Below are 57,671 nucleotides of genomic sequence, written 5' to 3'. Positions count from 1 at the left end.
TACGCCGTGCCGATGGCGATGTTGGTGTCCGGGTCGTACAGGCTGGTGGCGCCGGCATAGCCGGGCAAGGCGATGCCCTTGGCGACGGCCGCGCCGGTACCCGGCAACACCTGCATCAGGCCCATGGCGTTGGCCGGTGAGCGCGCGCGCGGGTTGAAGATGCTTTCGGCACGAATTTCTCCGGCGACCCAGGCCGGGTCGATTGCGTTCTTGGCCGCTTCGCGGCGAATGGTGTCGTCGTGATGGAGTGGAAAGCGCAATGCGTACAGGCGTTGTTCGTCCGGCTGCTTGCCGAGCGCGAACACCGCGCGGTCGAACCAGCCGTTGTCGCTGGCCACTTCCACTGCCAGACGGCGCTGGGTGTCGTCGAAGCGGGTGGCGGCATCGTTCCATTCGGCCACGGCCCAGCCGGGGCGGTCGATCTGGAACAAGGCGATCGCGCGGATCAAGGCTGGATCGCGCGCAACGGCCGCTTTCGCCTGCGGGCTGTCGTTTGGCTCCCACGGGCACAGCCTGTAAGGCTGCTGCAGGCGGTCGGCGGCCAGGAAGCCGTGGAAGGTCGGCGATTGCGCGGCGGCGCGGTACAGCGGCTGTGCGGCTGAGGCAGCGCCGGTCTTTTCGGCGAGGCGTGCTTCGAAATACTGCCAACGCGAATCGCTGCGCTGGCTTGCCGGCATCTTGCGAATCGCAGCCAACGCTGCCGGCCAGTCGCCGCGCGACATCGCCTCGCGTGCGCGCCATTCGTGCAGGCGCTCGTCGTAGGACGCATCTGGCACGGCGTTGAGCCGGCGTGCCGAATCCGGCAAATACGAGGCGACGGTCCACAACGCGATCTGATACAGCACCTGCCCGCGCTGCGCCTCGCTGAAACCGAGCGCGGTGGCGAGCTGCGGCAACTGCTGTTCGGCAGCATCCGGATCGCTCTTGGCCAGCTTGGCCAGCCCATCGACCGCGATGCGGCGGCTGCGTTCGGTCTTCGGCCAGCTCAGTGCACGCGGGTGCACCTTGTCGAGAAATGCAGCGTAATCGGTGGCCAGTGCCAGATCGGCGGCGGGCAGTCCGCGTGCAGCCGTGCGCATGACCGCAGGCAGCTGCGCATCGGCGGCAGCTTCCACGCGCTCCCAGCGTAGCGCGGGAGTGAGTTCTCCACGCGATTCCAGCCCGGCAACCACTGCATCGCAGGCATCGGGCAGCGCCTTGCCGTTGCGCCACACCGTCAGCGCATCGCGGCTCCACTGCGCATCGGCCTTGCCGGTGGCAAGGCGCGCGGTCAGCTGTGCACAGCGCAGGCCGAGGTTGTCAGTGGACTTCCAGTTGGCCAGCAGCGTGTTCCAGTCCTGCCGACGCGCCACTGCCGGCAACCAGGTGCTGCGGAAGCTTTCGGCCACCGGTTGGCCGGCATAGCGCTGCAGAAACCCCTGTGCCTGCGCATTGGAGACGGTGTCGATGTTGCGCTTGAGCGCAGCAAATTCCAGCCATCCATACAGAGGATGGCGGCTCAATGCAGCGAGCTGACCGGTATCGGTCTGGCCGCGTTCTGCGGCCGCGATGGCATCGCGCATGGCAGTCAGTTGCGGGTCGAGCGTTTGCGCATGCAGCGCAGTGCTGCCAAGGCACAGCAGGCCGATGAAAACAGTGGCAAGGCGGGGGGCATAAGTCATGCCGCGATAATACCGAAGCACGCCTGAGCGCCTGAGTGAATATGCATCGCGGACCTGATGCAAACGCCGCACCTGCTGACATGCACGGCGCGTCACGCACGCACGCTGCTGCACTGCCAGTTGCGGTGCGTTAATGTTTCGTTTAAGAATTGGGGAGGACCGCAGGGCACGGGGGCGTGCGGACACTCAAAAAATCCTTCTGGAGAGAGAAAGGATGAAGCGTCTGATTGGCCCCCATCGGTCATGCCTGGCCGTGCAGTTGTCGTTGTGTCTGATTCCCACATTTGCCTGTGCGCAGCAGCCCGAGGCCGCACCGAGCACGCGCACGCTCGACAGCGTGCAGGTCACCGGCACGCGCATCAAAACCGCCGAGTTGCAGGGTCAGGTACCGATCCAGACGCTCAACCGCGCCGACATCGAGCGCACCGGACTGACGTCGATCGGCGAAGTGCTGCAGGAGCTCACCGCGTCCGGTTCGGCGCTCAATGCCAAATTCAATTCTTCCGGCAACTTCGGCTTTCCGCCCGATGGCAGCGGTGTGGGCGCGGGCTCGGCGCAGGTGGATCTGCGTCATCTCGGTTCCAAGCGCGTGCTGGTGTTGGTGGATGGCATCCGTTGGGTCAATGAATCCTCGGCCTCCGGCGTGGGTTCGTCCACCGATCTCAACACCATTCCGCTGGCGATCGTCGAGCGCATCGAGGTGCTTGAAGACGGCGCCTCGTCGCTGTACGGCTCGGATGCGATTGCCGGTGTGGTCAACATCATTACCCGTCGCAGCTTCGACGGTGCGCAGGTCACGCTCAACTACGGGCAATACGGCAAGGGTGATGGCGCCAACCAGGGCATGGATCTGGCCTGGGGCAAAAGTGGCGAGAATTTCAGCCTGTTTCTTGGTGCAAGCTACGTCAAACAGGATCCGATCTATGCGCGCGATCGCGCGCAGGCCCGCTTTCCGATTCCTGGCACCGGGCTAACCTTCGCCAGCTCGGCAACACCGGATGGCCGCTTCCAGTTCGTCGATCCCAATACTGGCGTGCGGCAAAACCTGACGCCCAATGCCGGCGTGGGCGCACCGCAATACGACGGCAGCGGTGGTTGTACACGCAGCGACGACTATCACTGCTTCGGCACCGCAGACCGCTACAACTTCGCCGAGCAGAATCTGTTGCTGACACCATCCGAGCGCAAGGGCGTGTTCGCGCAGTTCCGCTACTACTTCAACGACGACGTGCAGTGGTACGTCAAGGCGCTGGGTAACCGGCGTGAATCGACCAATCAGGCCGCACCGGAACCGATCTTCCTCGGGCCTGATGCCGGCACCGGCAATCCGCTGGCCGACAACATCGTGATTTCTGCACGCAATCCGTTCAATCCGTTCGGGTTCGATCTGAACTCGGCCACCAACCTGATCCAGATCGGTCGGCGGCCGGTGGAAGGTGGGCCGCGGCGTTACGAGCAACAGGTCGACACGCAGTATTTCGGCACCGGTTTGGTCGGGACATTCGAAGGTGCAGGGCGGACCTGGTTCTGGGACGTCAACGGCATGTACAGCAAGAACAAAGCCGAACAGACCAACTACGGCAGTTATAACCTCTACAACATCAACCTGGCGCTAGGCGACCCGGCGGCCTGCGCGGCAGTGGCCGGCTGCGTGCCGCTGGATATCTTCAGCGGCGCCGGCAGCATCACGCCAGAGATGGTGCGCTGGATCCAGCCGGTGGTGCACGACCGTAGCCAGAATGAATTGAGCCTGTTCACCGCCAACCTCAGCAGCGAGTTGTTTCAGTTGCCAGGCGGTGCGGTGTCATTCGCCAGCGGCTACGAATACCGCAAGTACGAAGGCTCTTATCAACCCGATCCGCTCACCGTGGCGGGGCGTTACAACGGCGTGCCATCGTTGCCCACCTCGGGCAGCTACGACGTCAACGAAGCCTATCTCGAACTCAATATCCCGATCTTCGCCAATTCTGCATTGGGCGACAAACTCGATCTGAATATCGCCGGGCGCTATTCGGACTATTCGACATTCGGCGGCGAGTTCACGCCCAAGTACGGTCTGCGTTGGCAGGTCACCGATGAGTTGGTGTTGCGCACCAGTTATGCAGAAGGATTCCGTGCGCCCACCATCGGCGAGTTGTTCGGTTCGGCGGCACGTGCGGATCTGCAGTTGTCGGACCCGTGTTCGATCGGTCTGGGCGGCACCGCGCCGCGTGGCAGTGCCGCCAACTGTGCGGCGCTCGGGGTGCCTGCCGGCTATCAGCAAGCCAATCAGCAGATCTCGGTTACCACCGGTGGTAACGGGCAACTGGACCCGGAGCGTTCGCGCAGTTTCAGTGCGGGCTTGGTCTTCAGCCCCGGCTTTGCGAGCAATGCAAGTTGGTCCGACCGCCTCGATCTGGAGGTGACGTTCTATCGCCATCATGTGGACGGTGCCATCCAGGCGATCAATGCGCAGACGCAGCTGGATCTGTGCGTGGATACATTGGATAGCTTGTACTGCAATGGCATCGGGCGGGCATCGACCGGCGGCATCAACGCCTTCAACAATCGGCTGACCAATCTGGGCTCGATCAAGACCGATGGCTGGGACGTGGATCTGTTCTGGACCCTGCCGGAAACCGCATTCGGGCGTTTCAAACTGTCGTGGCAGAACACCTTGGTGGGGCGTTACCAGGCGCTGGGTGCGGCAGCGCAACGGCAGCCGCAAGGGCCGGGTATCGAGGTGGTCGACAGCGCAATTCCGGAGTGGACCAGCAACGCGGTACTGGGTTGGTCGCTGGGCAACTGGACGGCATCGTGGACCGCGCGGCACATCTCAAAACTCACCGAGCAATGTGGCGACGCCGTGGAGTTCGCGGTGTGCTCTGATCCGTCGGTGGGAACCAACCGGCTGGATGCGATTACCTATCACGATGCACAGGTGGGCTATCGCGTCGATTGGCTCAAGGGCCTGCAACTCACCGCCGGCTTGAACAACGTGTTCGACAAAGATCCGCCGATCTGCCTGTCGTGCTCCCTCAATGGCTACGACGCATCCACCTACGATATCCCCGGTGGACGGTTCTGGTATGCGCGTGTGGATTTGAAGTTCTAGTTCGACAGCGCATGGCTGGTGCGGTGGGCTGAGGGCATCGGGAAAGGAGTGACGTGTTACTTCACTGCATGCGCGTTACCGCCCACCATCGCGGGACACGCCGCAAGGACGTCCCTGCAGGCGCCTTGGCGGCATCCATGCCGCCAAGGCGCCTGCGCCGGTGAGCGGGCAAGGACTCGTCGAGCTGGTCGGTGTGCATGTCCGGAATCAAGGCATGACAGACATGCTGGCGGACCTGCGTGTCCCGTGCGTTTGCCAATTCAAGCCAAGCAAGCTCATGGCTTTTAAGAACGCCACCGACTAACTGTCTGGTGCGGCATGCTCGCCGATTGCGGGACCGTTGGCGGCATGGATGCCGCCAACGAGCCCTCAGCGATGGGTGCAGGGCGTGTCCTGCGAGCGGCGAGGGCACCGCACCCTCGACACGCTAGCAGTTGATCGAGGATCTCAGATCTTCGCGCGCTGCTCGCGCAAGCCGGTCAGTTGCATGGTCCAGTCGTTCAAGCGCGCACGCTCCTGTTCGACCACGGCGGCCGGTGCGTTCTGCACGAACGTGGCGCTGCCGAGTTTGCCGTTGCACTTGCCGATCTCGCCTTCCACGCGCTTGATTTCCTTGTCCAGGCGAGTGCGTTCGGCATCCATGTCGACCAGGCCTTCCAACGGCACCAGCAACGTGAGTTCGCCGACGATGGCGGCGGCCGACGGCGGTGTGGCCTGGCCAGCGTCGAGCCAGTCGATGGTTTCCAGCTTCAGCAGGAACGACAACTGCGAGGCGAAGCGGGCAACGCGCGGGCGGTCGTCAGCGGTGCCAGCCTGCAACAGCAAGCGCACCTGCTTGGAGGGCGGCACGTTCAATTCGCTGCGCACGCGGCGCAGCGCCGACACCATCGACTTCAGCCATTCGACATCGGCTTCGGCGGTGGCATAGCCACTGGTATCGACATCGCCAACCTGCGGGAAGCTCTGCAGCGAAATCGTCGCGGTGGTGATACCCAGGCGCGGTGCAACTTGCTGCCACAACTCTTCGGTGACGAACGGGGTGAGCGGATGCAGCAGGCGCAGCAACGACTCCAACACATACAGCAGCGTGTGGCGGGTGCTGGCGGCCGCGTCGGCGTCCTGATTGTTGAGCGCAGGCTTGGCCAGCTCCACGAACCAGTCGCAGAACGCGTTCCAGGCGAATTCGTACAACGATTGCGCGAGCAGGTCGAAGCGATAGTTGGCGTAATGCGCATGCGTTTCCGCGGTGACCTTGTCCAGGCGCGCCAGAATCCACTTCTCCGCTTCGGTGCGCGGTTGCGGCACGCCGGCAAAGCGCGCGCCTTCGGTGTTCATCAGCACGAAGCGCGTGGCATTCCACAGCTTGTTGCAGAAATTCTTGTAGCCCTCGGCGCGGCCCAGATCGAACTTGATGTCGCGGCCATGGGTGGCGAGCGCGGCGATGGTGAAGCGCAGCGCGTCGGCACCGTGGGCGATGATGCCGTCCGGGAATTCCCTGCGCGTGGCTTTTTCGATCTTCTCGGCCATGCGCGGCTGCATCAAGCCATTGGTGCGCTTGGCCACCAGGTCCTCGATGCTGATGCCGTCGATGATGTCCAGCGGATCGAGCACGTTGCCCTTGGACTTGGACATCTTCTGACCCTGCGCATCGCGGATCAGGCCGGTGATGTAGACATCGCGGAACGGCACCTGGCCGGTGAAGCTGTCGGTGGCCATGATCATGCGCGCCACCCAGAAGAAGATGATGTCGAAGCCGGTAACCAGCACCGACGATGGCAGATAACGCTCGAAGCCGCGCTCGGCCATCGCGTGCGCATCCGGCCAGCCCAGCGTGGAGAACGGCCACAGCTGCGAGGAGAACCAGGTTTCCAGCACGTCGCTGTCCTGATGCAACGCGACCCCGGCATCCAGGCCGTGCTTGGCACGCACCTCGGCTTCGTCGTGGCCGACATAGCACTTGCCTGCCTCGTCGAACCACGCCGGAATGCGATGCCCCCACCACAACTGACGGCTGATGCACCAATCCTGGATGTTTTCCATCCAGTGGCGATAGGTGTTGATCCAGTTCGGCGGCACGAACTTGATCTGGCCGCTTTCCACCAGCGCAAGACCACGCTTGGCCAGCGCGTCCATCTTCACGAACCACTGGTCGGTGAGGTAGGGCTCGATCACCTGGCCGGTACGATCGCCGCGCGGCACCTGCAGTTTGTGCGGCTTGGTTTCCACCAATCGACCTTCGTCCTCTAAATCGGCCAAGACGAGCTTGCGTGCGTCGTAGCGATCCAATCCCCAGTATTTCTCTGGGATACCTATGTCGCTTGCCATATCGACTACGTCAAAGACGCGATTTTTGTTCTCGCTGGGGTTCGATGTAGTTTGGTTCATATGCCAGTCGGCAGCTGAGTTGCTGACGATTCTGGCGTCTTTGGTCAGGATATTGATCAGCGGCAAGTCGTGCCGCACACCCACCTGATAATCGTTGAAATCATGCGCAGGCGTGACCTTGACCACGCCGGTGCCGAAGGCGCGGTCCACGTAATCGTCGGTGATCACCGGCACGTGCCGGCCAGTCAGTGGCAGCACGATGCTGGCGTTATGCAGCGTGAGGTAACGCGCATCTTCCGGGTGCACCATCACCGCGGTATCGCCGAGCATGGTTTCCGGGCGCGTGGTGGCCACCACCAGGTAGTCGCGGGTCTCGCGCAGCGTCTCGTTGCCGTCGGCATCGTGCTCGATGTGTTCGTAGGTCACGCCATCGGCCAGCGGGTAGCGGATCGACCACAGGAAGCCGTCTTCTTCGACGTTTTCCACTTCCAGATCGGAGATCGCGGTCTTCAGTGCCGGGTCCCAGTTGACCAGCCGCTGGCCGCGATAGATCAGGCCCTGCTCGTACCAGCGCACGAAGGCTTCGTTGACCGCGGCCGACGGCTGCGGGTCCATGGTGAAGGTGCTGCGCGACCAGTCGCTGGAGGTGCCCAGGCGGCGCATCTGGCGCTCGATGGTGTCGCCGGACTCGGCCTTCCATTCCCACACCTTGGCGATAAAGCCCTCGCGCCCCAGCGAATCGCGCGTTTCGCCCTTGCCTTCCAGCGCCAGATTGCGCGACACCACCATTTCGGTGGCGATGCCGGCATGGTCGGTGCCCACCTGCCACAGCGTGTCGAAACCGCGCATGCGGTGATAGCGCACCAGCGCATCCATCAGCGTCTGCTGAAACGCATGGCCCATGTGCAGCGTGCCGGTCACGTTCGGTGGCGGCAGCACCACGGTGTACGGCTCACCCTTGCCGGACGGCACGAAATAACCGGCCGCCTCCCACTGCGCATACAGGCGCGATTCGAAGGAAGAGGGGTCGTAGCTGGAAGCGAGGGTGGTCATAAGGCAGGGAATGGAGAGTCGGGAATAGGGAATGGGTCAAGCGGGGAGTGCTGATTGGTGACGGTCTAATGGGAGGGAGCCAAGTTTCGATTCCCCATTCCCGATTCCCGATTCACATGTCGTACTTGGTCAGTTCCAGGCCCAGGGCCTTGTACTGCTTCCAGCGCTCGCGCAGTGGTTCGCGGGCGGCGGGGTCGGCGGGCACGACTTCCAGCACGCGGTCGCAGGCGCCCAGGTAGGGGTCGTCGCGCAGGTTGATCACCAGCGGGCGCGAAGGCGCGGCGAATTCGGGCGCGGCGATCAGCACCGGCGCCAGTTCGTCTTCCTCATCGGTGCCGGCGATCTGGTGCGGCACGTAGGCTTCGTCGTCGAACGCCCACAGCAGGTCGTCCAGCGCCTCGGCCTGTTCCGCATCGCGGGCCAGGATCAGCGTGGACAGGTTGGCGTCGTTGGCCTTGCGCGCCAGCTCGCACACCAGCCGCAACGGTTCGTTGAGAAAGCGCGGCTTGGCGATCAGGTAGAAGTCGGCACGGGGCATCAGGCGGTCACAAAGCGGGAGGAGAGCAAGAATTCGGTGGTCATGCCGGCGGCCACGAACAGGGCAGCAAAGCCGAGCACGGCCAACAGCAGGCCGCCGAATGCACGCAGGCGGCGCCCCGGCGGGCGCGAACGGTACAGATACACCGGCAGGAACAGCACGGCGAACGCCACGATGCCGATATTCATCCAGGCCGGCCGGCGGTAGCCGAGCCGGCGGCTGTCGGCCGCCAGCCAGACAAACAACAGCACAATCTGCACGACGATCCAGAGCAGGTCGATGCCGGGGCTGGTCCAGCCCGGCACCGCGCTGGCTGCTCCGTTCACAACGGAGAAGCCGGCAATCAGCGCCAGTGCAGCGCGTGGCGACATCAGGCCGCGCGGTCCAGCAACCACTGCGTCAACAGACCCACCGGGCGACCGGTGGCCATGCCGCGCTTGCCTTCGTCGCTGGCCACGCCAGCGATGTCCAGATGCGCCCAGCGCTGGTTTTCGGTGAAGCGCGACAGGAAGCAGCCGGCAGTGATCGCGCCGCCCCAGCGGCCGCCGATGTTGTAGACGTCGGCGAAGGTGGAATCCAGCAGGCCCTGGTATTCGTCCCACAGCGGCAGGCGCCAGGCGCGGTCGAACACGTGCTCGCCGGCGGCCAGCAGCTCGTTGGCCAGGTCGTCGTGCTTGCTCATCAGGCCGGCGGTCTGGTGGCCCAGCGCCACCATGCAGGCGCCGGTCAGCGTGGCCACGTCCACCAGCGCCTCGGGGTTGAAGCGCTCGGCGTAGGTCAGCGCATCGCACAGGATCAGGCGGCCTTCGGCGTCGGTATTGCCCACTTCGATGGTCTTGCCGGACATGCTGGTGATCACGTCCGACGGGCGATAGGCATTGCCGTCGATGGCGTTTTCAACCGCCGGCACCACCACCACCAGGTTGATCGGCAGTTCGGCCTTGACCGTGGCCACGAAGGTGCCGATGACGTTGGCGCCACCGCACATGTCGTACTTCATTTCCTCGATGCCGCCCTGCGTCTTGAGGTTGACGCCGCCGGTGTCGAAGGTGATGCCCTTGCCGACCAGCACGTACGGGCGCGCGTCGCCGCCGCCGTTCCACTTCAGCACGATCAGGCGCGGGCGGTTGGCCGAGCCGCGTGCCACCGACAGCAGCGAGCCCATGCCGAGCGCTTCCATCTGCGTTTCGTCCAGGATCTCGGCTTCGGCGCCCGGGAACTTGCCGGCAAAGGCGGCGGCGGTGTCGGCCAGGTAGGCCGGGGTGCAGTAGTTCGGCGGCAGGTTGCCCAGTTCGCGGGCGAACTCCACGCCTTCGGCGGTGGCCACGCCCACGGCGAGCGCGCGGGCGTCGTCGCCGGCGATCGCCAGGGTGGTCAGGCCGGTCTCGTCCACCTTCTTCTTGCCCAGCGTGGCGGTGTAACGGTAAGCGGCGTGGTCGCTGACGACGATGGCCTGGCGGATGTTCCAGGCGGCATCGCGGGCCTTGACGGTGAGTTCGGTCAGGGTGAGCAGAGCGGTACCGACCGCACCGGTCTTCAACGCGCGGGCCGCATCGCCAATGGCCTTGAGGTAGGGCGCTACGCCGAACTTGCCGGCTTCGCCCAGCCCGACCACCAGCACGCGCGGGGCGGTGACGCCGGGCAGGTCGTGCAGCAGGGTGGTGCTACCGGTCTTGCCGGCCACGTCGCCGCGCGCCACCAAGGCGGTCAAACGGCCCTGGCTGGCGCTATCCAGCGCCTGGGCAGCGGGCGAAAGGGTCTTGTCGGCGAACACGCCAACCACGATGCAGTCGACGGCAGCGCTTGCCGGCGCGTCTTGGTTCAGGGTGAATTGCAGGGCCATTGATCAGATTCCGTAGGCAAATCCGTACAATCGCGGGCTGTTTACGCCAACCTGACTAGGCTGGCGGCGCCGCGAACGAATCCGAGAGTTTAAAACAAGCCCACCCCATGCCGAAGCTCGATCGATACCTGCTTAGCGATTTCACCCAGAGCTTCCTGGCCACCTTGATCGTGCTGCTGGTCGTCAGCGTCGGCGGTGTGCTGGTCGATATCCTCGGCAATATCGCCGACGGCCGCATCCCGGCTCGCTTGCTGCTGTCGCAGGTGGGGCTGCAGTTCGTGGCCTACCTGCCCATCATCCTGCCGCTGGCGTTGATGCTGGGCCTGTTGTTGGCACTGGCGCGGCTCTACCGCGATTCAGAAATGGCCGTCATTACCGCCATCGGTGTCGGGCCCAAGCGCATGTTGCGACCAATGCTGATGCTGGTGGTGCCGGTGGTGGTGGTCATCGGGCTGTGCTCGTTGTGGCTGGGCCCCTGGGCGAGCCGCACGGCCGAGGCGATGCTGGAAGACGCCAACCGCAGCGTGCTGATGGCCGGCCTGGAATCGGGCCAGTTCACACCCCTGTCCGGCGGTGGGGTGGTGTACATGCAGACGATCTCTGCCGACGGCAAGGGCCTGGGCAAGGTCTTCATGCAGCGGCAGCAGAACGACCGCATCGATGTGGTCACCGCCGACCGCGGCGCCATGTTCTTCGAGGGCAAAACCGACCGTTACCTGCGCCTGGACGATGGCTACCGTACCGAAGGCCCGGCCGGTGGCGCGACATTGGACTATCGCTTGATGAAGTTCGCCAGCAGCGACATCGCTTTGCCCGACCGCACCCGTGTGCACGATGCCAACGACCCGGAAGTGATGTGGACCACCCAGTTGCTGTCCGACGAGCGGCCCGCCGCGCGTGCCCAGTTGCATGAGCGCCTGGCACCGCCATTGCTGGCGCTGGCGTTTGCCTTGCTGACCTTGCCGCTGTCGCGCAGCGCGCCGCGACAGCAGCGCTACGGCCGGATCATGCTGGCGTTCCTGGCCTACATGGTCGGCACCAATCTGATGATCGTCGGCACCCAGTGGATCGCCAACGGCAAGACCCCGGCAGCGTTGGGCCTGTGGTGGCTGACGCTGCCGCTGCTGACAGTGGCGGTGTGGGCGTATGCGCGCGATGGCCGCGTGCGTCGGCCGAGGGCGCGCGCATGAAGCTGACACCGCGGGTCCATGATTGGTATGTCGGCCGGGTGGTGCTGTCCACCGTGCTGCTGACGTGGGCGGTGCTGTTGGGGCTGGACCTGGTCAACGCCTTCGCCAGCGAGGCCAAGAACATCGGCCAGGGCAGCTACACCTTCGGCCATGCGGTGGCTTACGTGGCCTACACCGTGCCGCGCCGGGCCTACACCTTGTTTCCCACTGCGGCTGTGATTGGCGCGCTGATGGGCCTGGGCCAGTTGGCTGCCACGTCCGAGCTGACAGCGCTGCGCGCGCTGGGCGTGTCGCGCAAACGCATGTCCGCCTCGGTCGTCGCAGCGATGGCGTTGCTGACCGCCAGCATGGTGATCAGTGGCGAAACCATCGGGCCGTGGGCACAGAACCAGGCCGACACGCTCAAGGCCAGTGCCCGCTACAACAGCGATATGGCGTCTTCGCGCTATGCCGGTCTGTGGGCACGTGAGGGCGACACCTTCCTCAACGCCTTGAGTGGTGAAGAGAAGTTGCTCGATGGGGGCGGTACCGCACTGGATCTGCACGATGTACGGCTGTATCACCTTGATCCTAGCGGCAGGATGCAGCAATTGACCTACGCGTCGGTGGCCGAGCACCGCGATGGCCGTTGGACCCTGCGCCAGGTACGTCGCGATACCTTCCAGGAACGCTCGGTGCAGCGCGAAACCTTCCCCGAATTGCCGTGGCAATCGCAATTGAATCCAGCAGCGCTGGCCGCTGGCCTGGCCAAGCCACGCAATCTGTCCGCGCACGATCTGGAGCAGAGCATCGAATACCGACGCCGCAATGGATTGGACGCGCGCGATTACGAGGATCAGTACTGGAGCCGTTGGTTTTATCCGGTCAACGTATTGGCGCTGTGCATGGCGGCAATTCCGTTCTCGTTCGGCTCGCTGCGCAGCGGCGGTCTGGGCAAGCGTCTGTTCCTGGGCATCCTGTTCGCGCTGGGCTTCTGGCTTTTGCAGCTGTTTTTCGGCCGCATGGCCGGCGCGCTCAAGCTCGATTACCGCATCGCCTACGCACTGCCGCCGATGGTGATGCTGGGCGTGTCGGCCTGGTTGTTCCGGCGGCGCAGTAGCTGACGTGCGCCGGCTGAGCCTGGCCGGATTGGCGATGTGCGTGCCGTATGCGGCACTGATTGCGTTCTGTCAGCGCTTTGCGCACGACCCGCAGGTCGACGACAAAACCCAACTGGTATGGAAGCAACTGCCGGTGATGTTGCAGATGATGGTTGCAGATGGCCTGGGCCTGACGCGCCTGCCGGTCCAGCTATCCTGGGCGACGGCTTATACGCTGATGGTGGCGCCCATGTTCCTGGCGCTTTATCTGTTGGGCTGCGTGCTGGAGAACACCTTCAGAGATCATGGCCCGGCTTGGAAAAGCCCATTCGACAAGGATGAGCGCGGACAGTGAGTTTCACTCTTCTGCCGCCGTCCTTGCGGCTATAGGCGACCTCGATTAGCTGGACTTGCAGGGTCCGTTCCGTCGCCGCCTGCTCCACATCCAACCGTCAGGTCGGTGGTTTGAAACGTCGCTGTGGTCTGGTCCCAGTTGGGCGTCCTTCACGCCGTGCGCGTGCCGCACTGCGCCGGCTGACAGTGTGAGCCGGCAGGAAGACGTAGAGAGCAATGCTCAGGTGGGTGCGGGCGGCGCGCTCGGAACCTGAGCATACGGGTCGCCTTGCCGCATCGAGCATCGGCTGCCCCGGCACAGCGGTGAGCGCCTTGGGCGTGTCAGCCGGGTTAGGCCTTGGGTCTGACCATCCGCTGCATTCTGGTTCCGCTGGCGCGGTCATGCCATGTCAGACGATCACGATCGATCCAGGCCCACCAGAATCCGAGTCCGCCCAAGGCCAGCGACAGCGTGCCCACCGCATAGCGGATCCACAGCGCGCGCCAGGAGGCTTGCGGGCCGGCCAGTTGCAGTCGCCAGGGACGCATGCCCAGGGTCTGGCCGCCGCGGCGCCAACTCAGCGTGGCGTACACCCCGGCGGCGACCCAGCAGCACAGCCAGAGCAGCCACTGCCAGACACTGAACGGTGCGATGTTCTCGCGCACCGGGTGCCCGGCCAGGGTGAAACCCAAGGTGAAACCGGCCGAAATCAGCATCCACAGCGCCAGCACCGGCCAGGCGTCGTAGCACATCGACAGTAGCCGCCAGTGCAGCAGGGCGGCCGGCTGGGGGGAATCGGATGCAGCGATCGAAGTCATGGCGCGAGCATAACGGTCGACAAGCACGGTGCAACGCCGCGCTGCGGTAGGTGCGTTTTGGTGTTTGCTCGCGCTGACGCACTCGATACATCGCGCCAGACTCGATGGAATGCTGGCGTAACGGCTGGTGCGCCAGCGACCGGTGTTCGATTGAGCGCATCCATGTGCGTGTGATCCATCCGCCCTGGCGGCAACGTGCGGTGGCGTTGACGCTGCATCCCCGGTGTCCCCGTTGTGCGTGGGCGTTCTCCCTGCGGCCGATGCATGCATCGCTACGTGTGACCACGTTGCATAACGCACTGTCAGCGGCACGCAGCGCATCCAGGCAAGTCATGCACCGGCGACCAACGACGCATCCACCCGCAAAGCGCGCGACACGTTCTATGCTGTTGCGATGTCTGCCAGCAGTCCCGCCGAACGCCGCCAACTCACTCAGCAGCTACCGCCGCTGCAGGCGGCCGATGCCGGTGTGATCGAACGTTTTCTCGACCGGTTTTGGGCCGAGCAGGGCGTGGCGCGGCAGACGCTGGAGAGCTATCGGCGCGATCTGGAAGGGTTGGCGCGCTGGCGCGACGGTGCCGGCGGGGGGGTGCTCGGCATCGACCGCGCTGCATTGTTCGATTATTTGCGCTGGCGTGCCCAGGCCAATTACTCCCCCCGCAGCACGGCGCGGCTGCTGTCGACCTTGCGTGCGTTCTACGGGCTGTATCTGCGCGATGGCATGCGCAGCGACGACCCGACAGCATTGATCGACCCGCCACAGTTGCCGCGCTCGCTGCCCAAGGCGTTGACTGAAAGCCAGATCGAGGCGCTGCTGGCCGCCCCCGAGGTGGATGGCCCTGCGGGCCTGCGCGACCGCGCCATGCTGGAGCTGATGTACGCCGCGGGCCTGCGGGTGAGCGAGTTGGTCAACCTGCCGGCGGTCGGGGTGAATTTGCGTCAGGGCGTGTTACGGGTGACCGGCAAGGGCAGCAAGGACCGGCTGGTGCCGCTGGGCGAGGAATCCCAGCACTGGTTGGAGCGTTATCTGCGTGAAGCGCGCCCGCTGCTGGCCGCGAACAAGCCGGTGGCGGCGGTGGACGGGCAGGTGCCGTTGTTCATCGACGCCGCCCGCCAACCGCTCAGCCGTCAGCAATTCTGGACATTGGTCAAACGCTACGCTGCGGTGGCCGGCATCGACCCGGGGAAGGTCAGCCCGCACGGGCTGCGCCACAGCTTCGCCACCCATCTGCTCAACCACGGTGCCGACCTGCGCGCGCTGCAGATGCTGCTGGGCCACAGTTCGCTGTCGACCACCCAGATCTATACGCTGGTAGCGCGCCAGCATCTGCAGAAGCTGCACGCCAGCCATCATCCGCGCGGTTAGTCCGCACTGCGCGGACCAGTGGCGCATGGGCGCACGGGTGATGCGCCGAGGGTCGAGCGGGGGACGACGTGCCCGGTTGGATCGGCGGCAGCACGAACAACGCGTGGCTGACGTTGCGATGCATCATCAGCTGCGCTCGGCGGTTGTGACGGTCTTGGAGTCTGGCTGGCGTCGTGCGGCAGCGCGCGCTCCTTCCTGACATGCCTCACGCTGGCGATCATCGCCGGACGCCACGCGGCTGCCGCCCCCGAACGGCAAGAGAGAACGGGCGCCACGCTCTGGGGAATCTCCATGGCGCTTTGCGACTGCGAATGTTGGACCCGGCCGCCAGGCCTGCCGAACCGCAGGTTGCATGGCGTTTGTCCAATCCGCGCAGCAACTGTTCGCTTGCCTTGATTCACAAATGTCGCGGCCGCTGCCTGGCTTCATCTGCGCTGTGCGAGAATCCAGCTACCCCATTCCATCTGGATGCGTGAATGTATCGTCTTGCCATCGCCGCGCTGCTGGGCGCGATCAGTCTTACCGCCTGCGCACAATCGTCGCAGCCTGCGGCGAGCACTGCCGGCGTCAAGCCCGCCACCGCGCCCGCCACCACCGGCAGCGTGGACCAGCGCGTGAGCACCGCGCTCAAGGCGCTGGACCCGGATTTCAAACCCGATTACATCGGTGCCGCGCCGTTCCCCGGGTTCCGTGAGGTGGTCGTTGGCGGGCAGGTGCTGTACGTCAGCGATGACGGCCGTTACCTGATGCAGGCACAGCCGTTCGATATCCAGAACAAGCAGTTCGCCGCCAGCCCGGGCCTGCTGGCGTATCGTCGCAAGCAGCTGGAGACCGTGCCCAAGGCCGACCGCATCGTGTTTGCGCCGGCAAATCCGAAATACACCGTCACCGTCTTCACCGACGTGGAATGCGGCTACTGCCGCAAGCTGCACAGTGAGATCGGTGAGCTCAACAAGCAGGGCATCGCGGTGGAATACCTGGCCTTCCCGCGCATGGGCCTGGGCAGCCAGGACCACAAGGAAATGATCGCGGTGTGGTGCGCGGCCGATCGCAAGCAGGCGCTGACGGCCGCCAAGTCCGGTCAGCCGGTGGCCTCCAAGGACTGCAAGAACCCGGTGTCGATGGAATACACCCTGGGCCAGCGTCTGGGCGTCAACGGTACTCCGGCGATCTTCGCGCCCGACGGCACCCAGCTCGGTGGCTACCTGCCGCCGGCGCAGCTGCGTGAGGCGCTGGAAAAGCGTGCCGTCGCCACCGCCGGCGGCAGTCTCTGATCCACGGCGAAGCGTCGGTGTGATGCCGCTTTGCGGGTCACTTCGGTGGCCGGCGTGAGCGAACGGAAGGCTGGAGTGCAGATGCATTCCGGCCTTCCGCGTTTTTTGCGGCAGGCTGGCGGAATCGGAGGCCTGAACCTGGCAATTCGCCCAGCTACCCATCAGCGCGCGGGCATGCTGTCGAGCAGCCAGCAGCCAGCAGCCATTGCGTCAGCGCTAGCCTCGTTGCCCGCGAGTCCGCCAGCCACGGTCACCTGTGTCGCGCAGGACGTGCGTTGGCCCCGCGGCACGGCCCCATCAACCCACCCAGTGCACGCTCAGTCCGGCGTCAATCCATCAGCTCCGTTACAATCTGCAGCCCCGTTTCTGACACGGTTCCTCGGACATGATGGTCCTCGAGGGCGCTTCCGCCCTTTCGCCGTTCCGCCGCGCTCGGCTCGAAACCCGCCTGCAAACCCTCGTCCCCGCGCTGCGCATCACCGGCGCCTGGCACGTGTACTTCATCCGCGCCGACGCCGGGCAGTCGCCCGATCAGGCCACCTTGCAGCGGATCCTGCAGGCCAACGCCGCGCCCGCCGCGCGCGATGCGGATGCCTCTTCCCGCTACGTGGTGCCGCGGCTGGGCACTTTGTCGCCGTGGTCGAGCAAGGCCACCGAGCTGGTGCGTGGCGCCGGGCAGCCGATCCAGCGCGTGGAGCGCGGTACCCGCATCGATCTGGCCGGTTGGCCGGCCGACGAAGCGATGCAGGCCGCCGTGGCCAAGCTGCTGCACGACCCGATGATGCAGTCGCTGCTCGGCTCGGCCGCGGCCGCCGAGGCGCTGTTCAACGTGCCCGATCGCGGACAGTTGCAGCGCGTGCCGCTGGATGGGCTGGAGCAGGCCAACCGTGACCTGGGCCTGGCGCTGGCGCAGGACGAGATCGACTACCTGCGCGAACGCTTCGCCGCGCTGGGCCGCGACCCGGCCGATGTCGAGCTGATGATGTTCGCCCAGGCCAATTCCGAGCACTGCCGGCACAAGATCTTCAACGCCAGCTGGACCATCGACGGCAAGCCGCAGGAACGCTCGCTGTTCCGCATGATCAAGCACACCCATCAGCAGACCCCGCAACACACCTTGTCGGCCTACAGCGACAACGCCGCGGTGGTGGAAGGCGTGCCGGCCGCGCGCTACCGCCCGGATCCGGCCAGCGGCGAGTACCGCAGCGAAGCGGTGCTGCCGTCGGCCTTTGCGATCAAGGTCGAAACGCATAACCACCCGACCGCGATCGCGCCGTTTCCCGGTGCGGCTACCGGTGCGGGCGGCGAAATTCGCGACGAAGGCGCCACCGGTCGCGGCGGCAAGCCCAAGGCCGGCCTGACCGGGTTTTCGGTCTCGCATCTGCGCATTCCGACCCTGCCGCAGCCGTGGGAAGCGCCGCGCGCGCTGAACCCGCGCATGGCCCCGGCGCTGGACATCATGCTCGACGGGCCGCTCGGCGGCGCCGCATTCAACAACGAATTCGGCCGGCCGAACCTGCTCGGCTATTTCCGCAGCTTCGAGCTGGCCGAAGGTGAGGGCCTGACCCGCGCCTACGACAAGCCGATCATGCTGGCCGGCGGCCTGGGCGCGATCGATCGCAATCAGGTCGAGAAGCTGCGCCTGCAGCCCGGCGATGCGGTGATCGTGCTGGGCGGCCCGGCGATGCTGATCGGCCTGGGCGGCGGCGCGGCCAGTTCGGTGGCGGCCGGCGACAGCGCCGAAGCACTGGACTTTGCCAGCGTGCAACGCGAAAACCCGGAGATGGAACGCCGCTGCCAGGAGGTCATCGACCGCTGCGTGGCGCTGGGGATCGACAACCCGATCCGCTGGTTCCACGACGTGGGCGCAGGCGGGCTGTCCAACGCCATTCCCGAGCTGCTGCACGATTCGGGCGTGGGCGGCATCATCGACCTGGGCCGCGTGCTCACCGACGACCCGTCGTTGTCGCCGCTGGAACTGTGGTGCAACGAATCGCAGGAACGCTACGTGCTGGGCGTGCCGCAGGCGCGCCTGGACGAATTCGCCGCCATCTGCGCTCGCGAACGCTGCCCGTTTGCGGCAGTGGGCGTGGCCACCGCCGAGGAGCGGCTGGTGGTTGGCTATGGCGTCCTCGACGCCGGGAATCGGGATTCGGGAATCGGGAATGGCAACAGCACGCTGCCGGCTGCCGATGTCGCTTCTCACCATTCCCCATTCCCCACTCCCGATTCCCGGCTTCCGATCGACCTGCCGATGGATGTGCTGTTCGGCAAGGCGCCGAAGATGCATCGCGATGCGGTGCATCCGCCGGCGCCGCAGTGGCCGGTGTTGCAGACCGCTGGGCTGGATTTGCACGAGGCCGGCCTGCGCGTGCTGGCGCATCCCACCGTGGCGTCCAAGAGCTTTCTGGTCACCATCGGCGACCGCAGCGTGGGTGGGTTGACCGCGCGCGAGCAGATGATCGGCCCATGGCAGCTGCCGCTGGCCGATTGCGCGATCACCCTGGCCGGTTTCGACACCTTCGAAGGCGAGGCGATGTCGATTGGCGAGCGCACCCCGCTGGCGCTATTGAACGCCGCCGCGTCCGCACGCATGGCAGTGGGCGAAGCGATCACCAACCTGTGCGCCGCGCCGGTGCAGACGCTGAACAGCATCAAGCTGTCGGCCAATTGGATGGCCGCCGCCGGTCACAGCGGCGAAGACGCGCTGCTGTACGACGCCGTGCGCGCGATCGGCATGGAACTGTGCCCGGCGCTGGAACTGAGCGTGCCGGTGGGCAAGGACTCGCTGTCGATGCAGGCGCAGTGGGTTGCCGGAAATGGGGAATCGGGAATCGGGAATGGCGAAACGCCAGAGCCCCCCGCTTCCACCATTCCCGATTCCCGATTCCCCATTCCCGGTGAAACGCTGAAAAGCGTGTCACCCGTCTCGCTGATCATCAGTGCATTCGCGCCGGTCGGCGATGTGCGCACGCAGCTGACGCCGTTGCTGCGCAGCGAGGAAGACAGCGAGTTGTGGTTGATCGGCTTGGGCGGTGGCAAGCAGCGTCTGGGTGGGTCGGTGCTGGCGCAGGTGTATGCCGATGACGCGGCGTTGCCGGCATTCGGTGGTGACGTGCCGGATCTGGAAGATGCGCAGCGTCTGCGCAGTTTCTTCGAATTGATCCGCGACGCGCGCGACAGCGGGCTGTTGCTGGCGTATCACGATCGCAGCGATGGCGGCGCGTTAGCTGCGTTGTGCGAAATGGCGTTCGCGTCGCGGCAGGGGCTGGATATCACGCTGGATGCGTGGGGCGACGATGCGTTCCGCAGCCTGTTCAACGAAGAACTGGGCGCAGTGGTGCAAATCGCCAGCGAGGACCGCGCCGCGTTCGCCGATCTGGTCGAGCGCCACGCGTTGACCGAATGCGCGCAGCGCATTGCACGGCCCACCGGCACGCCGCGCATCCGCGTGAGCGGGCAGGGCCGCGTGCTGGCCGAGTGGCGTTGGGAAGAGCTGTTCGATGCATGGTGGTCGGTGACCCATGCCATGCAGAAGCTGCGCGACAACCCGGACAGCGCCGACGAAGAGCGCGCGCTGGCGCGTGATTTCAAGGCGCCGGGCCTGCGTCCGAAGCTGGTGTTCAATCCATCCGAAGATGTGGCCGCGCCGTTCGTGGCGACTGGTGCACGCCCCAAGGTGGCGATCCTGCGCGAGCAGGGCGTCAACGGGCAGATCGAAATGGCCTACAACTTCGAGCGCGCAGGTTTCCGTGCCTACGACGTGCACATGAGCGACCTGATCGAAGGCCGCGTGGATTTGCGCGAGTTCGTCGGCTTCGCGGCGTGCGGCGGTTTCAGCTACGGCGACGTGCTGGGTGCCGGCCGTGGCTGGGCCACTTCGATTCTGGAGCGTTCGGCGCTGCGCGATGCGTTTGCCGCGTTCTTCGCGCGTAGCGATACGTTCGCGCTGGGCGTGTGCAATGGCTGTCAGATGCTCAGCCAGCTCAAGGACATCATTCCCGGTGCCGAGCATTGGCCGCGCTTCTTGCGCAACCGCAGTGAGCAGTTCGAAGCGCGCACTGCGCTACTGGAAGTGGTGGAGTCGCCATCGATCTTCCTGCGCGGCATGGCTGGTTCGCGGATTCCGGTGGCGGTGGCGCATGGCGAAGGCCGTGCGGAGTTCGATACGGCCGTGGACCAGGCCGCTGCACGCGTGGCATTGCGTTACATCGATGGCGATGGCGCGGTGGCGTCGCAGTACCCGCTCAATCCGAACGGTTCCCCTGACGGCATCACCGGGCTGACCAGCAGCGACGGTCGCGTCACCATCCTGATGCCGCATCCCGAGCGCACGCCGCGCAGCGCAAACCTGAGCTGGTATCCGGCCGACTGGGGCGACGACTCGCCGTGGCTGCGGATGTTCCGCAACGCGCGGGTGTGGTGCGGTTGATGGCGTGCGGCTGATCTGCAGCCGCTGATGCCTCACTCGACGGCCGTGTGCAGCGATGCACGCGGCCGTTGTCGTTTTGGCAGGGCGCGCCGCGCCTGCAGTTGCCGGGCGGTTGACGCTTCGCCGGGTGCTGCGGTCACTGGCGGATGCTCAAGCGAATCGACCACGATGGTTTTTTTAAAAGCGCCACGTTGTTCGCAGGTATCGCGATTCTCCGCAACAACGTTCTGGGTGCCGGTACATCCATGTGTGCGGCATTGGCCAGACGATGCGCTTGCCACGCTGCGTGTCGGCACCGACATCCCTCAGATTGAAGGGCACGGCCTGCGAAGCGGCCAGCCTGTTGGCGCGCCAATGATCCGACGCCTGGCGCCGCCGTCCCGCAGCGTCGTCAGTTCCTTGGCGGCAATCGCCCGAGGCATGGCTGTCCCGCGCGTCAGATGGCGGTGTGTTACCGGTGCGGCACGTTGGCCGCAGAATCGACACGCCACCCCTGCCTTTTTGCGCAATCGCGCCTGCCGGCGTCCTGCGCGCGGGGGTTTTTGTCGTTTCCCGGTCTGCCTATTCAGCCCTGAAATGTCTCTAAGGACATGATCTAGGTCGCTGTTTTCCAAAGATTTATCAAAAATCTAATAAAAGCAACCAGAACTGTGATCAAACGCGCACTTATCTTCGCTTTCTGTCAAAAACTTGACGCCTGAAATGACGGCTGTTAACACTTCGCTCAGTTCTATGGTTGGGTAGCGTTCACTTTTTGACTATCCAGGGAGCAGGTGCAAGCCGTCCCGCCGCAAGGCCCGTAGCGCGAATAACTGCGGTGAATCACAGGCTGGAACGCCTTTCGCTGCCTGGTGTTCGCCAAAACCAGTCCAACAACTCAGGAGTCGTGCGTCGATGAATCGGATTTATCGCAAGGTCTGGAACAAATCGCTTGGTGTGTGGGCCGTAGCCTCGGAACTGGCTAGCGGTGACAGCCCCGGAGCCGTTGCGTCAGCCTCGTTCATCGATCGCCGCCATCGCCTGGCACTGACCGCTGCCATCGCCCTGGCCCTGGGTGGCGCCGGATTCGCCACGCCACTTCCCGCCAATGCGCAATCGGTGGAAGTGGGTCGCGGCGCATCCGCACCGGCCAGCAAGGCCACCGCCATCGGCGCCAATAGCCACGCCAGCGCAACCGGCGCCGTGGCCACCGGCGCCGACAGCAGCGCCAGTGGCGTCAACAGCAGTGCGATCGGCCGCCAGACCAATGCGATCGGCGAAAACGCCGTAGCCATCGGCTACAACAGTTTCGTGCGCCAGAGCGGCGAAAACGGCGTGGCGCTCGGTGCCAATGCCGGCGTGAGCGGCGCAAATTCGGTGGCGCTGGGCGCAGGCTCGCGCACCTACGAAGACGATGTGGTGTCGGTGGGCAGCGGCAATGGTCGCGGTGGCCCGGCGACGCGCCGCATCACCAACGTCACTGCCGGTGTCAACGCAAACGATGCGGTCAACGTGGCGCAGTTGCGCGACGTGGCCGATGTGGCTGAAAACACCGCACTGTTCTTCAAGGCAACCCCGGGCGAAGACAGCGTGGGCGCCTATGTCGAAGGCGACAGTGCACTCGCTGCAGGCGACGGTGCCAATGCCGTCGGCACGGCGACCACTGCGCTGGGAACCGGTGCCAATGCGGTCGCCACCAACGCCACTGCGGTCGGCGCCAATGCGCTGGCATCCGGGCAGAACAGCGCAGCCTTCGGCCATAACGCGCAGGCCAATGGCCCGGCCAGCGTGGCCGTGGGCGGCGCGGCGGTCAATGAAGACGGCGAGCCGCTGATCACCAACGGCGGTGTGCCGGTCACCACCGGCGCCACCAGCGCCGGCGTCGGCGGCACCGCGGTCGGCGCCAGTGCCAATGCAGATGGCTTTGCTGCATCGTCGTTCGGCGTGGGCGCATACGCAGCCGGCGCGCAGGCGTCTGCCTTCGGTGCGGTGGCCAATGCGGGAGGCGATTACGCCACTGCCGTCGGCACCCAAACCAGCGCCAGCGGCACCAGCAGCACCGCAGTCGGCGGCCCGGTCGATCTGATTCCCGGTCTGGGCTTCTTCGTGCAGACCCAGGCCAGTGGCCAAGCCTCCACCGCGCTGGGCGCCGGCGCGATTGCGTCGGGTACCTACACCACCGCGGTCGGCACGCTGAGCGAAGCCTCCGGCACCGAAGCCACCGCCGTGGGCTACTTCGCGTATGCACCGGGCGAAGGCGCAACCGCCGTGGGTCCGGAATCCTGGGCCAGCGGCGAACTGAGCACGGCGCTGGGGTATTACAGCACCGCCCGCGGCGCCAATTCGGTTGCGTTGGGTGCCAACTCGGTCGCCACGCGCGCCAGCACCGTGTCGGTGGGCGCTGATGGTGCAGAGCGCCAGATCACCAATGTCGCTGCCGGTACCGAAGGCACCGATGCGGTGAATCTCGACCAGCTCACCGCAGTGTCCGACATCGCATCCACCACTGCGCGCTCCTTCGTCGCCACCGGCGATGGCGCTGCGATCGCACAAGGCGTCGACAGCGTGGCTGCCGGTTCCAACGCATTGGCCGACAGCGACTACAGCACCGCGCTGGGTTCGAGCAGCGCGGCATCTGCGCAGGGTGCAACTGCAGTTGGCAGCGGCGCCAATGCCACCACCGACAACGCCACGGCAGTCGGCTTCAACAGCACTGCAATCGCGGAAAACACCACGGCGCTCGGCGGCAACAGCAGCGCCTCGGGCGATGCCAGCACCGCCGTGGGCGTCACCAGCCAGGCCACCGCCAGCGGCGCGACGGCGCTGGGTTACGAGAGCATCGCCAACGGCGCGGATTCCACTGCGCTGGGCGTGGGTAGCGTGGCGTTCGGCGACACCAGCACCGCCGTGGGTGCTGCAAGCGTGGCGTTCGGTACCGACAGCGCTGCCTTCGGCGCCAATGCCGCCGCCGGTGGCACTGCATCCACCGCGATCGGCGCAAACAGCAGTGCCTTCGGTGAGCGCACCGTTGCGCTGGGCGGCGCCAGCACCGCGTCCGGCGACGACAGCATCGCGCTCGGCGCGAGCAGCCAGGCGTCCGCGCTGGGCACCACGGCAGTCGGCAGCAATGCCAACGCCAGTGTTGCCAATGCCACGGCAGTGGGGTTCAACAGCAATGCCGGCGACGACTACGCCACCGCACTCGGCGGCGACAGCAACGCATCCGGCTATTTCAGCACCGCCGTGGGCGGCACCAGTATCGCCAATGGGCGTGGTGCAACGGCGATCGGCTACGAAACCATCGGCAATGGAACTGCATCGACCGCGCTGGGTTTTGCCAGTGTGGCGTGGGGTGACGGTGGTACTGCCATCGGTACCGAAAGTCTCGCCTACGGTGACAACAGCACGGCAGTGGGCGCGAATGCGGCTGCGGCCGATACCGGCTCGATTGCGGTGGGCACCTACGCAAATGCATATGGTCCGCGTGCCATTTCGCTCGGCGGCCAATCCAGGGCGACCGGCGATGAGAGCATTGCGCTGGGTTGGGAAGCGCAGGCTGAAGGCGACCAGGGCATTGCGCTCGGCGCGCGCAGCCAGGCCGGTGAGATGAGCACGGCCATTGGTAACTACGCCAGCGCCAGTGCCTCTTCTGCCACGGCAGTGGGGAACAACAGCAGTGCTGTTGCTAACGACGCTACCGCGCTGGGTATCGTCAGCATGGCGTCGGGGGATTCCAGTACGGCCATCGGCGGTTTCAGTGTCGCCAATGAGCGTGATGCAACGGCGATCGGCCAGGCAAGTATCAGCAGCGGTGTCGCATCGTCAGCGCTGGGCTCCGCCAGTGTTGCGCGGGGTTTTAACAGCACCGCAATCGGTACCGAAAGTTTGGCCGATGGTTACTACAGCACTGCGCTGGGCGCGAGTGCGCGGGCGAACAACTATTCGTCAACCGCCTTGGGCACTTACGCAAACGCGGTGGGGACAAGCGCCACTTCGCTTGGCAGCCAGTCCTTTGCGCTTGGTACCGAGAGTGTCGCGCTGGGCTGGCAATCCAATGCTTCGGGCGAGCAGAGCATTAGTCTCGGCAGCGGTGCGTATACACCTGCCAACAACAGCGTTGCGCTGGGTGCAGGTTCGCTCGCCGATCGCGCCAACACGGTGTCGGTGGGTGCAGCCGGAACCGAGCGGCAGATCGCCAATGTGGCTGCGGGCACGGAGGGCACCGATGCGGTGAATCTGGACCAGCTCAACGCCGTGGCTGGCACCGCCGAAAACACCGCGCGTCTGTTCGCCGGCACCGGCACCGGCACAGCCGATGCGCAGGGCGAAGACGCGACCGCCGCCGGCTCCAATGCCACGGCCGACGGCGATTACAGCAGCGCGTTCGGGTCCAGCAGCCAGGCCACCGCGATCGGCGCTGTGGCCATCGGCAGCGGCGCCAGCGCCAGCGCGCAATACGCCCATGCGGCCGGTTACAACGCAGCGGCCAGCGGCTTCGGCAGTGTGTCCAATGGCGCCTTCAGCCAGGCCAGCGGCGATTATGCCGTGGCCGTGGGGGGCGAAAGCGAAGCGGCCGGCGCGCAGAGCACCGCACTCGGCGCCGCCGCCGGCGCCTATGGCGATGGCTCGCTGGCGGTCGGTGCGCTGAGCGAAGCGCAGGGCAGCGAATCCACTGCCATGGGCTATTTCGCCAGCGCCAGCGGCGAATCGGCCACCGCCGTCGGCGCGGAGAGCGTCGCCAACGGCACCAGCGCCGCGGCGTTCGGCTTCGGTGCCGAAGCCACGTCCAATTACTCCACCGCCTTGGGTGGCTATTCCACCGCCAGCGGTTTCAACAGCACGGCGCTGGGGAATTTCAGCACTGCCAGCGGCTCCAACACCGTTGCCGTGGGCGGCGATGCAACTGCTACCGGCGCCTACAGCGTTGCGGCCGGCCAGGGCAGTGTGGCCAGTGGTTACCACAGCGTCTCGGTTGGTGGTGCCTTGCTCGGCCTGTTGCCGACCGAAGCCTCCGGCGATTACTCCACTGCGGTCGGTGGCGCGGCCTGGGCACCGGGCCTCAACAGCACCGCGCTGGGCAACTTCGCTGAATCCACCGGCGAAGGCAGCGTGGCATTGGGTGCCGACTCGGTCGCCGATCGCGACTTCGCGGTGTCGGTGGGCAGTGCTGGTAACGAGCGTCAGATCACCAATGTTGCGGCCGGTACGCAGGGTACCGACGCGGTGAATCTGAATCAGCTCAACGCCGTTGCCGAAACCGCGCAAACCACCAGCAAGTACTTCAAGGCCAGTGGCAGCGCCGACAGCGATGCCGGTGCCTATGTTGAGGGTGATGACGCCCTGGCGGCAGGCGAGGGCGCCAATGCCACCGGTAACGGTGCCACCGCACTGGGTGCGGGCGCGCAAGCCGTGGTCGACAACGCCACTGCAGTGGGCGTCGGCGCAGTGGCTGGCGGTATCGGTGCGGCCGCGGTGGGCAGCAATGCCCAGGCGTTGGGCGAAAACAGCAGCGCGGTCGGCAGCAACGCGTTGGCCAGCGATATTGGCGCCACGGCACAGGGTGCGGGTGCGCAGGCGATTTCGACCTACACCACCGCCATCGGCAGCGAAGCGGTGGCCTCCGATAATCAGGCCATCGCTGCGGGTTTCCGCAGTACCGCCTCCAATGTCGGTAGTGCCGCCTTCGGTGGCTACAGCGAATCCAGCGGTCGCTTGTCGTCGGCGCTGGGCTACGGCGCAGTAGCGTCGAGCGATTACAGCACCGCCGTCGGTGCCGTTGCGTTGGCCTCCGGTGCCAGCGCGGTCGCCGTTGGCGAATTCAGCGAAGCCACCGGCGATGAGAGTGTGGCCGTCGGCGGCAGCACGTTCTTCGGCTTCATCCCGGCACGTGCCTCCGGCACGGGCGCAGCGGCCTTCGGTGCCGGTGCCTGGGCCACTGCGGACTACACCACCGCCATCGGCTGGAACTCCTATGCCGACGGCGTCAATGCCACTGCGTTGGGCCAGAGCGCCGCCGCGCTTGCCGACAACACGCTTGCATTGGGCGGCGGCAGCCGCGCCAATGCGGTGGGTGCCAGTGTGATCGGTGTGGATGCATCGGCCACCGGCATCAATAGCACCGGCGTCGGTCGTCAGGTCAACGTCATCGGCGAAAACGCGGTGTCGGTGGGCTACAACTCGTTCGTGCGCCAGAGCGCAGTCAACGGCGTGGCACTGGGTGCCAATGCCGGCGCGACCGGTGCTGATTCGGTGGCCTTGGGCTCGGGTTCGCGCACCTATGAAGCCGATACGGTGTCGATCGGCAGCGGCAATGGTCGCGGCGGCCCGGCGACGCGCCGCATCGTCAACGTCAGCGATGGCCTGGCGGCGACCGATGCGGTCAACAAGGGACAGCTGGATGCGGTATCTGCCGATGTGCAGAACACCACCAGCAAGTTCAAGACCACCGGCGACGCGGTGGCCACGGCGACCGGCGACCGCAGCACTGCGGCCGGCTCCGGCGCTGCTGCCACTGGTGCACGTAGCGTGGCGATTGCCTCCGGCAGCCGCGCATCGGCCACTGGTGCAAGCGCGATGGGGGTGGACAGCAGCGCCAGCGGCGTGAACAGCACCGCGATGGGCCGGCAGACCAACGCCATCGGCGAAAACGGAGTTGCGCTGGGCTACAACTCCTTCGTGCGCGAAAGCGGCAGCAATTCCGTGGCGCTCGGTGCGAATGCCGGTGCCAGCGGTGCCGATTCGGTGGCACTGGGCTCGGGCTCGCGCACCTATGACGCCAATACGGTGTCGGTGGGTAGCGGCAACGGTCGCGGCGGCCCGGCCACGCGTCGCATCGTCAACGTCGGCGCCGGCGCGATTGCCAGTGCCAGCACCGATGCGGTCAATGGCGGCCAGTTGTTCCAATCGTTGAGCAATGCAGCCAGCTTCCTGGGCGGCGGTGCGGCGATCGGCGCGCAAGGCGTGTTCGTGGCGCCGACGTATGTGATCCAGGGTGCCAGCTACACCAACGTCGGTGCGGCACTGACTGCGTTGGATAGCAAGGTCAGCGAGCTGGATGCACGTAGCGGCACTGCTCCCGCCAGCACCGCAGCACGCACCGTGTCGCTGCGCACCGCAGCAGTGCCGGCAGTGCCGGCGACTGCCGTCAGCGATGCGGCAAGCAATGTCGCAAGCACTGCGAGCGAGGCAACAGCCGCAGTGCAGGGCACGTCCGCCGCTGCAGTGGTCGGCGGCATCACGCCGGCCGCCACCTCCACGGCGGTCGGTACGGCAGCGGTGGCCAACCACGTCACCGGCACGGCAATTGGTGGCAGCGCATATGCGCATGGCCCCAACGACACCGCGATCGGCAGCAATGCACGCGTCAATGCCGATGGCAGCACTGCGGTGGGTGCCAATACGCAGATCGCGGCCGTGGCAACCAATGCCGTGGCGATGGGCGAAGGCGCGCAGGTCACCGCGGCTTCCGGCACCGCGATCGGCCAGGGCGCACGTGCCACTGCACAAGGTGCCGTCGCCTTGGGTCAGGGGGCGGTTGCCGATCGTGCCAACACGGTGTCGGTGGGCAGCGTCGGCGGCGAGCGTCAGGTAGCCAATGTGGCCGCCGGTACGCGCGCCACCGATGCGGTCAACAAGGGCCAGTTGGATAGCGGCGTTGCTGCGGCCAACAGCTACACCGACAGCCGCTACAACGCGATGGCCGACAGCTTCGAAAGCTACCAGGGCGATATCGAAGATCGTCTGCGCCGGCAGAACCGTCGTCTGGATCGCCAGGGCGCGATGAGCTCGGCGATGTTGAACATGTCCGCCAGCGTGGCGGGTATCGCTTCGCAGAACCGCATCGGTGCCGGTGTCGGCTTCCAGAACGGCGAGTCGGCACTGTCGGTGGGCTACCAACGTGCGATCAGCCCGCGCGCCACGGTCACCGTGGGCGGCGCGCTCAGTGGTGACGACCGCTCGGTCGGCGTGGGTGCCGGTTTCGGCTGGTAAGCGCGGTTGCATCAAGCGCGGCGGCGCCAGGTGCGCCGTCGCGATCTGTAAGGCCTGAGGGGGCGGGCAAGGACCGTGGCTGGGCCGGCCAACGGATTCGCATGGAGTGATGGCCGTACCAGGGGTGGCCGACAAGGACGCCGCGAACCGCACCGCGGTACGCAGTGATTGCGCTGGCTGCTCCAAGCCTGATTCACGAAAAATACGAAGAGGACTTCACCGTGATCGACAAGCATTTCCGTCTCAACCCGCTGACCGGCGCCATCCTGATGATGGCTCTTGGTGCGTCTGGCACCCTCGCTGCCGCCCCCAAACTGCTGGTCAAGGAACCGACCCAGGCAGCTCCGGCCGGCGCAGCGTTCGCTAGCCGGTTGATCGTGCGTTACAAGGACAACACCGCTGCTGCGACCGATCGCAGTAGCAAGCTGAGCGCCGTGCAGGCCGCTGTGGGCCGCGTTGGTGTCAGCACTGGCGCGCGCAGCAGCGCTGCCGCCGCCAAGGCGACGTATGTGCGCAAGCTGGGCATCGGCTCGGACCTGATCAAGCTGTCCAGCACGCTGAGCGCCGCGCAGGTGGACAAGGTGGTGATCGAACTGAAGAACGACCCGTCCGTGGCCGACGTGCAGATCGACCGCATGCTGCGCCCGATCGACATCAGCAAGAGCGTCCCCACCACCGATGTGAGCCCGCAGCTGGTTCCCAACGACCCGTTGTACGCGCAGTACCAGTGGCACCTGAGCAACCCCAATGGCGGCATCAATGCGCCGGGTGCGTGGGATCTGTCGCAGGGTGCGGGCGTGGTGGTGGCGGTGCTGGACACCGGCATCCTGCCGGGCCACCCCGATTTCGCCGGCAATATCCTGCAGGGCTATGACTTCATCACCGACGCCGAAGTCTCGCGTCGTCCCACCGATGCGCGCGTGCCGGGTGCACTCGATTACGGCGACTGGGAAGAGGCCGACAACGTCTGCTATACCGGCTCGGTGGCGAAGGAGAGCTCCTGGCACGGCACCCATGTCTCGGGCACCGTGGCTGAAGCGACCAATAATGGCGTGGGCATGGCTGGCGTGGCGCCGAAGGCGACCATCCTGCCGGTGCGCGTGCTCGGGCGTTGCGGCGGTTACACCTCCGACATCGCCGATGCGATCGTGTGGGCTTCCGGCGGCACCGTCGAAGGCGTGCCGACCAACACCAACCCGGCTGAAGTGATCAACATGAGCCTGGGCGGCGGCGGCGCCTGCGATTCGGCCACCCAGCTGGCGATCAATGGCGCCGTGTCGCGCGGCACCACCGTGGTGGTGGCGGCCGGCAACAGTGGCGAAGATGTGGCCAACCACTCGCCGGCCAGCTGCAACAACACCATCACCGTTGGCGCCACGCGCATCACCGGCGGCATCACCTATTACTCCAACTACGGCAGCAAGGTGGACCTGTCCGGCCCCGGCGGCGGCGGCAGCGTGGACGGCAACCCGGGCGGTTACATCTGGCAGGCCGGCTACACCGGTGCGACCACGCCGACCTCGGGTAGCTATACCTATATGGGTCTAGGCGGCACCTCGATGGCCTCGCCGCATGTGGCTGGCGTCGTTGCGCTGGTGCAAAGCGCTGCAATCGGTCTGGGCGACGGCCCGCTGACCCCGGCTGCGGTCGAAGCGCTGCTCAAGCAGACCAGCCGCCGCTTCCCGGTGACCCCGCCGGCCAGCACCCCGATCGGCAGCGGCATCGTCGATGCCAAGGCCGCGTTGGAAGCGGTGTTGGAAGAGCCGTGCGACCCGGCCACCGAGAGCTGCGCACCGAGCGCTATCGAGCTGACCAACAAGGCACCGGTGGCTGGACTGAGCGGCGCCGCCGGCAGCTCCACGCTGTACAGCTTCGACGCCAAGGCCGGCGCCGTGCTCAGCTTCATGACCTACGGTGGCACCGGCGATGTGTCGATGTACGTCAGCTTCGAGGCCGAGCCCAGCGCGACCAGCTACGACGCCAAGTCGACCCGCCCGGGCAACAGCGAAACCGTGCGTTTCACTGCACCCAAGGCTGGCACGTACTACATCAAGTTGGTCGGCGCGGCGAGCTACGCGAAGCTGACGCTCGTTGCACGACAGTAAGTAGCGAAATAGTGTGACCGATGCCCCCGGCCAATCACCGGGGGCATTGCTTTTCAGGGCGATTCAGATGCGTGCGGTTGATCGTCGCGGCAAACTGCTACAGTCGGCGCCGGACCAGTGGAGACGAGTGTGAACGCGGTTGCCGTCGATCCTATCGAGCATCGAAATGCGGAAATGCGCATCGTCGATGCGCTGCTTGAACGCCGTCGTCTGAAAGACACCGATCTGCTGCGCGCGCGCCAATTGCAGACCGAATCCGGCATGGGCTTGCTCACGTTGCTCGGCCGCCTGGGTTTGGTGTCCGAACGCGATCACGCAGAAACTTGCGCCGAGGTGCTCGGCCTGCCGTTGGTGGATGCACGCCAGCTTGGCGACACCCCGCCGGAAATGCTGCCCGAAGTGCAGAGTCTGTCGCTGCGCTTTCTCAAACAATTTCATCTCTGCCCGGTTGGCGAACGCGATGGCCGGCTGGAGCTGTGGATCGCCGATCCCTACGACGATTACGCCATCGATGCAGTGCGTCTTGCTACCGGCTGCACGCTGCTGTTGCAGGTGGGCTTGCGCTCGGAAATCGACGATCTGATCGAGCGCTGGTACGGCCAGGGCCGTAGTGCGATGGGCACCATCGTCGAAACCGCCGATGGCGATGCCAACAGCAGCGACGACATCGAAGCGCTGCGCGATCTGGCCTCCGAAGCGCCGGTGATCCGCTTGGTGAATCTGGTGATCCAGCACGCGGTGGAGCTGCGCGCCTCCGACATCCATATCGAACCGTTCGAAAGCCGGCTCAAGGTGCGTTACCGCGTCGACGGCGTGCTGGTCGAAGGCGAAAGCCCGCCGGCCAAGCTCACTGCCGCAGTGATCAGCCGCATCAAGATCATGGCCAAGCTCAATATCGCCGAACGCCGCCTGCCGCAGGACGGCCGCATCATGCTGCGCGTGCAGGGCAAGGAGCTGGATCTGCGCGTCAGCACCGTGCCCACCGCGCATGGCGAAAGCGTGGTGATGCGTCTGCTCGATCGCGAAACGGTGGTGTTCGACTTCTACAAGCTCGGCTTTACCGAAGAGTTTTTGCCGCAGTTCCGTAAGGTGCTGGAGCAACCGCACGGCATCATGCTGGTGACCGGTCCCACCGGCTCGGGCAAGACCACCACGCTGTACACCGCGTTGAGCCAGCTCAACACCTCCGACGTAAAAATCATCACCGTCGAAGACCCGGTGGAATACCAGATTGAGGGCATCAACCAGATTCAGGCCAAGCCGCAGATCGGGCTGGATTTCGCCAACGCATTGCGCAGCATCGTGCGTCAGGATCCGGACATCATCATGATCGGCGAAATGCGCGATTTGGAAACCGCGCGCATCGCGATCCAGTCAGCGCTCACCGGCCATTTGGTGCTGTCCACGCTGCACACCAATAACGCGGCCGGCGGCATCACCCGTCTGCTCGACATGGGCGTGGAGGATTATCTGCTCACCTCCACCATCAACGGCATCCTGGCGCAACGGCTTGTGCGCAAACTCGATCTGGCCAATGCCGAACGCTACGCCGCATCGCCCGAAGAGATCGAACGCTTCAATCTGCGCCGTTTGCAGCCCGAGGGCGAGATTTTCCTGTATCGGCCGCGTCCCTCGACCACCGCACCTACCGGTTATCTGGGGCGCACCACCATCGTCGAATTCCTGGTGATGAACGACGAATTGCGCCGCGCGGTGATGCGCCGCGCCGGCATGGGCGAGATCGAACAACTGGCCCGCCAGGCCGGCATGCGCACCATGTACGAGGATGGCTTGTCCAAGGCCTTGCGTGGCGAAACCACCATCGAAGAAGTCCTGCGCGTCACGGAGGATGCGTGATCGGTAGGGTGGCAGGAACGCGCTTGGCAGGCACCGCACCAACGATCTGCCAGCACATCGACCCACGGGCTCCGCTGCGCCTGGAAAGTGATATGTGCACGGCGCCGCCAGTACGCAGCGATGTGCCTTTCCCGATTCCCGATTCCCGATTCCCCAATCCCGGCCTCCCAGCCTGATGCCTCTCTACCGCTACAAAGCCCTGGACGCCCACGGCGAAATGCTCGACGGCCAGATGGAAGCGGCCAGCGACGCCGAAGTGGCGCTGCGTCTGCAGGAGCAGGGCCATCTGCCGGTGGAAACGCGCCTGGCCACCGGCGAAAACGATTCGCCATCGCTGCGCATGTTGTTGCGCAAGAAGCCGTTCGATAACGCGGCGCTGGTGCAATTTACCCAGCAGCTGGCGACGTTGATCGGGGCCGGGCAGCCGCTGGATCGCGCGCTGTCGATTCTGATGGATCTGCCCGAAGACGAAAAAAGCCGGCGGGTGATCGGCGATGTGCGCGATACCGTGCGCGGCGGTGCGCCGTTGTCGTCCGCACTCGAGCGCCAGCACGGGCTGTTTTCCAAGCTGTACATCAACATGGTGCGCGCGGGTGAAGCCGGCGGCAGCATGCAGGACACGCTGCAACGGCTGGCCGATTATCTGGAGCGCAGCCGCGCGCTCCGGGGCAAGGTGATCAACGCGTTGATCTACCCGGCGATCCTGCTCGCGGTGGTGGGCTGCGCGCTGCTGTTCCTGCTCGGGTATGTGGTGCCGCAATTTGCGCAGATGTACGAAAGCCTGGATGTGGCGCTGCCGTGGTTTACTCAGGCGGTGTTGAGCGTTGGCCTGCTGGTGCGCGACTGGTGGCTGGTGCTGATCGTGGTACCGGGCGTACTGGGGCTGTGGCTGGATCGCAAGCGTCGCAATGCCGCATTCCGTGCGTCGCTGGACGAATGGTTGCTGCGCCAGAAAGTGGTCGGCAGCCTGATCGCCCGGCTGGAAACCGCACGCCTGACACGCACGTTGGGCACCTTGCTGCGCAATGGCGTGCCGCTGCTGGCGGCGATCGGCATCGCGCGTAACGTGATGTCCAATCTGGCGTTGGTGGAGGATGTCGCTAACGCGGCCGACGATGTCAAGAACGGGCACGGCCTGTCGATGTCGTTGGCACGCGGCAAGCGCTTTCCGCGGCTGGCGCTGCAGATGATTCAGGTGGGCGAAGAATCCGGCGCACTGGATACGATGCTGCTCAAGACCGCCGACACCTTCGAACTGGAAACCGCGCAGGCCATCGACCGCGCACTGGCTGCGCTGGTGCCGTTCATCACGCTGGTTCTGGCCTCGGTGGTGGGGCTTGTCATCATTTCGGTACTCGTCCCGTTGTATGACCTCACCAATGCAATCGGCTGAGAGCGGAGGTCACTGCAACGGTGCAGCCATCAGGCGAGCGCAGCCGATGCTCGGAATCGGCCTGGACCGCTCGTACACTGCACATCCTGCGCGCGTGCTGCGCCCAATGACCAAGCGCGCGCAGCGCTATGCCAGTCGTCTTGACCGGGTAGCGTATTCACAACAACGTTCCGGTGACCGCACGACACCCATGCGGGAACCATTGCAATGCCCGCCGTGTCATCTGTTGGCGGCAGCATCCTTCATCGACGCGCAAGGAAATCGTTCATGATCAAGCGTTCCATTACCCGCAGTCCGTCGCGCGCAGGCCAGGCCGGCATGAGCTTGCTGGAAATCATCATCGTCATCGTGCTGATCGGTGCGGTGCTCACGCTGGTTGGCAGTCGCGTGCTCGGTGGTGCCGATCGCGGCAAGGCCAATCTTGCCAAATCGCAGATCCAGACGCTGGCCGGCAAGATCGAGAATTTTCAGCTCGACACCGGCAAGTTGCCGAGCAAGCTCGATGATCTGGTGACCCAGCCCGGCGACAGCAGTGGTTGGTTGGGTCCATACGCCAAGCCGGCCGAACTCAACGACCCATGGGGCCACACCATCGAATACCGCGTGCCCGGCGACGGTCAGCCGTTCGATCTGATGAGCCTGGGCAAAGACGGCAAGCCCGGTGGCAGCAGTTACGACGCGGACATCAAGTACCAATAAGTCCTCGCCATGCGCGTTGCGTGTCAGCCGTTGCGTCATCCGCATGGAGTGGTCGGCCCTGGTCGGGCACGCACGCGTGGCACCTCGTTGTTGGAGATGCTCCTGGTCATCGCATTGATCGCAATGGCCGGTGTGCTCGCCGCCGCGGCATTGAACGGCGGCATCGACGGCATGCGCTTGCGCACTGCCGGCAAGGCGATCGCCTCGCAGCTGCGCTATACGCGCACCCAGGCCATTGCCACCGGCACGCCGCAGCGGTTTTTGATCGATCCGCAGCAGCGTCGCTGGGAAGCGCCTGGCGGTCATCATGGCGATCTGCCGCCCTCGCTGGAGGTCCGCTTCACCGGCGCGCGCCAGGTGCAATCGCGACAGGATCAGGGCGCGATCCAGTTTTTCCCGGATGGCGCATCTACCGGCGGGCGCATCGATTTGCAGGTCAAGGACGCCAGATGGCGCGTAGACGTGGGCTGGATCACCGGTGAGGTGCGTTCGGGCCCCTTGCGGACGCCATCGCCATGAAGCGTCAGCGCGGTTACACCTTGATCGAAGTGATCGTCGCCTTCGCCTTGCTAGCGTTGGCATTGAGCCTGTTGCTTGGGTCGTTGTCCGGCGCCGCACGCCAGGTGCGCGCTGCCGATGAAAGCACGCGTGCCACACTGCACGCGCAATCGCTGCTGGCGGTGCAAGGTATCGAAAAGCCGCTGGAGCCCGGGCAGCAACAAGGCGCCTTCGAGAACGGCCACTTTCGCTGGTCGATGGAGGTGCGCCCCTACGACGAACCGCGGCGCAACCGGCAGGCGCCGATGTCGCCCGGTGCGCATCGTCTGCTGCAACTGACCTTGGTGGTGCGTTGGGGTGAGCAGCCCAATCAGATGCTGCAATGGCGTACGTTGCGCTTGGTGGCGGCCAATACGCAGGGTAGCCCGCCATGAGCCGTTCGCGCAGCGCGGGCTTCACGTTGATCGAAGTGCTGCTGGCCACGATGTTGTTGGTCGGCGGACTGGCGTTGGCGTTTGCCACCTTGCGTTCGGCCAGTGCGGTGAGTCAGCGCGGCGAAGCGATCGCACAACGCAGCGAGCGCGTGCGTGCAGTGGAAGAATTCCTGCGGCGGCGCTTGGCCGCGGCATTGCCGATCGCCATGGGCATCGATACGCAAAGCCAGCAGCCGATCCTGTTCATCGGCGAGCCGCAACGCCTGCGCTTTGCCGCAGACGTGCCGGATTATCTGGGCCGTGGCGGGCCATATCTGCACGACCTGTCGGTGGCCGGCGAGGGCGATCAGCGCAACCTGCTGATCGCCCTGACCATGCTGCAATCCGGCAAGTCGATCGAAGAGAGCACCCCGCTGCGGCCGGAAACACTTGCCGAAGGCGTGCAGCAGGTGAGTTTTCGTTATCGCGGCATGGATCCGCAAACCGGCCGGCTGAGCAAGTGGCTGCCGCAGTGGGAATGGCACGACCGCCTGCCGCTGATGGTGCGCATCGAGATCCGCAGTGACGATGCCGCATGGCCGCCGATGGTGGTGGCGTTGCCGCAATCCAGCAACCCGGGTGCAGGGCAATGATCCGCTCGCGCGGCGCCGCGCTGGTGCTGGTGTTGTGGTTGATCGCATTGCTCACCGCGATGATCGGTGCGTTCGCCCTCACTGCACGTGTGGAGGCGCTGCAGGGCAGCATGCTACGCAACGGTGCGCAGGCGCAGGAATACGCGCGCTCTGGCCTGGAATACGCATTATTTCGCTTGCAAGACCCTGACAGCCAGGCACGCTGGCGTCCGGACGGCCGGCGCTATCGCTGGCAAATGGACGATGTCAGCGTGGAGATTCGTATCACCGATGAAAGCGGCAAGGTGGATCTGAACATGGCCGAGCCCAGCTTGCTGGCCGGTCTGGTGCGCGCGGTGGGTGGCGACCAGGCCAATGCCACGCGCATCGCCGGTGCCATTGTCGATTGGCGCGATACCGATTCATTGAGCCAGCCGGGCGGTGGCGCGGAAGATCGCGATTACGCCGATGCCGGTCTGCCGTATGGCGCAAAAGACAGTCCATTCGAAACGCTGGGCGAACTGCGCCTGGTGCTGGGCATCGATGGCGAGCTGTATCGCAAGCTGTTGCCTAACGTCACGCTGTACAGCGGTCGTTCGCGGCCTGAAGCGCGTTTTGCGCCCGCTCCGGTGCTCACCGCGATGGGGCTGGATGCGCAGCAACTACTGGCCCAGCGTGACGCGCCGCTGGGTTTGCCGGGCAGCGAGGCGACGGTCGGTGGCTCGGGCACTTATAGTATCGAGAGCCGGGCGCGACTGAGTCAGGGACGCGAGGCCGTGTTGCGGGCGGTGGTGTCGACCAGCGCGTCTGCATTACCAGGGTCGGCCTATACCGTGTTGCGTTGGGAAGAGGGAGCAGCAGTGCAATGACCGCATGGCGGGATACCTTGGGTCGTATCGGCGTACGCGCCATGCCGGGAGCCGGAGGCTTCTGGCGTTGGTGGCAGCAATCGCTGCTGGCCTGGCTGCCGCAGTGCTGGCAATGGCAGTTGGGTCTGTCGCAGGCACGCCTGTTGTTGCAGCAGGACGGCGACGCGCTGCAGTTGCTGCGCCAGCGCGACCAGAGCTGCGACAGCGTCGCCAGCCTGCCGTGGCCGGTCCATCCGCAGGAAGTGAATAGCTTGCTGCCGACTGCGCTGGAAGGCCTGCCGCGGCATTGGCTGTTGCCTGCCGCACATGCGCTACGCCGGCCGTTGCGCCTGCCCGCAGCGGCAGCAGCGCGCTTGCAGGATGTGGCGCGTTTCGAGATCGATCGGCAGACCCCGTTCACCGCCGACCAGGTGTATTTCGATGCGCGTGTGCTCGACGTGCGCGAAGACGGCCAGCTCGATGCCGAACTGGTGGTGGTGCCGCGCCGCATGATCGATGGCCCGGCCGGCGTGCCGGACGCATGGAATAGCGCGCTGTCGGGCATCGATGTGGCCGACGCCAACGGTTTGCCGCTGGGTGTGAATCTGCTGCCGCCGGCGCGCCGCCAGCGCCGCAGCGACCCGATGCAGCGCTGGAATCTGTTACTCGCCGCCGCGGCGCTGGTGTTGCTGGCCGTGGCCGGCTGGCTGCTGCTCGACAATCGCCGGCAGGCTGCCGACGATCTGCGTGCCAAGGTGCAGGCCAATGCTGCGCGCGCACGCCAGGTGGCTGCCGAACGCCAGCAATTGATGGACTTGGTCGAAGGCGCACGGTTCTTCCAGCAGCAACGCGCGACCCGCCCGACCTCGGTGGAGATCTGGGACGAATTGAGTCGGCGTTTGCCCGGTGGCACCTATCTGGAAAAATTCTCGGTCGAAGGCGGGCAATTGCAGTTGATCGGTTTGAGCAACGAAGCCTCCTCGCTGGTGCGTCGTCTGGAGGGCTCGCCGCTGTGGCGTACGCCGTCGCTGACCGGCGTGCTGCAGAGCGATGCCGGGCGCAATGTCGACCGCTTCACCATCACCGCCGAGCTTGCCGGCCCCGATGCGAAGGAGGCCGGCGATGCCACGCAGCGTTAAGCGCGATCGTTGGATCGCTTTGGGCCTGCTGTTGCTGGTGATCGGCGTGGCGTATCTGGTGTTGGTGCACCCGTGGTTCACCCAACCGATGATCGCGGTGCAGGACGACCTGCAAGCGTTGCGCGAGCGCGAACTGCGTGTGCGCGTGCAATTGCAGCAGGCACCGGAAGTCAGCAAGCGGCTGCGGCAGGCGCGTCAGACGCTGGAAAGCCGGCCGGGCTTCTTGCCGGAAACCTCGGCCGAACTCGCCTCCGCCGGGCTGGTGCAGCGGCTGGAGCGTGCGGTGGTGGAAACCAGCCCCGGCAACCGCAGCTGCGCCATCAGCAACCGTTCGCCGCTGCAGCCGGAGAGCAAGAACCGGTTCACCCGCGTGGCGGTGCAGGTGCGTTTGCGCTGCGGCACGCCGGAACTGGCTTCTGTGCTGTACAGCCTAGAAAACGGCACGCCGCGATTGTTCGTGGACAACCTCAACGTGATGGCACAGCGCTACCAGCTTTCGCCCAACGAAAGCGGCAACGGTCTGGATATCGCCTTCGAATTGGCCGGTTATCTGCGTCCGGGCGCCAACGCCGCGCCACTGAACAACGAAGCCGCACCTACCGCTCCCAACGCCGCGGAGGCCAGCAATGCGCCTTGACATGATCGGCCTGCGCACCTGGTTGCTGGCCACCGTGGTCGGGTGGGCACTGCTGGTGTGCGTGCTGGCCGTCGCCGGCCTAGGCAAGCGCGTCGAGCTGCTGCCTGACGACCCTGCGCTGGTGCAGCGGCTGCCTACGCTGCCGGCACCGGCACCGGAGCGCCTGGGTGCATTCGAAAAATATTCGGAAATCGCCGCACATCCCGCATTCGCCGAAGACCGCCTGCCGCATCCGTTCTTCCTGTCCGGCAACGACGGCAGCAACGCCGCTTCGACAGTGCGCCTGACCGGCGTGCTGCTCACCGATACCTTCAAGATGGCGACGTTGACCCTGGAACCGCAGGATTCGGTGCGCGTGCAACTGGGCGGTGATGCGGTCAAGGGCTGGCGCCTGCTCGCCTTGCAGCCGCGTAGCGCAACCATCGAAGGTCCCAGCGGCACGCAAACGCTGGAATTGCATGTGTTCAACGGCCAGGGCGGGCAGCCGCCCACCGCCAATGCCGCTGCACGTGGTGCTGCCACGGCGGCCCCGCCGGTGCCGTCTCCCGACGCTGCGGCGGTTGCCACGCCGCAGCCGCCGCAACAGCAACAGCAACAGCAACCCGTGACGCCTGTGCAACAGCCTGGCGGACAGGCACCGCCGACGGTGCCGCCGCAGCGCAGCGATGGCGTGCAGGAAGCCCCACGCCCCTCCGACGATCAGATGCGTGCCATCCGCGAACGTATCGAAGCCCGACGCCGCCAGCTGCAACAGCAGCGCCAGAGCGGCTCTACCCCCGGTCAGACCCAATGAGTGAACGCATGACGCCGCGCCTGTTCCCCGTGTCCCTGCTGATTGGCCTGCTGGCCGGTTGCGCCACCACTCCGCCGCCGGACGTGCGCCGCGACGCGCGCCTGGATCCACACGTCGGCGCTGCCGGCGCTACCCAGACCACCGCCGAGCAGAGTGCCGACGGCAATCCCACCGCCAAGCCCAGCCCGGTGATCCGGCGCGGCAGCGGCACCATGATCAACCAGAGCGCCGCGTCCGCGCCGGCGCCCACGCTGGGCATGGCCAGCAGCGGCAGCGCCACCTTCAATTTCGAAGGCGAATCGGTGCAGGCGGTGGTCAAGGCCATCCTGGGCGACATGCTCGGCCAGAACTACGTCATCGCCCCGGGCGTGCAGGGCACCGTGACCCTGGCCACGCCCAATCCGGTGTCGCCGGCGCAGGCCTTGAACCTGCTGGAAATGGTGCTGGGCTGGAACAACGCCCGCATGGTGTTCAGCGGTGGCCGCTACAACATCGTGCCGGCCGATCAGGCGCTGGCCGGCACGGTCGCACCCAGCACCGCATCGCCGTCGTCGGCACGCGGTTTCGAAGTGCGCGTGGTGCCGTTGAAGTTCATTTCCGCCAGCGAAATGAAGAAGGTGCTGGAGCCGTACGCGCGCCCGAATGCCATCGTCGGCACCGACCCGGCGCGCAACGTGATCACCCTGGGCGGTACCCGCGCCGAACTGGAAAACTACCTGCGCACCGTGCAGATCTTCGATGTGGACTGGCTGTCGGGCATGTCGGTGGGTGTGTTCCCGATCCAGTCCGGCAAGGCCGAAAAGGTCTCCGCCGATCTGGAAAAGGTGTTCGGCGAGCAGAGCAAGACGCCCAGTGCCGGCATGTTCCGCTTCATGCCGCTGGAAAACGCCAACGCGGTGCTGGTGATCACCCCGCAGCCGCGTTATCTGGATCAGATCCAGCAGTGGCTGGATCGCATCGACAGTGCCGGCGGCGGCGTGCGGCTGTTTTCGTACGAGTTGAAGTACATCAAGGCCAAGGATCTGGCCGATCGGTTGTCTGAGGTGTTCGGCGGGCGTGGCAATGGCGGTAATAGCGGTCCTTCTTTGGTGCCGGGCGGTGTTGTGAATATGTTAGGTAATAACAGTGGCGGGGCTGATCGGGATGAAAGTCTTGGAAGTAGTAGTGGTACCACTGGTGGAGATATAGGTGGCACGAGTAATGGTTCGAATCAGTCGGGTACGTCAGGGAGCTTCGGCGGAAGTAGCGGCAGTGGCATGCTTCAGCTACAGCCTAGTACCAACCAGAACGCTAGCGTCACGCTGGAGGTGGAGGGCGACAAAGTTGGTGTTTCGGCAGTCGCTGAGACCAATACCTTGCTCGTGCGCGCAAGCGCTCAGGCGTGGAGCTCTATTCGTGATGTAATTGAAAAGCTCGATGTAATGCCGATGCAGGTTCATATCGAAGCGCAGATTGCAGAAGTAACCCTGACTGGCCAGCTGGAATACGGTGTTAACTGGTATTTCGAGAATGCAGTAAATGCGCCTATAAATGCAGATGGTAGTGGCGGCGCTGGGTTGGCACCCGCTGTGGGAAGAGGTATTTGGGGGGATGTATCTGGGAGCGTTACAAATAATGGTCTTGCGTGGACTTTCTTAGGGAAAAACGCGGCCGCGATAATTAGCGCATTGGATCGGGTCACGAATTTGCGTCTTCTTCAAACTCCTTCGGTTTTTGTACGGAACAATGCCGAGGCTACGCTCAATGTTGGGTCCCGTATTCCTATCAATTCGACATCGATCAACACTGGGCTAGGTAGTGATAGTAGTTTTTCTTCTGTGCAATATATTGATACTGGTGTTATTTTAAAGGTGCGTCCGCGCGTAACCAAAGATGGTATGGTTTTCCTGGATATTGTTCAGGAGGTTAGTACACCAGGTGCACGTCCTGCTGCATGCACCGCTGCAGCAACCACCACTGTGAACAGTGCTGCCTGTAACGTGGACATTAATACTCGGCGTGTCAAGACCGAGGCAGCTGTTCAGAATGGAGATACAATCATGCTGGCTGGTTTAATTGATGACACGACTTCAGATGGCAGTGACGGCCTACCCTTTCTGAGCAAGCTACCAGTTGTAGGGTCTCTTTTTGGACGCAAGACACAGAATAGGAATCGTAGGGAAGTTATTGTTCTAATTACGCCATCTATAGTGCGTAACCCTCAAGATGCGCGAGATTTGACGGATGAATACGGTCAAAAATTCAATGCTATGAAACCGATTGAGAAGGATTGATGCTCGTTAAAAGTAGGTGGTATTTCTGATCATTAGTTGCTGTTGGAAATAATAGGCCAACTTAGGATTTAATATGAACAAGAGTAGCTCAAAACTTTTAATTAAATCTGTGCTAGCAGTTTCTGTTTTTTCCGGTTTTTTTGTAACGAGTGCCCAGGCTGTTCCGTTTAGTGTGACTTACAATGGGGAAGCATCTGGTCCGCGCTATGAGACCGCCCGAATTGATGCTATTGGGTATGCAAGAATGCGTGCCTATTTTGATGGTTGGCTTGGAGCAAATACTCCGCAAGTGGCAGATAAATTATGCCCTTTAACTAATCTTATTTGGTATCAGCCCAACGGCTCGGCGGGCGGTTATGTAGTGATAGCTACTATTACATGCACGAAGCAAATCCCTGGGTAATTTGTAATCAATTTATTTTAATATTGTATTATTTTGCTCCTTTTCTAGGCTGAGTAATGGTTGAGGCTTTGCCTATTGTTCTAATGAGCGTTGGTTTGGATGAGCATCGACTTGACGCTTGTTTAGGCGCATTGGATGCAGCCACGCCCGCCGGTACGCGGGTGTGGCTGGCCGACGATGCGCAGGCCGGCCCGCGCGGCCGTGCCGTGATTGAACATTGGTTGGCGCGCACGCCGTTGCAGGCGCATCACACCCGCCGCCAGCGCATGCTCGGCGAGGTGGCGCATCTGGATGAAATGCTCAGCGGCTGCGGCGATGCCGATGTGGTGGTGTTGGGTGTGGATGCCTGCCCGCTGCCGGGGTGGTTGAATCAGCTCAACGCCTGCTTTGCGCGCGATGCGGCGATTGCCACCGCCACGCCCTGGAGCAATGTAGGCGAAGCCTGTGGCTGGCCGCGACTGGGCGAACTCAACCCCATGCCCGTCGCGCCGGACCGACTTGCCGCCGCCTGCGCCGCAATGCCACCGCTGCACCCGGAACTGCCCTCGGCCACCGGCCACGCGGTACTGCTGCGCGGCAGTGCGCGGCACAAGGCCGGTGGTCTGGATGCCAGCAGTTACGGCTCGTGGTACGCCGCGCTGGTGGATCTGAGCTTGCGCATGGGCGGGCTGGGATGGCGCAATGTGCTGTGCGAAACCGCCTTCGTCGCCTCGCCGCACGAAGGCCGCCCGGCCGATGGCGACATGGATGCACTGGCCACCCGCTGGCCGGCCTGGCACGCACGTCTGGCCAACTTCCTGATGCACGACCCGCTACGTGCACAGCGCGATCAACTCGCGCAGTTGCTGGCCGACTTGCCGCCGCCGGATCCGCAGCGCAGTCTGTTCGACGCGTAGTGATAGCGCGGCCGAGCCTGCCCGCTGCATTGAGCGGGAGCGGCGATGGAATGACCAAGAGCGACTGACACGAACAACCACGCAGTTGCTAGGCGGACACAGATGCTGCGGCCTGCGTCATCTTTTTGAGCATGTACCCGTAGCCACCTCAGTCGTTTCTGCGACATGTGGTCAGCCGCAGCGAGGTCGCAACGACGCACTGCATATGCAACGAGAAAGCAGTGAGGGATGCGCACCATCGATTCCCGATTCCCGATTCCCGATTCCCGAACTAATCCCGAATCCCGAATCCCTAATCCCGGCTCTAAAGCGCCGGCCGCATCGGTGCCTCGGTGCGCACCACCACTTCCAGCGCATCGTGGCGCCAGGATTCGATATCCAGCTCCACTGCGCAGCCGTCTTCGGCGTAGCTGATCCGCTGCAGTCGGAAGCAGGGCGTGCCGGTGGTGGACTGCAGCAACAGGGCTTGCGCGGCGTCCAGCCCGGCCGGATGCATCGACACCTGCGCGCGGCTCAGGAACAGCCCGAGTTTCCGGTTGAACACGCTCGACAGCGAACCGGCCAGGTCCTGCTCCAGCAGGCCGGGCGCCCAGGCAGCCAGCACCACGTTGGTTTCCAGCAGCACCGCGCGGCGGTCGATCCAGCGCCGGCGCTGCAGGACGAACACCTCTTCGTGCGGACTCTGCAACTGCAACGCCGCCGCGTAGGCAGTACCGGCGACTTGCCGGGTGGCACGCAACAGTTCGGTGCGTGGCTTGCGCCCTTGCGCGGCCACGTACTGCATGAACCCTGCAATGCTGGTGGGGTCGTAACGCACGCGCGGTGCGCTGACAAACCAGCCGCGCCGATTCTCGCGGTAGATGCGGCCCTCGGCTTCCAGCTGCTGCAAGGCCTCACGCAAGGTGATGCGGGTGCAGCCGAAGCGTTCGGCAAGTTCGCGCTCCACCGGCAGGCGCTGATCCGGGCCCCATTCGCCGGCGGCGATCTGCGCGGAGACGATTTCGGTGATGGCGTGTTGGCGCGACGCGCTCATGCGGCGATCCGCCGATGGTGGCTGCGGCGCAGGTGCAAGGCAGTCAGATGAGAGAGGTGCATGCGGCGATGGTAAAGAAGAACGCGCCCGCAAACTGCAGGTGGCTCAGGCAAGGCCTGCCAGGTTCTGCTGCTGTTGGGTTTTCCAGCTGCGCCATCCATACAGCGCCAGCAGCACGAAGCCTGCATACAGCAGTGCGGTGGGATACAGCCCCTTGCTGACGAACACGCCTACGTAGATGCAATCGAGCACGACCCACAGTATCCAGTTGGCGATGCGCTTGCGTGCGGCCCAGACGCTGGCGACCAGGCTGAAGCTGGCCAGTGCCGCGTCCAGCCACGGCAGTGCGGCATCGGTGCGGTGATGCATGTAGGCACCGAGTGTGGCAGCGAACACGGCACCGATGCACAGCGAGATCCACAGCTCCGCCTGCGGCATCGGCAACGGGCGAATGCGTGTCTGTGTGGCTATCCCGCGTTGCCACTGCCACCAGCCGTACAGCTGGGTCAGCACATAGACGCCTTGCAGCAACATGTCCGAGTACAGCTTCCACTGATAGAACAGCCAGGCATACAGCGCCACCGCCACGATGCCGGCCGGCCAGCACCAGCGAATGCGCCGCGCGGTCAGCCAGACACCGAGCAGGTTGATCACGACGGCGGCAGATTCGAGCAATGACATGGAAGGTCTGGGGAGGATGTCTGATGGAAGAGGGATCGAGGGCAGGGACGCAGAACAGTTCAACGCGATCGTGCAGGCAGGCCGAGCGCGTTCACCGCCTGCAGCCGCTACCTGCAGCGCACGCGGCCCGCGCAGCACCGCGGTCGTAACCCATGCAGCTCATGCGTCAGCGGATCGCATGGCCGCATCGGTTGCGTTTAGAAATCCACCTGCACAGTCAGACGCGCCGTGCGCGGCGCGCCCGGGAACAGGTACGCATCGCCCTGGTATTCGCCGCTATCGCGCCAGTAGCGCTTGTCGAACACGTTGTCCACGTTCAAGCGCCAGGTGGTGGCCAGGCCGCCCAGCGCGGTGGCGTAACGCGCGCCCAGGTTGGCCACGGTGTAGGCCGGCACGCTGGCGTTGCCGAGCCGGTCGGCGAACTTGCGCCCGCTGTATTGCGCGCCTGCCAGCAGCGCCAGGCCATCGATGCCGGGCACGCTGTAATCGGCCTGCAGGCTGGCGCGCAGCTTGGGCACGTTGATGGCCTGGTGGCCTTCGTACTCGGCAATGTCGGTGTCTTCGGCGCGCGCGCGGATCGCCGCGACGCTGGCGAAGATGCGCAGCTGCGCGGTGGCCGCGCCATCGGCCGACAATTCCAGGCCGCGGTTGTGCAGGCGGCCCTGTTGCACATAGCGCAGGCCACCATCGGCCTGCGGCTGGGTGAACTGGTAGGCCTGGCGGATGTCGAACAGCGCCGCGCCCAGGCGCAGGCCGTCGAGATCGAATTTTGCGCCGGTCTCCAGCTGGTAGGCATTGGTCGGCGGCAGGATCTCATCGGCGTTGTCGGCAAACCACGGGGCGGTGCCGCCGGCGGCCAGGCTCTTGGCGTAGCTGGCGTACAGCGATACCTGCTGCTGCGGCTTGAACAACAGCGCGGCCTGCGGCAGCACCGCATCCTTGCGGGTGCGCCGTTCCAGCAGGCCATCGCGGTCGAAGGCGCGCTCGTCCAGGCGCACCGCGCGCGCACCCAGCGCCAGTTCCCACTGGGTGCCCAGGCCGATGCGGTCGGCCAGCACCAACGCGCGTTGACGGCTATCCAGGCGGCGTTGCTTGGGGTCCAGCGCCACATCGGTCTGCGCGAACAGGTCCGGGTCGCGGTCGATGCTGCCGCTGCCGACGAACTCGTTGACCGAGCCGAAGCGATCGATGGTGCGGCGTAGCCAGTCGCCGCCGATGCTCAGGTGATGCTCCAGTACGCCGGTGACCGCATGGCCTTCGAGCGTGGCGCGTAGTTGATCGTGCACGCGGGTATCGTCGGGGCTGCGATAGTCGTAGACGTCGTACTCGCCTTGCGCGCTGAAGAAGTTGGGCGTGGCGATGTCGGCACAGCTTGCCGCGCCATAGCAGCCCCAGGCGAATGCGGAAAAATCGTTGATCGCCGAACGGCTGCGCGAGGCCTCGGCAGTGGCGCGCCAGTCGTCGTTGAACTGATACGCATAGCGCAGCTGCGCATTGAGCGAATCCATTTCCACCGGTCGTGCCCACGGCTGGTAACCGAGCAGGCGGTGCACATCGATGTCGCGCGGCACCTGCGTGCCGCCGAGCAATTGGTAGCCGGGCACCGAGCGCTGTTGCCGATGCTGATATTCCACGTCCAACTGCAGCAGCGCTTGCGGGGTGATCTTCCAGTCGCCGGCCAGCGACAGGAAATTGCGGTAACCGTCGGCGTGATCGACATAGCTGTCGATGTCTTCGCGTGCGGCATTGACCCGCAATCCCAGCCTGCGTTCGACGCCGAACCAGTCGCCCAGGTCGGCGGCGATGTAGCGCGAGCCTTGTTCGTCGGTGCCCAGGGTCACGCTGCGCACGTGCTCGGGCCGCTTGGTGCGGTAGTCGATCAGCCCGGCCGGCTCGTTGACGCCCGATTGCAACCCGGCCAGCCCCTTGAGTATCTGCACCTGCTGCTTGTTTTCCAACGCGATCGATTGTTCGCCCACCGCACTCATGCCATTGATGCGGTAGCTGTTGGCGGCATTGAGCGAATAGCCACGCACCACGAAGTTTTCGTAATAGCCGATCGGCGCATACGCATCGCCAGCGGAGGCATCGGCGCGCAATACATCACTGAGGACGCGCGCCTGACGATCGAGCAATTGCGCACGATCGATGACCGCGATCGACGCGGGTGCGTCCAGTAGCCGGGTTGCGCCGAATCCGCTCAATGCGGTGCTGGTCTCGATGCGCTCGCCACGCACGTTGACCGCATCCAGTTCGACGGCATCGGCGTCGGATTGCTGCTGCGCCAGTGCAGGGGCGCAACACAGCGCCAGTGCTAGCGCGAGCGCGAGCGGGCAGCGGGAGAGCAGGGGGAAGGTCACGGACATTGGCAAGGCTCTACAGAGAAAGGAAGGCGCTCACGGCTGCTGACGCGCACGCGCGTGCAGATGCTCGAGCAGGTGCTGACCATCGGCGCTGGCAAACCAGTCCGCGTGGCCGAGCAGATAGCGGTGATAGGCGATGTCGGCGTTGGCGGACGAACGCGTGATGCCGGCGAAGTATTCGATCTCGCTCAAGGCGAAGTCGGCATGCACGATCGGCAGCAATGCGGCCAGGCGGCGCAACTGGTTGGCATCCAGTGGACGATGTTGCGCGTAGCCATCCAGCAACGCGTCGAGCAGAGCCAGCTCGGCCTGGGCGCGTGCGCCGGTGTCCAGCCGCAGCCAGGGGATGAGGTTGCGCTCGATAGCGGTCGCCAGGTCGAACAGCGCGCTGCTGCAATCGCTCAACCCGAAATCGAAGATGGCGCTGACGCGGGTGTGCCCATCGTCGGTGTCCCACAGCAGGTTGGAGGCGTGCCAATCGCCATGCGTCCACAGCGGCGGTAGCGCGTCCGGTGCGGACAGTAGCGGCCACGCACGCGCATGCCAGGGCAGCAGATGGGTGGCGAGATCGTAGTGCCAGGGCCGGTGCTGCAAGGCGGCTGCCAGGTGCGGACGCGTTGGCAAGACATCGTGCAATGCCTGCACCGGGTCCGCCTGCGCAAACAGCCGCAGATTGGCAACCAGCACGCTGGTGGAGCGCGCCGGCGCATCGAAGCCCTGGGCAGCGCGATGCAGTTGCGCCAATGCAGCACCGGCCGCCCGCGCATGCGCAACATCGGTGAACGGCGTCCACGACAGGGCATCACGGTAGAGGTCGCGCCCGGCGCCGACGCGCTGCACTTCGTACACCCAATCGTCGTACGCCAACGCGGTGCGGCCCTGGGCGTCGTGCAGCACTTCCACCACCGGCGCGCCGGCCCAGCGCAAATGGGCCATAAAGCTGTGTTCCTCGCGCAGCGCGGCGACGCTGCGCACGCTACGGTGGTGGCGTTTGACGATGACCGGGCCGCTTTCAGTGTCCACGCAAGCCGCAGCCGAGAACGGGCGCGCGCTATGCCATCGCACCGCATTGAGCCGGCCCGCGGCTGCAAACCCCTGGAGCGCGCGATGGATTTCATCGGTGGTCAGCACCGGCCAGTCCGCCAGCGCCAGTTCCAGGCTCATGCCATGCACCTGATGCGGCACATTCATGGCCCGACTCCCGTCAGCAGGAACCGTGCGGCATTGGCGAGTGGTATAGACCAGTGAATCGAGGGTGAGGACGCGGACTCGGCGCGCGCGCCGTCAAGAACAAGAACGGCGCTGCCGGGCCGTTGTCGCATCGCATCCGCCATCAGGCTGCAGCAATGCAATGAATGAAAAGGCAGCGCGAAACCGCAAGGTCGCTAACCGTCATCTCAACAATCAGGTGTGGGAGTGCACCAAAAGCGGCTGGCAGAACGTCTGGCGATCAGATGGGCACGGGCGGTGTGCTCTGAAGCGGATGCATGTGTGGTACGTGCATCGAATGCCGCCCGCGTTCGTCTGGTGGCTGCGCAGTCGTTTTGCTGGTCGCTCAAAAAGTCGCAAACGGAGACCGCGTGGCGGTTCCGGGCGCGCAGTATGCGCCTTGCGGCGATGGGTCGCCATGCTGCATGGCGTATTCGCGCGAATGACTGCTGGCAAGCAGGAGCGTGGCGCAATCTCCACCCCGCCCGCGAACATCGACGCAATGCAGCCGCGCCAGCGCCTGATGCTCAGCTTGCAGCTGCGAACTCGAGATGGCGCTGCGTCGCTCCGGCACCGGATAATGGCCGGATGACTCCCGTCCAGATCGCCGCCGTCGTCGTCACCTATCAGAGCAGCAGCACCATCGATGCCTGCCTGTCGCGGCTACGTGCGGCCGACGGCGTCAGCGAGATCCGGGTGGTCGACAACGCCTCCAGCGACGACACCCTGGATGTGGTGCAGCGGCATGCGCTGGCCGATGCGCGGGTGCACTTCATCGCCAACCCGGACAATCCAGGCTTTGCTACCGCCTGTAATCAGGGGGCGCGCGACTCGCAGGCGCCCTGGCTGGTCTTCATCAACCCGGACCTGATGGTCGACGCCGATACCCTGGTGCAGTTGTGCGCGCGCGCCGACGGGCATGCGGCGGTGCTGCTGGGGGTGGAGCAGGTGGACGAACAGGGGCGGCCGGATGCGGCCGTGCGCCGCCGCGACCCGGACTTTGCCGCGATGCTGCGCGCGCCGCGTGACGCCGCCAATCTGGCGGTGCCGGCCGATCCGTCGCGGGCCCTGCAGCCGGTGGATGCGATCTCCGGCGCGTTGATGCTGATGCAGCGCAGCCTGTTCGACCGGCTGCACGGCTGGGACGGCAATTACCGCCTGCATGCCGAAGACCTGGACCTGTGTCGACGTGCCCGCCAGTCCGGTGCCCTGGTGGCGGTGGCCAACGATCTGCAGGTGCTGCATGTGCGCGGCGTCTCCAGCCGCGCGCGGCCGTTCTTCGTGGAATGGCACAAACATCGTGGATTGTGGCGCTATTTTCTCAAGTTCGAGGCTCGTCAGCGCGGGGTGTTCACCCGGCTCGGCGTCTGGCTGGCGATCTGGACCCACGCGGCTGTGCAGGTGCCGCGTTTGTTGCAGAAGAAATGACGTCAACTGCGTTAAATTTGTGATAAATCAGTGATGAGTAGCGGGCTGGAACTGTGATACGTTCCGCCCCGAAGTGTGATCAGTCCCGAGCTTCCTGTCCCTCCCTGGTCCCCCATCAGGAATCGTGCAATGTCTTTACAGAACGACCCGCAGTTGCGGGTCCGTCAGCCGTGCGCTACCCCGCTGCAGTCCAGCCTGGTTGTCTCGCCGTCTCACTCCAATCCACCCCGGCGCCGTGCGCCGTCCGTTCTGGCATCGGCGCTCGCATTGAGCTGCCTGCTGGTCGCGTTGCCGGGCACCGCCCTAGCCGGTGCCTGGACCCAGCCGCAGGGCGACACGTTGGTGATCGTCAAGGCGTTGCATAGCGATGGCCGCGGATGGTTCGACGACAGTCACCATCGCACCACGTTTGGCGACGGCCAGCAGTTCGACGGCAACGGCCGCGCCCGCCAGGACCAGCTCAACGTGTATGTCGAGCATGGTGTGACCGACAAGCTCAGCTTCATCGGCAATTTTTATTTCAATGAAGTTGGTTTTAGCAGCCACGATGCCTCCAACGGCCGGCAGCAAACCACGACGACCGGTTTTGCCGATCAGGAAATTGGCCTGCGCTACGCGCTGCCAAGCGCGCAGAACGACGTCTGGCGTAGTTCGGTGCAGGCACTGGTCAGCATCCCTGCGTATGGTCGCAGCAAGACATATCACCCGAATAATCCGTCGCGTGACCCTGCGCTCGGCCTCGGCGACTACGGTCTGGAACTGCGTTATAGCCTTGGCCGCGGCTACACCCTCGGCGATCACAACGGTTACGTCGATCTGGGCGGCGCGGTGCGCCTGCGCGGCAGTGCCGCCTCGGACGAAGTGCGGGTGGATGCGTCTACAGGCTTGAGCCTGGCCCCGAGCTGGTTGTTGTTGGGCGAAATCAACGTGATCCAGGGCCTGGGCAATGGGCGCAACGACGCTTTCATCAGCGGCGAGACGCCTGCCGATTCCGGCTTCGTCGCCACCGGCACCAACTACGATCTCACCAAGCTGCAGTTGTCCGCGCTGTACACGGCGCCGGGTGGCAGCCAATGGCAGCTCGGATATCAGCAGCCGGTGATGGGCCGCAATACCGGTGCCGCAGGCGGGCCATTCGTGGCCGGCTGGTGGCGTTTCTAAGGGCTCCTCTACATGACGGTCACCTGCGAAATGGAAGCGCTGGGACGCGCGCCGGACATCGGCCGCGAGCGCGGTCTGCTGGGCCGTGCGCTAGTTTCGGCAGGCGTCATCACCGATGAACAGCTGCGTTCGGCGCTGGCCTTGCAGCAACGCTGGAACTCGCGTCTGGGCGATGTGATCCTGGCCCAACGCGGCGTGCCAGCGCAGCGGTTCTACGCCATCGTTGCGGCGCACTTCGGGTTGCAATTCATCGATCTGGTGCAGCAGTCACCGGATCCTGCGCTGCTCACCCCCGGCGATCTGGATAGCTACGCGCAACGCTTGGTGTTGCCGTGGCGGCGCGAAGACGGCGTGCTGGTGCTGGCCGTGGCCGACCCGGACCCGGCGTTGTTCGCCTGGGCGCGTGAGCATTACGGCCAGGACGTGCGCTTTGTCGGTACCGCCAAGTTCGACATCATCTGGAGCCTGCAGCGCTATGCCGATGAGCAGCTCACCGACAACGCGTTGAATCTGCTCGCGGCGCATGCGCCGACGTATTCCGCACGCCAGGTCGTCACGCGCGGGCAAAAGTTCGTGTTGTGGGCGTTGGCTGCGGTGATGCTGGTCATGCTGGTGCTGTTCCCGGTGCCTGCATTGATCGTCGTCAACGTGCTGGTGGCGCTTGGCTTTCTGGCTACCTTCGGTTTGAAGTTGCTGCTGGTGTGGTTTGGCTCGCGCCACCGCATCGACATCAAGGTCACCGAAGACGAAGTGGCCGCGTTGAAGGATGACGACCTGCCGGTCTATACCGTGCTGGTGCCGATGTACAACGAGCCGGAAGTCCTGCCGATTCTGGCCAACGCGCTGCGCAAGCTGGATTACCCGATCAGCAAGCTGGACGTGAAGCTGGTACTGGAAGCTGACGATTTCGACACCATCGAAGCGGCCAAGAAGCTTGGCCTGGAAGCGTTCTTCGAAATCATCCGAGTGCCGCCGTCGCAGCCCAAGACCAAGCCCAAGGCCTGCAACTACGCGTTGCACTTTGCGCGCGGCGAATTGCTCACCATCTACGACGCCGAAGACAAGCCCGAGCCGGATCAGCTCAAGCGCGTGGTGGCGGCATTCCGCAAGGCCGAGAAGGATGTGGTGTGCATCCAGGCGCGGCTGAACTACTACAACGCCGACGAGAACTGGCTGACGCGGATGTTCACGCTGGAGTACACGCTCTGGTTCGACTTCTACCTGCCGGCGCTGGAATACCTGCGCATTCCGATTCCGTTGGGCGGCACCTCCAATCACTTCCGACTGGACGTGTTGCGCCAGGTGCGCGCGTGGGATCCGTACAACGTCACCGAAGACGCCGATCTAGGCGTGCGTCTGATCCAGAACGGTTACCGCGTCAACGTGGTCAATTCCACGACGTTCGAAGAAGCCAACGTCAGCATTCCCAACTGGATCCGGCAGCGTTCGCGCTGGCTCAAGGGCTATATGCAGACCTGGCTGGTGCACATGCGCGACCCGGTGCATCTGTATCGCAGTACCGGCTTCAAGGGGTTTTGGGGGTTTCAGTTCTTCATCGGCGGCGGCTTCTTCACTGCCTTGGGCGTGCCGGTGCTGTGGGCGCTGTACGCAGTGTGGATGCTCACCGGCACCACGATGTTCGAGCGCTTCTTCCCGCCGTGGTTGGCTGCTGTCTCACTGGTCAATCTGCTGCTGGCCAATGCGTTCTTCATCTACATCACGCTGGTCGCTGCGTTCAAGCGCGACTACTTCAAGTTGGCGCCGTACGCGCTGACGGTACCGTTCTACTGGGCGTTGCAGTCGATCGCTGCCTACAAGGGGTTGTGGCAGTTGATCCACAATCCGTTCTATTGGGAGAAGACCACGCATGGCATCAGCAAGCATTCGGAAAACGAGCGCCGTGCCGCACTCGAAGAGTGAGCCGGTCGCGCCACGTCGCGATAGCGGGCTGCCGGCGTTCCTGGTCGCTGTGGTGGCGCTGTCGCTGCTGAGTCAGCCGTTGCTGGTGCAGTCCGCAGGCCCCGCGGCGCCTGCGCTTGCGCCGGGTGTCGGACTGCCGGCGACCGGGGTGTTGGGGTGGGTAGTCGATCTGACCCAGCACAGTTGGAATCTGCCGTTCCAGGTGTGGCCGTTCGTGGCGGTGGCGGCGAACGCGTTGTTCCTGTCGCTGCTGTGGCGCGATCTGGCCGGTGTGTTCGGACGGGGCTGGGCCAGCGGTCTGACGTTGCTGGTGGGTTGCAATCCGTTGTTCCTGCTGCCGATCGCCGCCGGCGGCAGTCACGCGGTGGGATTGCTGGCCTTTTACGGCTTGTGCCGCACCTTGCGCCGGTTGCAGGCGCAGGTGGAAGCGTTCACTTATCTGCGGATTGCCGGCTGGTTGTGCATTCTGCTGTGTCTGGATCTGCAGACGCTGGCGCTGTCGACGATGGTCGCGCCGTGGCTGTTGTTGGTGATGCCGCCGCAGATGCTGCGCAAGGCGCCGGGTTCGTTTTACCTGGTGTGCTATTTGCCGTTCGCGTTCCTGATCGGCATGTGGGCGTACGTCAATCTGCTCGTGTTCAAGGCGCCGTGGCCAACGATGCTCAGCATCGCGCCGGCGTTCAACCCACTGCCACTGCCGCTGGCGGGTCATGCCGAAGGCTGGTTGCCGGCGGTACGTTGGGGCGTTGCGGCAGCGGTGTGCTTCCCGGTCCTGGCGCTGGTGGCGCGGACGCGTAGTGGCGCGTTGACGCGTGGCGTGGTGGCCAGTGCCGGCACCGTGATCTGCGCGGCAGCGTTGTCGTTTGCGTTTGGCTGGGCTGGCTTCGATGCCTTGCTGCTGCTATGGGTACCGGTGGCGTTGTTGTTGCGCGCGTTGCAGGCCGACCAACGCGGCCAAGCGGCCGGGTTGCTGCTGCTGGGCCTGGTGGGTGCGGTCTGGGCACAACCACAGGGCTGGGGCAGCTGGATGCGTAACGCAGCCAGCGACGAACAGTCCCTGATGCAGGGCGAGCCTGTCGTCACGACGCCGCCGACGGCGTTGCCGGTGAGTGCATCTGTTGTTCCTGCTGTGCAGGATGGTGGTGTGGTGCAGCCGGCGATCGCGGACAGCGCTGCCGTGGCGCCAGCTGCCACAGCACCTGCGGACAGTGCCGAGTCGGCAAACCCGTCAGCGGCGACGGTCGCGCCGACGGACAAGAGCAATGCATCCTTGCGTGCGACGGCGTGCGCCCAGCACGCGGCGCCGTCGAATGCGGGGGTGGCTGCTGCATGTTCAAGCGCGTTCTAAGCATCGCAACGTTGATCGGCGTGTGTCTGTTGGCAAACGGATGCAATGCCGCCGCGCCCACCTGGATGGGCGCCAACGTCAAGGTTTCCGCTAACGCACCGTGGGAAAGCCAGGCTGCAGCACAGTCGCTGGATGCATTAGCCAAGACCGGCGCCAGCAAGGCGCTGCTGGTCGCGTTCGTGTGGCAAGCCAACCCGCAGTCCAACGATCCGGTATTGGGCAGCGACAGCAGTGTGGAGGCCATGCGCGCTGCGTTGCGAGCAAGTGTTCAGGCCGGCTTGCAGCCAACGCTCAAGGTGCATGTCTGGATTCCGGGGCACTGGGCGGGCGATGCCGCGCCCACCGATCAAGCAGCCTGGTTTGCGGCGTATCAGAACGCGCTGCTGCCGTTGGCCAAGCTGGCCCAGGACGAACATGCCGAAGCGCTGGTGATCGGCACCGAGTTGCGTAAGTTGCAGGATGCGCCGCAATGGCCGGCGTTGGTCGCGGCAGTGCGCAAGGTCTACAACGGAAAACTGCTGTATGTGGCCGACGGCATGGAGCATGCCGAGAGCTTCCGCTATTGGTCGTTGTTCGATGCGGTGGGCACCAGTCTGTATCCGCGCCTCTCCGAAGCTGCCGATGCGCGGACCGCCGAAATGACCGCTGCCGCGCAACGCTTGCAGCAGTTGGGTCAGCGTGTGGGTAAGCCGGTGTGGGTGGCCGAGCTGGGGTTGCGTTCGGCGCGCGGCAGTCTGGCGGCGCCGTGGGAAAGTCCGGAGCAACGCACGGCCGCCGTCGATACGAAGCTGCAGCTGCAGGTGCTGCAACAGTGGCGCAAGGTGCTGCAGGCGCATGGCGTGGAAGGCATTGCGTTGTGGTGCTGGTACACCGACCCCAAGGCCGGCGGCCCGGGCGACAGCGACTTCACCGTGCAGGGCAAGCCGGCGGAGCAGGTGCTGGCGCGCTAAGAGCGGCGAGTGAACGCCTGCGCTTGCCGCGCAGGGCGGGGCGCCAAGGTGCTCGGGATCGACAGGCAGCGCTCGCATGCGACGGTTCCTGCGAGCCACGGAGACCCGGCTGACGACTGCTCGTTGCGGTTGTCAGCCGCTGTGGATCGCTACGACACGAGCGTGTTGCGCAGGTTCGCAGCGCGTCAGGCGGCCGCGGCGGCCGCGCATTGGTGATTGCGACGCGGACCTTCCGCTGATGAATGCACGACTCAGGACGAGTTGCGACTAACTAGCGCCTCGGCGAGCCCAGGCACGCGCCTCGGACGCAGGTCCGGGGCACGGCGCGGTCACTCGGGTCTTGACCGGTGCACACGCCGGCATCGCTGCAGCGGGCATAATCCGGCGCCATGATCATCCATTCGCTGCTCGACACCGATCTGTACAAATTCACCATGATGCAGGCGGTGCTGCACCAGCACCCTGCGGCGCAGGTGGATTACCGTTTCAAATGCCGCACTCCCGGTGTGGACCTGGCCCAGTTCATTGACGAGATCTCGCGCGAGATCGATGCGCTGTGTCGGTTGCGGCTGCGCGAAGATGAGGTGGATTACCTGCGCAGCCTGCGTTTCATCAAGCCGGACTTCGCCGACTTCCTCGCCTTGTTCCATCTGGATCGCAAGTATCTGAGCCTGGCCGCATCGGCGACCCACCCGGGCGAGATCGAGCTGACCATCCGCGGGCCGTGGCTGCACACCATCCTGTTCGAGGTGCCGCTGTTGGCGATCATCAACGAGGTCTGGTTCCGCAATACCTCCGAGCCGGATTTCGAGGAAGGCCGCAGCCGTTTGCGCGAGAAGGTGAGCAGCCTGCGCAGCATGCCGGCCGGCTGCAAGATTGCCGATTACGGCACGCGCCGGCGTTACTCGCGGCAGTGGCATGGTGAGTTGCTGCCGCTGCTGCGCGATGGCCTGGGCGAGCAGTTCGTTGGCACCAGCAACGTGTATTTCGCCATGCAGTACGGGCTGACCCCGCTGGGCACGATGGCGCACGAGTATCTGCAGGCATTCCAGGCGCTGGGACCGCGATTGCGCGATTCGCAGGTGGCCGCGCTGGAGTCGTGGGCGCGCGAATACCGTGGCGATCTGGGCATCGCGTTGTCGGATGTGGTCGGGCTGGATGCGTTCCTGCGTGATTTCGATCTGTATTTCTGCAAGTTGTTCGATGGCATGCGCCACGATTCGGGCGACCCGTTCGAATGGGGCGAGCGCGTCATCGCGCATCTGGAAGCGCACCGCATCGATCCACGCGCCAAGGTGCTGGTGTTCAGCGACGGCCTCAATATCGACAAGGTGATGCGTCTGTACGCGCATTTCCATGCCCGCTGCCGGCTCGCCTTCGGCGTGGGCACTAGTCTGACCAACGATCTGGGGCCGACGCCGCTGCAGATCGTCATCAAGATGGTTCGCTGCAATGGCCAGCCGGTGGCCAAGCTCAGCGATTCGCCCGGCAAGAGCATGTGCGACGACATCGGATATCTGCGCTATCTGCGCGACGTGTTCGGGCTGCCGACCATGGCAGAGGCTTAGCCGGCCGGCGTCACCACGCACGGCCTGAGTGACGCAGGTTGGCATGCACTGCCGAAAATCCAGACACCTAGCCTGGGAACTGATTGCTGGCACATCCACCGCATCGCGGTGATCGCGCGCAACCGTTCTGTCCAGCAGTCCAAGAGTCAGCGGGCTGCCTATGCATGGCGCCGGCGCGCTGACTGGTTGCGCCTTCGGTGTCGTTGCAGCGCCGCATCGATGCACTGGCCTGCGCTGACCAGCACGAGTGCGAATAAACGAACGGCGCCTTTCGGCGCCGTTCGCATCACACAATCCCACACATCACTATGGGCGCACCTTGGTGGCACAAACGAAGACCGCGGCCTGTTGCGTGCGGCTGATCACGCCCTGGCTCTGCAATTGGCGCACGTGCTCGTCCATACAGGTCAGGTAACCCAGACGGTTGCCGACGTTCTGCGTCTTGCACA

Annotated in this window: 40 protein-coding genes (2 of these 40 cut by a window edge); 29 read left to right on the top strand and 11 right to left on the bottom strand. The window is 64.9% G+C overall.

What is annotated here, in order from left to right; genetic code table 11:
- A protein-coding gene (locus XpruCFBP8353_RS07735) for a transglycosylase SLT domain-containing protein (RefSeq protein WP_101362710.1) crosses the window boundary here: on the bottom strand, nt 1-1,661 show its 5' portion. 313 nt of this gene lie to the left of the window's left edge; only the first 1,661 of its 1,974 coding nucleotides appear in the window; its start codon is at nt 1,659-1,661; its stop codon lies off the left edge, out of view.
- Between the two features lie 214 nt (nt 1,662-1,875).
- Between XpruCFBP8353_RS07735 and XpruCFBP8353_RS07730 the strand changes: the two genes are divergently transcribed.
- Nucleotides 1,876-4,755 (top strand): TonB-dependent receptor, encoded by a 2,880-nt coding sequence (locus XpruCFBP8353_RS07730; RefSeq protein WP_101362709.1) that lies wholly within the window; start codon nt 1,876-1,878, stop codon nt 4,753-4,755.
- 447 nt (nt 4,756-5,202) lie between these two features.
- Here the strand turns inward: XpruCFBP8353_RS07730 and XpruCFBP8353_RS07725 are convergent, their stop codons facing one another.
- From XpruCFBP8353_RS07725 to XpruCFBP8353_RS07710, 4 genes are all read right to left on the bottom strand, one after another.
- Nucleotides 5,203-8,133: a valine--tRNA ligase gene (locus XpruCFBP8353_RS07725; RefSeq protein ID WP_101362708.1), complete on the bottom strand. Its 2,931-nt coding sequence runs from the start codon at nt 8,131-8,133 to the stop codon at nt 5,203-5,205.
- A gap of 112 nt (nt 8,134-8,245) precedes the next feature.
- The gene (locus XpruCFBP8353_RS07720) at nt 8,246-8,671 is read right to left on the bottom strand and encodes a DNA polymerase III subunit chi (protein ID WP_003490202.1); all 426 of its coding nucleotides are present in this window, start codon (nt 8,669-8,671) and stop codon (nt 8,246-8,248) included.
- On the bottom strand, nt 8,671-9,042 hold the full coding sequence (locus XpruCFBP8353_RS07715; RefSeq protein WP_207759601.1) for a hypothetical protein: 372 nt from the start codon (nt 9,040-9,042) through the stop codon (nt 8,671-8,673). The genes XpruCFBP8353_RS07720 and XpruCFBP8353_RS07715 overlap by 1 nt, the downstream gene beginning before the upstream one ends.
- Nucleotides 9,042-10,514, bottom strand: a complete 1,473-nt coding sequence (locus XpruCFBP8353_RS07710; protein ID WP_101362707.1) for a leucyl aminopeptidase — start codon at nt 10,512-10,514, stop codon at nt 9,042-9,044. Before XpruCFBP8353_RS07710 ends, XpruCFBP8353_RS07715 begins: the two co-directional genes overlap by 1 nt.
- 107 nt (nt 10,515-10,621) lie before the next feature.
- On the opposite strand from XpruCFBP8353_RS07710, the gene lptF reads away from it, so the two are divergent.
- The 3 genes from lptF to XpruCFBP8353_RS07695 are packed head-to-tail and all read left to right on the top strand — an operon-like array spanning nt 10,622 to nt 13,138.
- Nucleotides 10,622-11,704: an LPS export ABC transporter permease LptF gene (gene lptF, locus XpruCFBP8353_RS07705; RefSeq protein ID WP_101362706.1), complete on the top strand. Its 1,083-nt coding sequence runs from the start codon at nt 10,622-10,624 to the stop codon at nt 11,702-11,704.
- Entirely contained in the window at nt 11,701-12,807 is a 1,107-nt protein-coding gene (lptG, locus tag XpruCFBP8353_RS07700; RefSeq protein WP_101363074.1) for an LPS export ABC transporter permease LptG, read from the top strand. Before lptF ends, lptG begins: the two co-directional genes overlap by 4 nt.
- 1 nt (nt 12,808) lies before the next feature.
- Nucleotides 12,809-13,138 (top strand): hypothetical protein, encoded by a 330-nt coding sequence (locus tag XpruCFBP8353_RS07695; protein WP_101362705.1) that lies wholly within the window; start codon nt 12,809-12,811, stop codon nt 13,136-13,138.
- A gap of 329 nt (nt 13,139-13,467) precedes the next feature.
- Here XpruCFBP8353_RS07695 and XpruCFBP8353_RS07690 read toward each other — a convergent pair whose 3' ends face one another.
- A complete protein-coding gene (locus XpruCFBP8353_RS07690) occupies nt 13,468-13,935 on the bottom strand; it encodes an RDD family protein (protein ID WP_101362704.1) in 468 nt (155 codons plus the stop codon).
- A 394-nt stretch (nt 13,936-14,329) separates the two neighbouring features.
- Here XpruCFBP8353_RS07690 and xerD point away from each other — a divergent pair, with 394 nt between their 5' ends.
- The 18 genes from xerD to XpruCFBP8353_RS07595 all read left to right on the top strand — a co-directional run bounded on the left by xerD (nt 14,330) and on the right by XpruCFBP8353_RS07595 (nt 43,561).
- Complete coding sequence (xerD, locus tag XpruCFBP8353_RS07685; RefSeq protein ID WP_101362703.1) at nt 14,330-15,301, top strand: site-specific tyrosine recombinase XerD; 972 nt, start codon at nt 14,330-14,332, stop codon at nt 15,299-15,301.
- Between the two features lie 476 nt (nt 15,302-15,777).
- Nucleotides 15,778-16,575 (top strand): DsbC family protein, encoded by a 798-nt coding sequence (locus XpruCFBP8353_RS07680; protein ID WP_101362702.1) that lies wholly within the window; start codon nt 15,778-15,780, stop codon nt 16,573-16,575.
- A 385-nt stretch (nt 16,576-16,960) separates the two neighbouring features.
- A complete protein-coding gene (gene purL, locus XpruCFBP8353_RS07675; RefSeq protein WP_101362701.1) occupies nt 16,961-21,007 on the top strand; it encodes a phosphoribosylformylglycinamidine synthase in 4,047 nt (1,348 codons plus the stop codon).
- 894 nt (nt 21,008-21,901) lie between these two features.
- Complete coding sequence (locus XpruCFBP8353_RS07665; RefSeq protein WP_101362700.1) at nt 21,902-28,975, top strand: ESPR-type extended signal peptide-containing protein; 7,074 nt, start codon at nt 21,902-21,904, stop codon at nt 28,973-28,975.
- A 221-nt stretch (nt 28,976-29,196) separates the two neighbouring features.
- On the top strand, nt 29,197-31,080 hold the full coding sequence (locus XpruCFBP8353_RS07660; RefSeq protein ID WP_101363073.1) for a diffusible signal factor-reguated S8 family serine peptidase: 1,884 nt from the start codon (nt 29,197-29,199) through the stop codon (nt 31,078-31,080).
- A gap of 129 nt (nt 31,081-31,209) precedes the next feature.
- Nucleotides 31,210-32,937 (top strand): type II secretion system ATPase GspE, encoded by a 1,728-nt coding sequence (gene gspE, locus XpruCFBP8353_RS07655; RefSeq protein WP_207759600.1) that lies wholly within the window; start codon nt 31,210-31,212, stop codon nt 32,935-32,937.
- A 175-nt stretch (nt 32,938-33,112) separates the two neighbouring features.
- Nucleotides 33,113-34,330, top strand: coding sequence for a type II secretion system protein XpsF (gene xpsF / locus XpruCFBP8353_RS07645; RefSeq protein WP_011257722.1), 1,218 nt, complete (start codon nt 33,113-33,115; stop codon nt 34,328-34,330).
- A 267-nt stretch (nt 34,331-34,597) separates the two neighbouring features.
- A complete protein-coding gene (gene gspG / locus XpruCFBP8353_RS07640) occupies nt 34,598-35,029 on the top strand; it encodes a type II secretion system major pseudopilin GspG (RefSeq protein WP_010367778.1) in 432 nt (143 codons plus the stop codon).
- A gap of 9 nt (nt 35,030-35,038) precedes the next feature.
- Nucleotides 35,039-35,548 carry a type II secretion system protein XpsH gene (gene xpsH / locus XpruCFBP8353_RS07635; RefSeq protein WP_010367776.1) on the top strand — a complete coding sequence of 170 codons (510 nt, stop codon included), beginning with the start codon at nt 35,039-35,041 and terminating at the stop codon, nt 35,546-35,548.
- The gene (xpsI, locus tag XpruCFBP8353_RS07630; protein WP_101362697.1) at nt 35,545-35,961 is read left to right on the top strand and encodes a type II secretion system protein XpsI; all 417 of its coding nucleotides are present in this window, start codon (nt 35,545-35,547) and stop codon (nt 35,959-35,961) included. The genes xpsH and xpsI overlap by 4 nt, the downstream gene beginning before the upstream one ends.
- The gene (locus XpruCFBP8353_RS07625) at nt 35,958-36,593 is read left to right on the top strand and encodes a type II secretion system protein J (RefSeq protein ID WP_101362696.1); all 636 of its coding nucleotides are present in this window, start codon (nt 35,958-35,960) and stop codon (nt 36,591-36,593) included. Before xpsI ends, XpruCFBP8353_RS07625 begins: the two co-directional genes overlap by 4 nt.
- A complete protein-coding gene (locus tag XpruCFBP8353_RS07620) occupies nt 36,590-37,441 on the top strand; it encodes a type II secretion system minor pseudopilin (protein ID WP_101362695.1) in 852 nt (283 codons plus the stop codon). Before XpruCFBP8353_RS07625 ends, XpruCFBP8353_RS07620 begins: the two co-directional genes overlap by 4 nt.
- The gene (locus XpruCFBP8353_RS07615) at nt 37,438-38,559 is read left to right on the top strand and encodes a PilN domain-containing protein (protein ID WP_101362694.1); all 1,122 of its coding nucleotides are present in this window, start codon (nt 37,438-37,440) and stop codon (nt 38,557-38,559) included. Before XpruCFBP8353_RS07620 ends, XpruCFBP8353_RS07615 begins: the two co-directional genes overlap by 4 nt.
- Nucleotides 38,543-39,196, top strand: coding sequence for a type II secretion system protein GspM (gene gspM / locus XpruCFBP8353_RS07610; protein WP_101362693.1), 654 nt, complete (start codon nt 38,543-38,545; stop codon nt 39,194-39,196). The genes XpruCFBP8353_RS07615 and gspM overlap by 17 nt, the downstream gene beginning before the upstream one ends.
- Entirely contained in the window at nt 39,186-39,989 is an 804-nt protein-coding gene (gene xpsN, locus XpruCFBP8353_RS07605; RefSeq protein ID WP_101362692.1) for a type II secretion system protein XpsN, read from the top strand. The genes gspM and xpsN overlap by 11 nt, the downstream gene beginning before the upstream one ends.
- A complete protein-coding gene (gene gspD, locus XpruCFBP8353_RS07600; RefSeq protein ID WP_101362691.1) occupies nt 39,986-42,262 on the top strand; it encodes a type II secretion system secretin GspD in 2,277 nt (758 codons plus the stop codon). The genes xpsN and gspD overlap by 4 nt, the downstream gene beginning before the upstream one ends.
- A 73-nt stretch (nt 42,263-42,335) precedes the next feature.
- The gene (locus tag XpruCFBP8353_RS23370) at nt 42,336-42,665 is read left to right on the top strand and encodes a hypothetical protein (protein WP_133125630.1); all 330 of its coding nucleotides are present in this window, start codon (nt 42,336-42,338) and stop codon (nt 42,663-42,665) included.
- Nucleotides 42,666-42,721: 56 nt separating this feature from the next.
- A complete protein-coding gene (locus tag XpruCFBP8353_RS07595; protein WP_101362690.1) occupies nt 42,722-43,561 on the top strand; it encodes a glycosyltransferase family 2 protein in 840 nt (279 codons plus the stop codon).
- Nucleotides 43,562-43,865: 304 nt separating this feature from the next.
- Here the strand turns inward: XpruCFBP8353_RS07595 and XpruCFBP8353_RS07590 are convergent, their stop codons facing one another.
- From XpruCFBP8353_RS07590 to XpruCFBP8353_RS07575, 4 genes are all read right to left on the bottom strand, one after another.
- Nucleotides 43,866-44,594 carry a UTRA domain-containing protein gene (locus tag XpruCFBP8353_RS07590; protein ID WP_101362689.1) on the bottom strand — a complete coding sequence of 243 codons (729 nt, stop codon included), beginning with the start codon at nt 44,592-44,594 and terminating at the stop codon, nt 43,866-43,868.
- A gap of 105 nt (nt 44,595-44,699) precedes the next feature.
- A complete protein-coding gene (gene pnuC, locus XpruCFBP8353_RS07585; protein ID WP_101362688.1) occupies nt 44,700-45,275 on the bottom strand; it encodes a nicotinamide riboside transporter PnuC in 576 nt (191 codons plus the stop codon).
- A 197-nt stretch (nt 45,276-45,472) separates the two neighbouring features.
- The gene (locus tag XpruCFBP8353_RS07580) at nt 45,473-47,641 is read right to left on the bottom strand and encodes a TonB-dependent receptor (RefSeq protein WP_101362687.1); all 2,169 of its coding nucleotides are present in this window, start codon (nt 47,639-47,641) and stop codon (nt 45,473-45,475) included.
- A 30-nt stretch (nt 47,642-47,671) separates the two neighbouring features.
- On the bottom strand, nt 47,672-48,829 hold the full coding sequence (locus tag XpruCFBP8353_RS07575) for a phosphotransferase enzyme family protein (RefSeq protein ID WP_101362686.1): 1,158 nt from the start codon (nt 48,827-48,829) through the stop codon (nt 47,672-47,674).
- Nucleotides 48,830-48,989: 160 nt separating this feature from the next.
- On the opposite strand from XpruCFBP8353_RS07575, the gene XpruCFBP8353_RS24240 reads away from it, so the two are divergent.
- The 7 genes from XpruCFBP8353_RS24240 to pncB all read left to right on the top strand — a co-directional run bounded on the left by XpruCFBP8353_RS24240 (nt 48,990) and on the right by pncB (nt 57,222).
- Nucleotides 48,990-49,439 (top strand): hypothetical protein, encoded by a 450-nt coding sequence (locus XpruCFBP8353_RS24240; RefSeq protein WP_243391066.1) that lies wholly within the window; start codon nt 48,990-48,992, stop codon nt 49,437-49,439.
- Nucleotides 49,436-50,275, top strand: coding sequence for a glycosyltransferase family 2 protein (locus XpruCFBP8353_RS07565; protein ID WP_101362685.1), 840 nt, complete (start codon nt 49,436-49,438; stop codon nt 50,273-50,275). Before XpruCFBP8353_RS24240 ends, XpruCFBP8353_RS07565 begins: the two co-directional genes overlap by 4 nt.
- A gap of 129 nt (nt 50,276-50,404) precedes the next feature.
- The gene (locus XpruCFBP8353_RS07560) at nt 50,405-51,436 is read left to right on the top strand and encodes a hypothetical protein (RefSeq protein WP_162300978.1); all 1,032 of its coding nucleotides are present in this window, start codon (nt 50,405-50,407) and stop codon (nt 51,434-51,436) included.
- Between the two features lie 12 nt (nt 51,437-51,448).
- Nucleotides 51,449-53,356, top strand: a complete 1,908-nt coding sequence (locus XpruCFBP8353_RS07555) for a glycosyltransferase family 2 protein (protein WP_101362684.1) — start codon at nt 51,449-51,451, stop codon at nt 53,354-53,356.
- Between the two features lie 49 nt (nt 53,357-53,405).
- The gene (locus tag XpruCFBP8353_RS07550) at nt 53,406-54,704 is read left to right on the top strand and encodes a hypothetical protein (protein ID WP_162301004.1); all 1,299 of its coding nucleotides are present in this window, start codon (nt 53,406-53,408) and stop codon (nt 54,702-54,704) included.
- Nucleotides 54,686-55,654 carry a glycoside hydrolase family 113 gene (locus XpruCFBP8353_RS07545; protein ID WP_101362682.1) on the top strand — a complete coding sequence of 323 codons (969 nt, stop codon included), beginning with the start codon at nt 54,686-54,688 and terminating at the stop codon, nt 55,652-55,654. Before XpruCFBP8353_RS07550 ends, XpruCFBP8353_RS07545 begins: the two co-directional genes overlap by 19 nt.
- A gap of 389 nt (nt 55,655-56,043) precedes the next feature.
- Nucleotides 56,044-57,222 (top strand): nicotinate phosphoribosyltransferase, encoded by a 1,179-nt coding sequence (gene pncB / locus XpruCFBP8353_RS07540; protein WP_101362681.1) that lies wholly within the window; start codon nt 56,044-56,046, stop codon nt 57,220-57,222.
- A 306-nt stretch (nt 57,223-57,528) separates the two neighbouring features.
- Here pncB and XpruCFBP8353_RS07535 read toward each other — a convergent pair whose 3' ends face one another.
- Nucleotides 57,529-57,671 carry the final stretch of a PA domain-containing protein gene (locus XpruCFBP8353_RS07535; RefSeq protein WP_101362680.1) on the bottom strand. The gene runs 1,513 nt beyond the window's last position, so the window shows 143 of its 1,656 coding nt (coding positions 1,514-1,656); its start codon lies beyond the right edge, outside the window — the gene reads right to left on this strand; it ends in the stop codon at nt 57,529-57,531.

The organism is Xanthomonas prunicola (assembly GCF_002846205.1).
In the GTDB taxonomy this organism is placed as follows: Bacteria; Pseudomonadota; Gammaproteobacteria; order Xanthomonadales; family Xanthomonadaceae; genus Xanthomonas; species Xanthomonas prunicola.
The sequence above is the reverse complement of the archived record's forward strand: the minus strand, read 5'-3'. Positions and strand labels throughout refer to the sequence as shown.

What these genes read in the sequence shown, in the direction of transcription:
- XpruCFBP8353_RS07730 (WP_101362709.1), top strand. Translation starts at nt 1,876, where the DNA reads ATGAAGCGTCTGATTGGCCCCCATCGGTCATGCCTGGCCGTGCAGTTG.
- XpruCFBP8353_RS07725 (WP_101362708.1), bottom strand. Translation starts at nt 8,133, where the DNA reads ATGACCACCCTCGCTTCCAGCTACGACCCCTCTTCCTTCGAATCGCGC.
- XpruCFBP8353_RS07720 (WP_003490202.1), bottom strand. Translation starts at nt 8,671, where the DNA reads ATGCCCCGTGCCGACTTCTACCTGATCGCCAAGCCGCGCTTTCTCAAC.
- XpruCFBP8353_RS07715 (WP_207759601.1), bottom strand. Translation starts at nt 9,042, where the DNA reads ATGTCGCCACGCGCTGCACTGGCGCTGATTGCCGGCTTCTCCGTTGTG.
- XpruCFBP8353_RS07710 (WP_101362707.1), bottom strand. Translation starts at nt 10,514, where the DNA reads ATGGCCCTGCAATTCACCCTGAACCAAGACGCGCCGGCAAGCGCTGCC.
- lptF (WP_101362706.1), top strand. Translation starts at nt 10,622, where the DNA reads ATGCCGAAGCTCGATCGATACCTGCTTAGCGATTTCACCCAGAGCTTC.
- lptG (WP_101363074.1), top strand. Translation starts at nt 11,701, where the DNA reads ATGAAGCTGACACCGCGGGTCCATGATTGGTATGTCGGCCGGGTGGTG.
- XpruCFBP8353_RS07690 (WP_101362704.1), bottom strand. Translation starts at nt 13,935, where the DNA reads ATGACTTCGATCGCTGCATCCGATTCCCCCCAGCCGGCCGCCCTGCTG.
- xerD (WP_101362703.1), top strand. Translation starts at nt 14,330, where the DNA reads ATGTCTGCCAGCAGTCCCGCCGAACGCCGCCAACTCACTCAGCAGCTA.
- XpruCFBP8353_RS07680 (WP_101362702.1), top strand. Translation starts at nt 15,778, where the DNA reads ATGTATCGTCTTGCCATCGCCGCGCTGCTGGGCGCGATCAGTCTTACC.
- purL (WP_101362701.1), top strand. Translation starts at nt 16,961, where the DNA reads ATGATGGTCCTCGAGGGCGCTTCCGCCCTTTCGCCGTTCCGCCGCGCT.
- XpruCFBP8353_RS07665 (WP_101362700.1), top strand. Translation starts at nt 21,902, where the DNA reads ATGAATCGGATTTATCGCAAGGTCTGGAACAAATCGCTTGGTGTGTGG.
- xpsF (WP_011257722.1), top strand. Translation starts at nt 33,113, where the DNA reads ATGCCTCTCTACCGCTACAAAGCCCTGGACGCCCACGGCGAAATGCTC.
- gspG (WP_010367778.1), top strand. Translation starts at nt 34,598, where the DNA reads ATGATCAAGCGTTCCATTACCCGCAGTCCGTCGCGCGCAGGCCAGGCC.
- xpsH (WP_010367776.1), top strand. Translation starts at nt 35,039, where the DNA reads ATGCGCGTTGCGTGTCAGCCGTTGCGTCATCCGCATGGAGTGGTCGGC.
- xpsI (WP_101362697.1), top strand. Translation starts at nt 35,545, where the DNA reads ATGAAGCGTCAGCGCGGTTACACCTTGATCGAAGTGATCGTCGCCTTC.
- XpruCFBP8353_RS07625 (WP_101362696.1), top strand. Translation starts at nt 35,958, where the DNA reads ATGAGCCGTTCGCGCAGCGCGGGCTTCACGTTGATCGAAGTGCTGCTG.
- XpruCFBP8353_RS07620 (WP_101362695.1), top strand. Translation starts at nt 36,590, where the DNA reads ATGATCCGCTCGCGCGGCGCCGCGCTGGTGCTGGTGTTGTGGTTGATC.
- XpruCFBP8353_RS07615 (WP_101362694.1), top strand. Translation starts at nt 37,438, where the DNA reads ATGACCGCATGGCGGGATACCTTGGGTCGTATCGGCGTACGCGCCATG.
- gspM (WP_101362693.1), top strand. Translation starts at nt 38,543, where the DNA reads ATGCCACGCAGCGTTAAGCGCGATCGTTGGATCGCTTTGGGCCTGCTG.
- xpsN (WP_101362692.1), top strand. Translation starts at nt 39,186, where the DNA reads ATGCGCCTTGACATGATCGGCCTGCGCACCTGGTTGCTGGCCACCGTG.
- gspD (WP_101362691.1), top strand. Translation starts at nt 39,986, where the DNA reads ATGAGTGAACGCATGACGCCGCGCCTGTTCCCCGTGTCCCTGCTGATT.
- XpruCFBP8353_RS23370 (WP_133125630.1), top strand. Translation starts at nt 42,336, where the DNA reads ATGAACAAGAGTAGCTCAAAACTTTTAATTAAATCTGTGCTAGCAGTT.
- XpruCFBP8353_RS07595 (WP_101362690.1), top strand. Translation starts at nt 42,722, where the DNA reads ATGGTTGAGGCTTTGCCTATTGTTCTAATGAGCGTTGGTTTGGATGAG.
- XpruCFBP8353_RS07590 (WP_101362689.1), bottom strand. Translation starts at nt 44,594, where the DNA reads ATGAGCGCGTCGCGCCAACACGCCATCACCGAAATCGTCTCCGCGCAG.
- pnuC (WP_101362688.1), bottom strand. Translation starts at nt 45,275, where the DNA reads ATGTCATTGCTCGAATCTGCCGCCGTCGTGATCAACCTGCTCGGTGTC.
- XpruCFBP8353_RS07580 (WP_101362687.1), bottom strand. Translation starts at nt 47,641, where the DNA reads ATGTCCGTGACCTTCCCCCTGCTCTCCCGCTGCCCGCTCGCGCTCGCG.
- XpruCFBP8353_RS07575 (WP_101362686.1), bottom strand. Translation starts at nt 48,829, where the DNA reads ATGAATGTGCCGCATCAGGTGCATGGCATGAGCCTGGAACTGGCGCTG.
- XpruCFBP8353_RS24240 (WP_243391066.1), top strand. Translation starts at nt 48,990, where the DNA reads ATGAATGAAAAGGCAGCGCGAAACCGCAAGGTCGCTAACCGTCATCTC.
- XpruCFBP8353_RS07565 (WP_101362685.1), top strand. Translation starts at nt 49,436, where the DNA reads ATGACTCCCGTCCAGATCGCCGCCGTCGTCGTCACCTATCAGAGCAGC.
- XpruCFBP8353_RS07560 (WP_162300978.1), top strand. Translation starts at nt 50,405, where the DNA reads ATGTCTTTACAGAACGACCCGCAGTTGCGGGTCCGTCAGCCGTGCGCT.
- XpruCFBP8353_RS07555 (WP_101362684.1), top strand. Translation starts at nt 51,449, where the DNA reads ATGACGGTCACCTGCGAAATGGAAGCGCTGGGACGCGCGCCGGACATC.
- XpruCFBP8353_RS07545 (WP_101362682.1), top strand. Translation starts at nt 54,686, where the DNA reads ATGTTCAAGCGCGTTCTAAGCATCGCAACGTTGATCGGCGTGTGTCTG.
- pncB (WP_101362681.1), top strand. Translation starts at nt 56,044, where the DNA reads ATGATCATCCATTCGCTGCTCGACACCGATCTGTACAAATTCACCATG.